The organism is Pseudomonas persica (assembly GCF_900291015.1).
Lineage (GTDB): Bacteria > Pseudomonadota > Gammaproteobacteria > Pseudomonadales > Pseudomonadaceae > Aquipseudomonas.
The window spans coordinates 55,836-113,506 of sequence record NZ_OLKL01000028.1 but is presented as its reverse complement, the minus strand read 5'-3'; the positions used below and the strand labels follow the sequence as shown (position 1 = coordinate 113,506).

General features: G+C 61.4%; 52 protein-coding genes (1 of these 52 only partly in view). 20 read left to right on the top strand and 32 right to left on the bottom strand.

Translation table 11 applies throughout. The features are described from left to right. Nucleotides 1-633: the 3' portion of a LysR family transcriptional regulator gene (locus tag FQ664_RS14150; RefSeq protein WP_144172663.1), read on the top strand. Its footprint begins 282 nt before the window's first position; only the last 633 of its 915 coding nucleotides appear in the window; its start codon lies beyond the left edge, outside the window; it ends in the stop codon at nt 631-633. 456 nt (nt 634-1,089) lie between these two features. Here FQ664_RS14150 and FQ664_RS14140 read toward each other — a convergent pair whose 3' ends face one another. The 8 genes from FQ664_RS14140 to FQ664_RS14105 all read right to left on the bottom strand — a co-directional run bounded on the left by FQ664_RS14140 (nt 1,090) and on the right by FQ664_RS14105 (nt 9,940). Further along, nucleotides 1,090-2,361, bottom strand: coding sequence for an OprD family porin (locus FQ664_RS14140; RefSeq protein ID WP_144172674.1), 1,272 nt, complete (start codon nt 2,359-2,361; stop codon nt 1,090-1,092). Nucleotides 2,362-2,443: 82 nt separating this feature from the next. Next, nucleotides 2,444-3,619 (bottom strand): 3-(3-hydroxy-phenyl)propionate transporter MhpT, encoded by a 1,176-nt coding sequence (gene mhpT / locus FQ664_RS14135; protein WP_144172662.1) that lies wholly within the window; start codon nt 3,617-3,619, stop codon nt 2,444-2,446. A gap of 63 nt (nt 3,620-3,682) precedes the next feature. After that, nucleotides 3,683-4,693: a 4-hydroxy-2-oxovalerate aldolase gene (gene mhpE, locus FQ664_RS14130; RefSeq protein WP_144172661.1), complete on the bottom strand. Its 1,011-nt coding sequence runs from the start codon at nt 4,691-4,693 to the stop codon at nt 3,683-3,685. After that, nucleotides 4,690-5,622, bottom strand: coding sequence for an acetaldehyde dehydrogenase (acetylating) (locus FQ664_RS14125; RefSeq protein WP_144172659.1), 933 nt, complete (start codon nt 5,620-5,622; stop codon nt 4,690-4,692). The genes mhpE and FQ664_RS14125 overlap by 4 nt, the downstream gene beginning before the upstream one ends. An 11-nt stretch (nt 5,623-5,633) precedes the next feature. Beyond that, on the bottom strand, nt 5,634-6,428 hold the full coding sequence (gene mhpD, locus FQ664_RS14120; RefSeq protein WP_144172658.1) for a 2-keto-4-pentenoate hydratase: 795 nt from the start codon (nt 6,426-6,428) through the stop codon (nt 5,634-5,636). Between the two features lie 15 nt (nt 6,429-6,443). Then, a complete protein-coding gene (locus tag FQ664_RS14115; RefSeq protein ID WP_144172657.1) occupies nt 6,444-7,307 on the bottom strand; it encodes an alpha/beta fold hydrolase in 864 nt (287 codons plus the stop codon). A gap of 19 nt (nt 7,308-7,326) precedes the next feature. After that, a complete protein-coding gene (mhpB, locus tag FQ664_RS14110) occupies nt 7,327-8,271 on the bottom strand; it encodes a 3-carboxyethylcatechol 2,3-dioxygenase (protein ID WP_144172656.1) in 945 nt (314 codons plus the stop codon). Nucleotide 8,272: 1 nt separating this feature from the next. Next, nucleotides 8,273-9,940 (bottom strand): bifunctional 3-(3-hydroxy-phenyl)propionate/3-hydroxycinnamic acid hydroxylase, encoded by a 1,668-nt coding sequence (locus FQ664_RS14105; protein WP_144172655.1) that lies wholly within the window; start codon nt 9,938-9,940, stop codon nt 8,273-8,275. 328 nt (nt 9,941-10,268) lie between these two features. On the opposite strand from FQ664_RS14105, the gene FQ664_RS14100 reads away from it, so the two are divergent. The 6 genes from FQ664_RS14100 (at nt 10,269) to FQ664_RS14070 (ending at nt 16,036) form a co-directional block, all read left to right on the top strand. Next, a complete protein-coding gene (locus tag FQ664_RS14100) occupies nt 10,269-11,087 on the top strand; it encodes a DNA-binding transcriptional regulator (RefSeq protein WP_144172654.1) in 819 nt (272 codons plus the stop codon). A gap of 254 nt (nt 11,088-11,341) precedes the next feature. Continuing rightward, on the top strand, nt 11,342-11,935 hold the full coding sequence (locus tag FQ664_RS14095) for a GNAT family N-acetyltransferase (protein WP_256675957.1): 594 nt from the start codon (nt 11,342-11,344) through the stop codon (nt 11,933-11,935). Continuing rightward, nucleotides 11,932-12,291: a cupin domain-containing protein gene (locus tag FQ664_RS14090; RefSeq protein ID WP_144172652.1), complete on the top strand. Its 360-nt coding sequence runs from the start codon at nt 11,932-11,934 to the stop codon at nt 12,289-12,291. The genes FQ664_RS14095 and FQ664_RS14090 overlap by 4 nt, the downstream gene beginning before the upstream one ends. A 326-nt stretch (nt 12,292-12,617) precedes the next feature. Next, nucleotides 12,618-13,568: a TAXI family TRAP transporter solute-binding subunit gene (locus tag FQ664_RS14080; RefSeq protein ID WP_144172649.1), complete on the top strand. Its 951-nt coding sequence runs from the start codon at nt 12,618-12,620 to the stop codon at nt 13,566-13,568. Between the two features lie 27 nt (nt 13,569-13,595). Continuing rightward, entirely contained in the window at nt 13,596-15,623 is a 2,028-nt protein-coding gene (locus FQ664_RS14075) for a TRAP transporter permease (protein WP_144172648.1), read from the top strand. Further along, nucleotides 15,620-16,036: a DUF1850 domain-containing protein gene (locus tag FQ664_RS14070; RefSeq protein WP_144172647.1), complete on the top strand. Its 417-nt coding sequence runs from the start codon at nt 15,620-15,622 to the stop codon at nt 16,034-16,036. The genes FQ664_RS14075 and FQ664_RS14070 overlap by 4 nt, the downstream gene beginning before the upstream one ends. 27 nt (nt 16,037-16,063) lie before the next feature. Here the strand turns inward: FQ664_RS14070 and FQ664_RS14065 are convergent, their stop codons facing one another. Beyond that, nucleotides 16,064-18,037, bottom strand: a complete 1,974-nt coding sequence (locus FQ664_RS14065) for a BCCT family transporter (protein WP_144172646.1) — start codon at nt 18,035-18,037, stop codon at nt 16,064-16,066. Between the two features lie 314 nt (nt 18,038-18,351). Between FQ664_RS14065 and nhaA the strand changes: the two genes are divergently transcribed. Continuing rightward, on the top strand, nt 18,352-19,713 hold the full coding sequence (nhaA, locus tag FQ664_RS14060) for a Na+/H+ antiporter NhaA (protein WP_144172645.1): 1,362 nt from the start codon (nt 18,352-18,354) through the stop codon (nt 19,711-19,713). A 94-nt stretch (nt 19,714-19,807) separates the two neighbouring features. On the opposite strand, the gene dctM is transcribed toward nhaA, so the two are convergent. From dctM to FQ664_RS14035, 5 genes are all read right to left on the bottom strand, one after another. After that, nucleotides 19,808-21,088 carry a C4-dicarboxylate TRAP transporter large permease protein DctM gene (gene dctM, locus FQ664_RS14055; RefSeq protein ID WP_144172644.1) on the bottom strand — a complete coding sequence of 427 codons (1,281 nt, stop codon included), beginning with the start codon at nt 21,086-21,088 and terminating at the stop codon, nt 19,808-19,810. Continuing rightward, nucleotides 21,085-21,717 (bottom strand): TRAP transporter small permease, encoded by a 633-nt coding sequence (locus tag FQ664_RS14050; RefSeq protein WP_144172643.1) that lies wholly within the window; start codon nt 21,715-21,717, stop codon nt 21,085-21,087. Before FQ664_RS14050 ends, dctM begins: the two co-directional genes overlap by 4 nt. A gap of 54 nt (nt 21,718-21,771) precedes the next feature. Further along, nucleotides 21,772-22,767, bottom strand: a complete 996-nt coding sequence (gene dctP, locus FQ664_RS14045; protein WP_144172642.1) for a C4-dicarboxylate TRAP substrate-binding protein DctP — start codon at nt 22,765-22,767, stop codon at nt 21,772-21,774. Nucleotides 22,768-22,908: 141 nt separating this feature from the next. Beyond that, entirely contained in the window at nt 22,909-23,550 is a 642-nt protein-coding gene (locus tag FQ664_RS14040; RefSeq protein ID WP_144172640.1) for a DUF1109 domain-containing protein, read from the bottom strand. Beyond that, nucleotides 23,537-24,124: a sigma-70 family RNA polymerase sigma factor gene (locus FQ664_RS14035; protein ID WP_144172638.1), complete on the bottom strand. Its 588-nt coding sequence runs from the start codon at nt 24,122-24,124 to the stop codon at nt 23,537-23,539. The genes FQ664_RS14040 and FQ664_RS14035 overlap by 14 nt, the downstream gene beginning before the upstream one ends. Before the next feature lie 183 nt (nt 24,125-24,307). On the opposite strand from FQ664_RS14035, the gene FQ664_RS14030 reads away from it, so the two are divergent. The 4 genes from FQ664_RS14030 to FQ664_RS14015 are packed head-to-tail and all read left to right on the top strand — an operon-like array spanning nt 24,308 to nt 26,672. Next, entirely contained in the window at nt 24,308-24,592 is a 285-nt protein-coding gene (locus FQ664_RS14030; RefSeq protein ID WP_144172635.1) for a BufA1 family periplasmic bufferin-type metallophore, read from the top strand. A 16-nt stretch (nt 24,593-24,608) separates the two neighbouring features. Continuing rightward, nucleotides 24,609-25,442: an MNIO family bufferin maturase gene (bufB, locus tag FQ664_RS14025; RefSeq protein WP_144172634.1), complete on the top strand. Its 834-nt coding sequence runs from the start codon at nt 24,609-24,611 to the stop codon at nt 25,440-25,442. Further along, on the top strand, nt 25,439-26,194 hold the full coding sequence (locus tag FQ664_RS14020; protein ID WP_144172632.1) for an HvfC/BufC N-terminal domain-containing protein: 756 nt from the start codon (nt 25,439-25,441) through the stop codon (nt 26,192-26,194). The genes bufB and FQ664_RS14020 overlap by 4 nt, the downstream gene beginning before the upstream one ends. A 10-nt stretch (nt 26,195-26,204) precedes the next feature. Beyond that, the gene (locus FQ664_RS14015; RefSeq protein WP_144172631.1) at nt 26,205-26,672 is read left to right on the top strand and encodes a DoxX family protein; all 468 of its coding nucleotides are present in this window, start codon (nt 26,205-26,207) and stop codon (nt 26,670-26,672) included. 68 nt (nt 26,673-26,740) lie between these two features. Here FQ664_RS14015 and FQ664_RS14010 read toward each other — a convergent pair whose 3' ends face one another. Then, nucleotides 26,741-27,166, bottom strand: a complete 426-nt coding sequence (locus FQ664_RS14010; protein WP_144172630.1) for a potassium channel family protein — start codon at nt 27,164-27,166, stop codon at nt 26,741-26,743. Nucleotides 27,167-27,637: 471 nt separating this feature from the next. Between FQ664_RS14010 and FQ664_RS14005 the strand changes: the two genes are divergently transcribed. The 4 genes from FQ664_RS14005 to FQ664_RS13990 are packed head-to-tail and all read left to right on the top strand — an operon-like array spanning nt 27,638 to nt 31,541. Then, entirely contained in the window at nt 27,638-29,047 is a 1,410-nt protein-coding gene (locus FQ664_RS14005; protein ID WP_144172629.1) for a circularly permuted type 2 ATP-grasp protein, read from the top strand. A 3-nt stretch (nt 29,048-29,050) separates the two neighbouring features. Then, nucleotides 29,051-30,001, top strand: a complete 951-nt coding sequence (locus FQ664_RS14000) for an alpha-E domain-containing protein (RefSeq protein WP_144172628.1) — start codon at nt 29,051-29,053, stop codon at nt 29,999-30,001. Further along, complete coding sequence (locus FQ664_RS13995) at nt 29,998-30,777, top strand: transglutaminase family protein (protein WP_144172627.1); 780 nt, start codon at nt 29,998-30,000, stop codon at nt 30,775-30,777. Before FQ664_RS14000 ends, FQ664_RS13995 begins: the two co-directional genes overlap by 4 nt. A 41-nt stretch (nt 30,778-30,818) precedes the next feature. Next, nucleotides 30,819-31,541, top strand: a complete 723-nt coding sequence (locus tag FQ664_RS13990) for a proteasome-type protease (protein ID WP_144172626.1) — start codon at nt 30,819-30,821, stop codon at nt 31,539-31,541. Nucleotides 31,542-31,726: 185 nt separating this feature from the next. Here FQ664_RS13990 and FQ664_RS13985 read toward each other — a convergent pair whose 3' ends face one another. From FQ664_RS13985 to FQ664_RS13975, 3 genes are all read right to left on the bottom strand, one after another. Next, entirely contained in the window at nt 31,727-34,813 is a 3,087-nt protein-coding gene (locus FQ664_RS13985; protein WP_144172624.1) for an efflux RND transporter permease subunit, read from the bottom strand. After that, the gene (locus tag FQ664_RS13980; RefSeq protein WP_144172623.1) at nt 34,810-35,925 is read right to left on the bottom strand and encodes an efflux RND transporter periplasmic adaptor subunit; all 1,116 of its coding nucleotides are present in this window, start codon (nt 35,923-35,925) and stop codon (nt 34,810-34,812) included. The genes FQ664_RS13985 and FQ664_RS13980 overlap by 4 nt, the downstream gene beginning before the upstream one ends. Before the next feature lie 73 nt (nt 35,926-35,998). Then, nucleotides 35,999-36,616 (bottom strand): TetR/AcrR family transcriptional regulator, encoded by a 618-nt coding sequence (locus FQ664_RS13975; protein ID WP_144172622.1) that lies wholly within the window; start codon nt 36,614-36,616, stop codon nt 35,999-36,001. A gap of 663 nt (nt 36,617-37,279) precedes the next feature. On the opposite strand from FQ664_RS13975, the gene FQ664_RS13970 reads away from it, so the two are divergent. Beyond that, the gene (locus FQ664_RS13970; protein WP_144172621.1) at nt 37,280-38,257 is read left to right on the top strand and encodes a hypothetical protein; all 978 of its coding nucleotides are present in this window, start codon (nt 37,280-37,282) and stop codon (nt 38,255-38,257) included. A 772-nt stretch (nt 38,258-39,029) separates the two neighbouring features. Here the strand turns inward: FQ664_RS13970 and FQ664_RS13965 are convergent. The 8 genes from FQ664_RS13965 to FQ664_RS13930 form a co-directional block, all read right to left on the bottom strand. Beyond that, nucleotides 39,030-39,404 (bottom strand): MerR family transcriptional regulator, encoded by a 375-nt coding sequence (locus FQ664_RS13965; protein ID WP_144172620.1) that lies wholly within the window; start codon nt 39,402-39,404, stop codon nt 39,030-39,032. A 72-nt stretch (nt 39,405-39,476) separates the two neighbouring features. Beyond that, entirely contained in the window at nt 39,477-40,052 is a 576-nt protein-coding gene (locus FQ664_RS13960) for an NAD(P)H-dependent oxidoreductase (protein WP_144172619.1), read from the bottom strand. Between the two features lie 260 nt (nt 40,053-40,312). Further along, entirely contained in the window at nt 40,313-40,714 is a 402-nt protein-coding gene (locus tag FQ664_RS13955; RefSeq protein ID WP_144172618.1) for a GFA family protein, read from the bottom strand. A gap of 105 nt (nt 40,715-40,819) precedes the next feature. Beyond that, nucleotides 40,820-41,326, bottom strand: a complete 507-nt coding sequence (locus tag FQ664_RS13950) for a GNAT family N-acetyltransferase (RefSeq protein ID WP_144172617.1) — start codon at nt 41,324-41,326, stop codon at nt 40,820-40,822. A gap of 79 nt (nt 41,327-41,405) precedes the next feature. Further along, nucleotides 41,406-43,844 carry a TonB-dependent receptor gene (locus tag FQ664_RS13945; protein WP_144172615.1) on the bottom strand — a complete coding sequence of 813 codons (2,439 nt, stop codon included), beginning with the start codon at nt 43,842-43,844 and terminating at the stop codon, nt 41,406-41,408. Between the two features lie 75 nt (nt 43,845-43,919). Then, entirely contained in the window at nt 43,920-44,756 is an 837-nt protein-coding gene (locus tag FQ664_RS13940; protein WP_144172613.1) for a FecR family protein, read from the bottom strand. Then, entirely contained in the window at nt 44,753-45,277 is a 525-nt protein-coding gene (locus tag FQ664_RS13935) for an RNA polymerase sigma factor (RefSeq protein WP_144172610.1), read from the bottom strand. Before FQ664_RS13935 ends, FQ664_RS13940 begins: the two co-directional genes overlap by 4 nt. Before the next feature lie 75 nt (nt 45,278-45,352). After that, entirely contained in the window at nt 45,353-45,757 is a 405-nt protein-coding gene (locus tag FQ664_RS13930; RefSeq protein ID WP_144172606.1) for a MerR family transcriptional regulator, read from the bottom strand. Between the two features lie 73 nt (nt 45,758-45,830). Between FQ664_RS13930 and FQ664_RS13925 the strand changes: the two genes are divergently transcribed. Together FQ664_RS13925 and FQ664_RS13920 are read left to right on the top strand one after the other, a co-directional pair. Beyond that, entirely contained in the window at nt 45,831-46,931 is a 1,101-nt protein-coding gene (locus FQ664_RS13925; protein ID WP_144172603.1) for an SDR family oxidoreductase, read from the top strand. Nucleotides 46,932-47,091: 160 nt separating this feature from the next. Then, nucleotides 47,092-48,603 (top strand): GGDEF domain-containing protein, encoded by a 1,512-nt coding sequence (locus FQ664_RS13920; RefSeq protein WP_178090992.1) that lies wholly within the window; start codon nt 47,092-47,094, stop codon nt 48,601-48,603. 103 nt (nt 48,604-48,706) lie between these two features. Here the strand turns inward: FQ664_RS13920 and FQ664_RS13915 are convergent, their stop codons facing one another. The 4 genes from FQ664_RS13915 to FQ664_RS13900 form a co-directional block, all read right to left on the bottom strand. Continuing rightward, nucleotides 48,707-49,960 (bottom strand): OprD family porin, encoded by a 1,254-nt coding sequence (locus tag FQ664_RS13915; RefSeq protein ID WP_144172600.1) that lies wholly within the window; start codon nt 49,958-49,960, stop codon nt 48,707-48,709. 58 nt (nt 49,961-50,018) lie between these two features. Then, entirely contained in the window at nt 50,019-51,323 is a 1,305-nt protein-coding gene (locus FQ664_RS13910) for a CitMHS family transporter (RefSeq protein ID WP_144172597.1), read from the bottom strand. A gap of 116 nt (nt 51,324-51,439) precedes the next feature. Continuing rightward, nucleotides 51,440-52,753, bottom strand: a complete 1,314-nt coding sequence (locus FQ664_RS13905) for a dicarboxylate/amino acid:cation symporter (protein ID WP_144172595.1) — start codon at nt 52,751-52,753, stop codon at nt 51,440-51,442. A 73-nt stretch (nt 52,754-52,826) separates the two neighbouring features. Next, complete coding sequence (locus tag FQ664_RS13900) at nt 52,827-53,906, bottom strand: 4-oxalomesaconate tautomerase (protein WP_144172593.1); 1,080 nt, start codon at nt 53,904-53,906, stop codon at nt 52,827-52,829. Between the two features lie 147 nt (nt 53,907-54,053). Here FQ664_RS13900 and FQ664_RS13895 point away from each other — a divergent pair, with 147 nt between their 5' ends. Continuing rightward, on the top strand, nt 54,054-54,947 hold the full coding sequence (locus FQ664_RS13895; protein WP_144172591.1) for a LysR family transcriptional regulator: 894 nt from the start codon (nt 54,054-54,056) through the stop codon (nt 54,945-54,947). Nucleotides 54,948-55,007: 60 nt separating this feature from the next. Here FQ664_RS13895 and tcuB read toward each other — a convergent pair whose 3' ends face one another. Both tcuB and tcuA read right to left on the bottom strand, forming a co-directional pair. Beyond that, nucleotides 55,008-56,189 (bottom strand): tricarballylate utilization 4Fe-4S protein TcuB, encoded by a 1,182-nt coding sequence (gene tcuB, locus FQ664_RS13890; RefSeq protein ID WP_144172589.1) that lies wholly within the window; start codon nt 56,187-56,189, stop codon nt 55,008-55,010. Then, entirely contained in the window at nt 56,170-57,624 is a 1,455-nt protein-coding gene (tcuA, locus tag FQ664_RS13885) for an FAD-dependent tricarballylate dehydrogenase TcuA (RefSeq protein WP_144172587.1), read from the bottom strand. The genes tcuB and tcuA overlap by 20 nt, the downstream gene beginning before the upstream one ends. Between the last annotated feature and the right edge of the window lie 47 nt (nt 57,625-57,671).

Genomic DNA, 57,671 nt, shown 5'->3' with positions numbered 1-57,671 from the left:
CCGGCCACCAGCAATGCGGTGTTCCGTATCGGTCTGTCGGACGATGCCGAATTCGCCCTGCTGCCGCAGTTGCTCAAGCGCATCCGCGCCGAAGCGCCTGGTATCGTGCTGGTGGTGCGCCGGGTCAATTACCTGCTGATGCCGACGCTGCTGACCTCGGGCGAGATCTCGGTGGGGGTCAGCTACACCAGCGAACTACCAGCCAACGCCAAGCGCAAGGTGCTGCGCCGCAGCATGCCGAAACTGCTGCGAGCCGACAGCGTGCCCGGCACCATCACCCTGGACGACTTCTGCGCGCGCCCGCATGCGCTGGTATCGTTTGCCGGCGACCTGTCAGGGTTCATCGACGAGGCCCTGGAGGAGATTGGCCGCAAACGCCATGTGGTGCTGGCGGTACCGCAGTTCAACGGGCTGGGGAGCTTGCTGGCGGGCACCGACATTGTCGCCACGGTGCCGGACTACACGGCAGACGCGCTGACCGCGGCGGGTGGGTTGCGGGCCGAGGATCTACCGTTGGAGGTGCGCAGTTTCGAGTTGCACATGGCCTGGCGCGGGGCGCAGGACAATGACCCGGCAGAGCGCTGGTTGCGGTCGCGGATACAGATGTTCTTTGGCGATCCGGATAGCCTGTGAGCGACTTCCACTAAATTCCAATAAACCCATTAAATTCAGCTATATAGGAGAACTTTCGGTCCGTTACCATCCACCGTATTCCACTCATTTCCAACGTACCTGGGGGGGTATCGTTTGGGGTACTTTTCATTTTTCTGCAAAACGATACCCCCAGATTATGCCAACCCATCCCGCACCGGCTTTCCGGCGAAAACTCAGCGATGCCTTCCTGCGCAGCGTGACCGAACCCGGCAAGTACGCCGACGGCGAAGTCCCCGGCCTGTACTTGCAGATCCAGACCTCGCTCAAGTCGCACAAACCGGCCTCCACCTACTGGTGGATGAAGTACCGCTTACACGGCAAAGAAAACGTGTACGCGCCAGGCATATGCGGACGGATAAGGCTTTGTTGCGCACCCCAGTCTTCGACCGGCGCCAGCTGGCGAAGGCGTCCTTACCCAGGACGCCCGACGGGCACCTACCAAAGCTTGACCGTGTAATCCACGTTGATCCGCAACTCGTTGTCGTCCCGGTGCGAAGCGCCGGGTAGGAAGTCGTTGCGATACCAAGCGTGGCGCAGACGCAGTGCCACGCCCTTGAACATCCCCTGCTGCACGGCATACGACAGCTCGACATCCTTCTCGCTCTCGCTTAGACCACCGGGACCGAAGCGAGCAAGCTCGATGTTGTCGCCGCGCACGTAACGCAGCATGCCCTTGAGCCCAGGCAGGCCGAACGGGGCAAAGTCCTGATCGAACTTGACCTGCCAGCTGCGCTCCTTGGGGTTGATGAACTCGGAGCTGAGCGTGCCCTCTGTGATCACCAGCGGTTCGGTGCCGTACAGATAGGGCATCGCGGTGTCGCCATCAAGCTGCATGTAACCGACGCCCAGGCTGTGGCTGGCCCAGGCGTAGGTGAGCATCAGCGCGATGTTGCGGTTGTCGACCGGGCCGGCCTTGGCGGCGCCGTTCTCGCCGGCGACGAACAGGCGGAAATCACTCTTCAGGCGGCCCCCGCCGAGCAGGCGGTCGTCGACCAAACCGAAGTAGTCCTTGCGATACAATTGGTCCAGCTCTGCGTGGTAGTAGCGCAGGGTCGAGGTGTCGGACCAGGCGTAGTCGCCGCCGAGGAAGGTGAAGCGATCGGAGGTGGCCGCGCCGTTGAAGCGGCCATTCGGGGCGGCGACACTCATCTTCTGGTAGTCAGTGGAATCGCGCAGGTTGATACGGTCGAGCCAGCCGGCATGCAGACTCAGGCGGTCGATGTCGCTGGAACGCAGGTAGGCGCCGCGGAAGGTCTGCGGCAGCAGCCGGGTCGGGCTTGCGAAGGCGATAGGCAGGAGGGTGCTGATGGTGCCGCCTTGCAGCTCGGTGTGCGAGATGCGCATCTTGCCGGTCAGGCCCAGTTCGGAATAGTTATCGGCAGGTTCGCGGGTGACCGGATCGTAGGGCAACAGGCCGGTGCCGGCGCGGTCAGGCGAGGAATCGAGCTTGACCCCGAGCATGCCCTTGGCGTCCAGGCCGAAACCCACTGGCCCCTCGGTGAAACCGGAGCTTACGTTGAGAATGAAACCCTGGGCCCATTCGCGGGCAGCCGCTTGCGGGGTCGGGCCCACATAGTTGCGGTCGAAGTAGTAGTTGCGCAGCACCAACTCGGCATGGCTGTCGTCGATGAAGCCAGCGGCGTGGGAGGAGTTGGCGCAGAGCAGGCCGATGGCCAGGGCCAGGCAGGTTGTTGGGGCCTTGTGCATGGTCACGTCACGTTCTTGTAGTTGTAGGGTGCCCTGCCACGTGAGCAGCAGGGGAGCAAGCAAGGTTGAACGGCAGGCGGGGTCAGTCCGGGCGACGACCGATCAGGCGGAACAGCGCCAGGGCGGCGATTACCACCCCCGGTGCCGAAGCCATCAGCACCCCGGCCGAACCAGCCCCGAGGGCGAGCATCTGCCCGGCCACCAGCGGGCCGCTCATGGCCCCCAGGCGCCCGACCGCCACCGCTGCGCCTACGCCGGTGGCGCGCACGCGGACCGGGTAGAAGTGCGGCGCCAGGGCATACAGCACGCCCTGCCCGCCGGTGGCGAAGAAGCCGGCGAAGAAACCGGCGACGAGCATCGTCGCCAGCGCGCTGGCCAGCCCCAGGCCCGCCAGGGCGGCGAGCAAGCCGACGTACACCAGGGCGGCGGTTACCCAGGCCGGCAGGCGCTCGAGCACCTGGCCGAGGATAAGCGTGCCGATGGCCGCGCCGATCTGCAGGGCGAACATCACCCAGCTGGCGTCATGGCTGCTGAAGCCCTGCCCGACCAGCAGGCTCGGCAGCCAGTTGATCAGGATGTACACCACCATCAGGGTGAAGAAGTAGCTCAGCCACAGTAGCCAGGTGGCACTTTGGCCAAACAGCTCGCGGCGCAGGCTCGGCGCGTCCTCGGCGGTGCTACGGAACTGGCCCGACTCAGGCAGGAACAGCGCCAGCAACGGCAGGATCAGCAACGGCCCGGCGCCGCCGACATGGAACACCCGCTGCCATTCGCCGCTGTAGCCGGCGATGCCGATACCGGCAGCCAGTGCCGCACCGAGTGGCACGCCGCAGTACATCAAGCTGACGGCGCTGCCGCGCAGGCGAACGCCGGCAGCTTCGCTGGTCAGGGCGATCAGGTTGGGCAATGCGGCGCCCAGCCCGACGCCGGTGAGCAGCCGCGCCAGCAGCAGACTCGGCAGGCTCCAGGCGTGTGCCGTGGCCAGGGAGAACAGACCGAACAATGCGACCGAGCCGATGAGGATGCGCTTGCGGCCGAAACGGTCAGCCAGCCAGCCGCCGACCAGTGCGCCGGGCAACAAACCGAGAATACCGGCACTGAAGACCCAGCCCATTTGCAGTTTGTCCAAGCCGAAGGCATTGGCCATGCCAGGCGCGGCGATGCCCGCGGCCTGCAGATCGAGCCCTTCGAGCAGAGCGACGAGGAAACACAGGCCGATGGTGACGGCCACGCGAGGCGGGTTGTTGGCAGAAGTCATGAATTCACCCATGTTGTTTTTGTGTTGGGTTGGGTTGGGGGCACCAGGCCCCCGGTAGGGTCATCAGCGTTTGAGCAGGTCCAGCGCCACGTCCACGATCATGTCTTCCTGACCACCCACCATACGCCGCTTGCCCAGCTCGACGAGAATGTCCACCGCCTTGATGCCGTAGCGGGCAGCCGCGACCTCGGCATGACGCAGGAAGCTCGAATAGACACCGGCATAACCCAGCGCCAGGGTTTCCCGGTCTACCCGCACCGGTCGATCCTGCAGCGGACGCACCAGGTCGTCGGCGGCGTCCATCAGCGCGTACAGGTCGGTGCCGTGGTTCCAGCCGAGCTTGTCGGCAGCGGCAATGAACACCTCCAACGGCGCGTTGCCGGCACCGGCGCCCATGCCGGCGAGGCTGGCGTCGATGCGGTCGCAGCCCTCCTCCACCGCGGCGATGGAGTTGGCCACGCCCAGGCTGAGGTTGTGGTGGGCATGGATACCGGTCGCGGTCGCCGGGTCGAGCACGGCCTTCACCGCACGGAAGCGCGCACGGATGTCATCCATGTTCATCGCCCCGCCCGAGTCCACCACGTAGATGCAGGTGGCGCCGTAGCCCTCCATCAGCTTGGCCTGCTGCGCCAGTCCTTCAGGCGTTTGCATGTGGCTCATCATCAGGAAGCCCACGGTGTCCATGCCCAGCTCGCGGGCATACTCGATGTGCTGGCGCGAAACATCCGCTTCGGTGCAATGGGTGGCCACGCGCACGATGCGAGCACCGGCGTCGTAGGCGTTCTTGAGGTCGTGGATGGTGCCGATCCCTGGCAGCAGCAGCGTGGCGATCTTGGCGTGGCTGACCGAGTCGGCGGCTGCTTCTATCCATTCGAGGTCGGTGTGGGCACCGAAGCCGTAGTTGAAGCTCGAACCCTGCAGGCCATCGCCGTGGGCGACTTCGATGGAGTCGACCTTGGCCCGGTCCAGGGCGGTGGCAATGGCACGCACGTCATCGAGCGAATACTGGTGGCGGATGGCGTGCATGCCATCGCGCAGGGTCACATCGGAGATGTAGAGTTTCTTGCCGTTCATGCCAAGGCCCCCATTGCTTGCGCCATGCGCTCGGCGGTGGCCAGCGCGGCGGAGGTCATGATGTCGAGATTGCCGGCGTAGGCCGGCAGGTAATGGGCCGCGCCTTCGACTTCGAGGAACACGGAGGTCTTGAGGCCGGTGAAGGTCCCCTGCCCCGGCAGCTTGAGGTCGCGCACTTCTTCAAACTGCACTTGCTGCTTGAGCCGGTAGCCCGGCACGTAGGCCTGAACCGCAGCGGCCATTTCCTCAATGCTCGCCGCGATCCGCTGCTGATCGGCGGCCTCGCTCAGCACGTACACCGTGTCGCGCATCATCAGCGGCGGCTCTGCGGGGTTCATGATAATAATCGCCTTGCCCTTGGTCGCGCCGCCGATCACCTCGATGGCCTTGCTGGTGGTCTCGGTGAACTCGTCGATGTTGGCGCGGGTGCCGGGGCCGGCGGACTTGCTGGCGATCGAGGCGACAATCTCGGCGTAGTGCACCTTGGCCACGCGCGACACCGCCGCGACCATCGGGATGGTGGCCTGGCCACCGCAGGTGACCATGTTGACGTTGGTCGCCTGCTGGTGTTGCTCGAGGTTGACCACGGGCACACAGTAGGGGCCGATGGCCGCCGGGGTCAGGTCGATCATGCGCAGATCGGCCTTGTGCTGGCGCAGGAAGGCGTCGTTCTTCACATGGGCGCCCGCACTGGTGGCGTCGAAGACGAAATCGATGTCCTTGAACACCGGCAGGCGGGTCAGCCCCTCCACGCCTTCGTGGGTGGTAGCCACGCCCATGCGGGCCGCGCGGGCCAGGCCGTCGGAAGCCGGGTCGATGCCGACCATCGCAGCCATTTCCAGGTGCTTGGCGTTGCGCAGGATCTTGATCATCAGGTCGGTGCCGATGTTGCCGGAACCAATGATGGCGACTTTGCGTTTGTGGCTCATGGGGTTCTCCGTCATTCGCCGCTGAAGGTCACGCCGACGCGGCCCAGGCCGTCGATCTCGGCTTCGAAATGGTCGCCCGGCGCCACCGTCACCATCGGCCCGAGGGCACCGGTGAGGATGATGTCGCCCGCCCGCAGCGGTTCGCCCAGGCGGGCCATGGTGCGGGCCAGCCACACCGCAGCGTTGAGCGGGTGGCCGAGGCATTCGGCGCCGCTGCCACTGGACACCAGCTCGCCATTGCGGGTCATGCGCATGGCCGCGCCGCGCAGGTCGAGGTCGTGCAGTTGGCGGGCCGGGCCGCCGAGCACGAAGCTGCCGCTGGAGGCGTTGTCGGCCACGGTGTCGGCAAAGCGGATGTTCCAGCCCTGGATGCGGCTGCCGACGATTTCCAGTGCCGGCAAGGCATAGGCCGTGGCGCCGATCACATCGGCGAAGGTGGTCTGGGCACTGGGCAGGTCATGGGCCAGTACCAGGGCGATCTCGGCCTCGATCTTTGGCTGCATCACGCTCGCAAAAGGCACGGTTTCGTTGTCCCCGTAGCACATGTCGGCGAACAGGCTGCCGAAGTCGGGCTGGTCGACACCCAGCTGTGCCTGCACCTTGGGGTTGGTCAGGCCGATCTTGCGGCCGACCAGGCGACGCCCGTCAGCCAGGGCATGGGCAACGTTCAAGCGCTGGATGGCGTAGGCCGCCTCGGCATTTACCGCGCCGATGACGTCCCGCAGCGGGACAATGGCCTCACCCTGCTGCTGGGCACGGCGCAAGTCGGTAGCCAAGCGCTCGAGGGTTTGCGAATCGATGGTCATGGGGTGTACCTCAAATCAGTGCTGGAGGAAGTCCAGTACAAGGCGGTTGAAGGTCTCGGCGTGCTCCCACTGGGCCCAGTGGCCGCAGTTGTTGAACACGTGCAATTCGCAATTGGCGATGCCGGCGATCAGGCGCAGGCCGACGTCCATCGGCACGAAGCGGTCGTTGCGGCCCCAGACCACCAGGGTCTTGGCCTTGATTTCGCCCAGACGGGCAGTGAAGTCGGGGAATTGCTTGGGATTGGCGGCCAGGCTGGCGACGAAATTGTCGAGGTGATCGCGACGGCTGAGCATGTTGTCCAGGCGGGTCTGGAACAGCGCCTCGGTGAGGTCGCTGGGGTCGTAGACGAAGACGTTCATCATCTTCTTCAGGTTGTCGATGGTGGGCTCGCGATACAGGCCGTTGATCAGCTTGATGCCCTCGGTAGGCATCGGCACGAACGGGCTGGCGCCACCGGTGCCACCGCCCATCAACACCAGTTTGCCGACCCGTTCGGGATAGCTCAGGGTAAAGGCCACGGCGCTGTGGCCGCCCATGGAGTTGCCGAGGATATGCACCCGCTCCAGGCCCAGCACGTCGAGCAGGCCCTTTAGTGCGGTGGCGTTGAGGTCCGAGCGCGAGCCACGGCAGACGATCGGGTCGCTCTTGCTCCAGCCTGGGCAGTCCATCAGCACCACGCGGTAGCCGGCGGCCAACAGCGGCTCGATGTTGCGATTGAAGTTGGCCCAGCCACTGGCACCCGGACCGGAGCCATGCAGCATGACCACGGTCTCGGCACCTTCACCAAGGTCGTTGTAGTGCACTTGCAGGTCAAGTTCGCCTTCCCGGATATAAGCAAATCGGCTGCTATCAGCTTCGTTGATGGAGCTGCGGGTCATGAGGGGGTTCCTCCGTTCATCAAGTAATGGAATGGGCGCTGAGCGAGCCGAAACCGGCAATCCATTCGGGAATGGGTCGGTAATAGCGTGCGCTGGCCCGGTAGTTGCCGAACGCAGTGATCGCGGCAAAGGCCGCCACCCAGGTTTTGATCTCGTGGGTGGACTTGCCTGCCAGGGCCGACAGCTCGGGATTGGCCAGCGCGTCGAGTTCGGCGAAGCGCCGCTGCTCCAGCAGATCGAGAAAATGGTTGTCCCAGATGGGGTTGAGCGGGTGCAGAGTGTTCTGGTCGCGCACAAAACCCTCGGCTGCGCTGATCACGCGTTGCTGGCGGGCATGGCGCTCATTGGTCGGCAGATCACGACCACTGCCCATCAGACGGTCAGCCATGCGGGCATCGGCATGTGCCAGCTCCGGCACCGGAGGCTGGTGCGACAGCCCGCCGGAGCCCAGAAACAGCACGCGTTTGCCCGTGCTGCGGGCGAAGCGGCCGATGGCCTCGCCGAGCAGGCGGGCGCGGGCAAAACTGGGCAACGGCACTGCCACACTATTGATGAACACCGGAATCACAGGCTTCTCGGTCAGACCGCCGAGCAGCAGTTCAAGGGGTTGGGCGAAGCCGTGATCGATCTGCATGCGGTAGGAAACGGCAGCGTCCACTCCCGCGTCCAACACTGCGTTGGCACAAGCCTCCGCGAGGTCGCGGGGCACATCAAGCGGGCCCGCGGCGCTCTGGAAGTCGCCGATGGCGGTGGCGCTCATACCGATACAGAACGCCGGCATCACGTCATAGAAGAACCCGTTGTAGTGGTCCGGCGCGAACAGAAAAACCAGCTCAGGATCAAACGCGGCGATGCGTGAACGCGCGTCACCGATCACCTGGTCGACCTCCGCCAAAACAGCTTGCGCCGGGTCGACATAGCCCACCAACGGGGTATGGGACAGGCAGTGCAGGTAGGCGCTCATCTTACGCCACCTTCGATGCCAGGGGCGCCTGCGCGCCTGACTGCGGCTGGGCAGCCAAGGCGCGCAGCAGGGTATCGCTGGCCTGACCGATGGTTTGCGGGATGGCCACCACGCCGACGAACCGGTCCGGGCGCAACAGCGCGATGGATACCGGGTAGCGACCGAACCATTGCTTAAGGCGGCCCGTGCAGTCGCCCACGCGAATCACCCCGTCTGGCACTTCGCGACCGGCCTTGAGTTGCACGTCCGGCACCACCTGGATGAAGCAGGCCCCCAACGCACGCCAGGCTTGCTCCTGGGCGGCACTCAAGCCCCAGAGCGGATCGTTGCCCCAGGCGATGAAGGCGAATTTGCTGCCGATGACGTCGTCGAGCAGGCGGGTTTCGCCCGATTCGGTGAGCACCTTGGGCTGGATGAACATGCGTCCGACCGGTGAGGCCTTGCTGTTTTCCTGCGCCACCAGCGCACCCTTGGTGTACTGCGGCATGGGCTTGAAGCGCATTTCCAGGAAGTAGCGCTTGACTGCCGGCAGGTAGTTCAGCGCCCACGAAATACCGTCGCGCAGTGCGCCCTGCCAGCGCTTGGGCGGCGCCAGTACATGGCCGGCGAGCACCGACAGGTCGATCATCGCCTTGGCGTGGTCACGGCGCTCCTGCTCGTAGGTGTCGAGCAGCGCTTCGCCGGCCAGGCCCTTGACCACCAGGGCCAGCTTCCAGCCCAGGTTGCTGGCGTCACGCATGCCGCTGTTGTAGCCCTGGCCTTGCCACACCGGCATGATGTGCGCGGCGTCGCCGGCCAGTAGCACTCGCTTAACCCGGAAGCGGCCGGCCAGGCGGGCGTTGTGGGTGTAGACGCGCTTGCGGATCAGCTCGACGCGATCCGGATCTGGCAGCACCTTGGCCAGCAGCTTGCGCATGTTCTCGGGCTTGCCCAGTTCTTCTTCAGTCTCCCCTGGCATCACCATGAACTCGAAACGCCGCACACCGTGGGGCAGTGCCGCCGAGACGTACGGCCGCACCGGATCACAGCACAGGTATACGTTGGGCGTGCCGAGCGGGTCGTTGGCGATGTCGATGACGATCCACTGGTTGGGCGCGGTCTTACCTTCGAAGGAGATGTCCAGGGCACGGCGGATCAGGCTGTTGCCACCGTCACACGCCACTAGGTAGCGGCCGCGCACGGTTTCCTGGCGGCCTTCGGGGCCATTCATGCGCAGGCTGACGCCCTGCTCGTCCTGCTGGAACTCCACCACATCGCGTGAAAACAGGGTGCGCACATTGGCGAAGCGTTCCAAGCCCCGATGCAGTACGGCATCGACCTGCGGCTGGATGAAGGCGTTGCGCCGCGACCAGCCAAACTCATCGGTGGTCGGCTGGATATCAGCGAAGCAGCGGCCCTTAGGGGTTAAGAAGCGCATGGCGTGCCAGGGCGTGGTGTGCGGCAGGACCTGCTCGACCAGGCCGATAGCCTGCACGGTACGCAGCGACTCGTCATCGATACCGATGGCGCGGGGGTAGTCGATCAGCTGGTCGAGTTTCTCGATCTGCAGCACCTGCAACTCGGCCTGCCCGAGATAGTTGGCGATGGCTAGCCCGACGGGACCTGCGCCGATGATCACGACGTCTGCGGTGTAGTCGGCCTGGATGTTATCTGAATGCGGCTTGTTCATTGTTGTAATCCTCGACACTGCCCACGGCGCCCCGGAAAGTTTCCAGGCAAGCCGCGACCGTCCTCGCGCATGCAGGCGCAAGGGGGATGAACGGGCGTTTTGACTGGTACGGGGTCTAGCGGAATGTCGCTACGCTTCGAAAGGCGAAGGCGCAGGCATTGGATACAGGTATGGGTAGCGAGAGCAGGCAGGCATGGCGCATGGTGTGTTCCCCTGTCAGGGCGTTTGTAGTTGTTGCAGCGAGTATAGGAACGCGGTGGTTTGCACTACAATGAAAAACCGCCTTGCTGTGCACTAAGTGCACTTCATTGTTTTATAAGGATTTTCTGTGAACAAAAACCGAGATTCCGATTACAAGACGGTGCGCGGGCTGAGCCGTGGCCTGGCCCTGCTCAACGCCCTGAACCGCTTGGACGGGGGCGCCAGCCCGACACGCCTTGCCGAAATCACCGGATTACACCGCACAACCGTTCGGCGCCTGCTTGAGACCTTGCAGGACGAAGGCTACGTGCGCCGTAGCGAATCTGACGACAGTTTTCGCTTGGTCCTCAAGGTGCGTGAGCTTAGCGAGGGTTTCCGCGACGAACAGTGGATTTCCGCCATCGCCGCGCCGTTGCTCGGGGGCCTGCTTCAGCGCGTGGTCTGGCCGACGGATATAAGCACGCTGGAAGTGGACGAAATGGTGGTGCGCGAGACTACGCACCGCTTCAGCCGCCTGTCGTTCCACCGCTCAATGGTCGGTCGCCGCCTGCCAGTGCTGCAGACCGCCACGGGGCTCACCTACCTGGCATTCTGCGGCGAGGCGGAACGCGAGCAGATCCTGGCGCTGCTAGCCACCCGCGACGACCCCGAATGCCGCCTGGCTCGCGACCGCGTCGCACTCGATAACATACTGCGCAAAGTTGCACATCGGGGTTATGGCGAAAACTATATGGGCTGGAATCGCGAAGCCAATATCGCGTCCATTGCAGTACCACTATATGACGAAACACAGCGATTACTCGGCTGCGTAAGCCTTATTTATATTGCCAAGGCAATGAGTATTGAACAGGCTGTTGGTCGTTACCTACCAGCATTGCAGGAATTTGCGCTAAATGTACAGCGAGATCTCGGCATGCAAAGTCGCGTCTCAACAGCTCAACCGTAACGCTCGCCGAGCGAAGAATGTCTGAGAAATATGAGGTAGCCGCTGCCAGGGTGGCCGACGTTCTTGACCGACCGGTTGAAGGTACACCCTCTGGCTCTGGTTGGCACCGATTTGGGCATGGGCGCAGCGTCGCACGCCGTGCTGACGGTGTTCGCCCAGAGCATGATGGGAACCGTTCAAACCGCCTACCCTGCCACGCTGTCACAGGCGTAATCCTTGAAAACTAACCACCCGATCCCATGGAAGCACTATACATGCCTATCGACTTCAGACCCGCTCAAGCCTCGGACGCGCGCGATATTGCGCGCTTCTTTCAACTGACATCGGAGGGCATGGCCGATTACATATGGAGCAAGCTCGCCGCACCTGGAGAAGCATTGCTGAGTGTCGGTGCGTCTCGCTATGCCAGGGAACAGGGCGACTTTTCCTACAAGAACTGCCTGATGGCCACTTTCGAAGGGCGCGTCATCGGCATGATGCATAGCTATGCCTTGCGCGCGACCCCTGACAGGCCTGTCGAGACCGACCCGATCCTCGCGCCTTATTCCGACATGGAAATACCCGATACCTTGTACATATCCAGCCTGGCCCTGGATGAGGCCTGGCGCAGCCAGGGGCTGGGCGTCCAGTTTCTTCGCCACGCCCAGCAGCGCGCGGAGGACTCTGGCCTGGATGGGCTATGCCTGATCGATTATGCAGAAAACCACGGTGCCCGCCGCTTCTACGAACGCCACGGTTTTCAAATTGTTAAAACCTGCCAGATCGTTCCGCACCCGATGCTGGGCGTAACCGGTGAAGCCTATTTGATGTATCGCCCTATCCACAACGTGCTCGAGAAACAACCATGAACAAGAAACTGACCGTGTTCCGCGAACTGGATATCCAACCGGTGCGCGACCTTCCCTTTTTTGAAGAAGTCGTGGAAGGCACCCCTCACACGCTGACGTCCAAGTACTATCACGATGAACAGCAAGGTCGCATTTCCGGAGAATGGGAAGCCAGCACCGGAGCGTGGCGCATCGACTACAAAGTTTGGGAGTTCTGCCATGTCCTGAGTGGGTCCTGCGTCATCGAGCTTGAGGGTTGCGCCCCGGTCACACTGGCCGCTGGCGACACGTTCATTATCGAACCGGGCGCCAAGGGTAAATGGACCGTGCTGGAAGACATGAAAAAGAACTTCGTGATCCTCTTGCCCGCGAACTAGGCACGGGGTTGCGTTTCATCGAGCGTAGCGCAATGACGGAGGGGCTGAACGAGAATGGCCAGCCCCACGGGTGCTGCCGATCTGATGACTTGTCCTTCATTCGTATCGGGGACGCTAGTGACCCTGCGGGCTATCCCTGAAAAGCAGAAAGCCGGCATTTTTTTAAAATGCCGGCTTTTTCGTTCAGTTTCAGCGGTCAACCTGCTTTGGCGCACAGGCATGGCCACTCCCGACACAACAAAATCAGCCACAAAATTGGGCAGGGCTACATATTCGTTCTAGGTTTACTGTCGCAGGAAGAACAACAACAAGCGGAGAACGACGCCATGAACCGAGCCCTTCGCCTGGCATTGGCCAGCACCTTGTTTGCTGTCTGTGCTGCTGCTCAGGCCGCACCGACCTTCATCAACATCCTCACCGGCGGTACCAGCGGTGTCTATTACCCTGTAGGGGTAGGCATTTCACAGGTCTACAGCCATGGTATCGAGGGTAGCAAGACCTCGGTGCAAGCCACAAAAGCCTCGGTAGAGAACCTCAATCTGCTGCAAGCCGGTCGAGGGGAGCTGGCATTCGCGCTTGGGGACTCAGTGGCCGATGCCTGGAAGGGAGATGCAGAGGCAGGTTTCAAAACCCCCTTGAAGAAACTCCGCGCCATCGCCGGTACCTATCCCAACTACATCCAGATCGTCGCCAGCAAGGAGTCGGGGATCAAATCCCTGGCGGACCTCAAAGGTAAGCGCGTCTCGGTCGGAGCGCCCAAGTCCGGCACGGAACTGAATGCCCGAGCAATCTTCAAGGCCGCGGGGCTTGGCTACCAGGACATGGGCAAAGTCGAATACCTGCCCTATGCGGAGTCGGTCGAGCTGATCAAGAACCGTCAACTCGACGCCACGCTCCAATCCTCGGGGCTCGGTCAAGCGGCTATCCGTGACCTGGCCGCGACGTTGCCAGTCGTGTTCGTCCCTATCCCGGCCGATGTCGTCAGCAAAATCGGCAACAACGCCTACCAGCCAGCCACCATTCCTGCCAATACCTATGACGGCCAGGATACGGACGTATCAACTGCAGCCATCACCAATATCCTGGTCACTCGTGCCGATATCAGTGATGCCCTGGCCTATCAGATGACCAAGCTGATCTTCGAAAACCTTCCACGCCTGGTCACTGCCCACGCAGCTGCGAAAGATATCCAGGCGGATAATGCCGCCAGGAACCTGCCCATTCCGCTGCATCCAGGGGCAGAAAGGTACTTCAAGGAGAAACACCTGCTCCCCTGATGACATTCTCAAGCAATGGAGCAGCGCATGATTGATACCCCACAAGGTCTTCACGCTAACACCGATCGCTGGCCTACGACCCTTTTTGCCGTGGCGCTGGCCTTTTCGGTTTTCCAGATCGCCACGGCAGCCTTCCCGCTGATTTCCACCCAAGTACTGCGTGCGGTACACGTGGGGTTCCTGTTGCTGGTGGTGTACCTGAGCTATGCGGCCGTTGGCCACCAGCGGCCGTGGCAACCGCTTGCCTGGCTGCTGGGCCTTGCGGGAATGGCGACAGCCGCCTACCAGTGGTACTTCGAAGGGGATCTGATTCAACGCTCCGGTGAGCTGACCACCAGTGACCTGGCCGTGGGCCTGCTGCTGATTGGCCTGGTCTTCGAAGCAGCGCGACGGGTAATGGGCATAGCATTACCCTTCATTTGCGCGCTGTTTCTGGCCTACGGCTTGCTTGGCCAATACTTGCCCGGCGAACTTGCGCATCGAGGCTACGGTCTTGACCAGATCGTCAATCAGTTGGCATTCGGCACCGAGGGGCTGTATGGCACGCCGACCTATGTCTCAGCCACCTATATTTACCTGTTCATCCTGTTCGGTGCCTTTCTTGAACAAGCAGGCATGATTCGTCTGTTCACCGATTTCGCCATGGGGCTGTTCGGCCATCGCAGCGGCGGGCCAGCCAAGGTCGCTGTGTTCTCCTCGGCACTGATGGGTACCATTACCGGCTCCGGGGTGGCCAACGTAGTCACCACCGGGCAGTTCACCATTCCGCTGATGAAGCGCTTCGGCTACAAACCCGCATTTGCCGGTGGCGTCGAGGCGACCTCCAGCATGGGCAGCCAGTTGATGCCGCCAGTGATGGGCGCGGTGGCTTTCATCATGGCCGAGACGATCAACGTGCCCTACGCCGAGGTAGCGAAGGCCGCGCTCATCCCGGCGTTGCTGTACTTCGGCTCGGTCTACTGGATGGTTCACCTGGAGGCTCAACGCAGCCGTCTGCATGGTTTGCCTCGCGAGCAATGCCCCAGTGCCTGGGACGCGTTGCGACAACGTTGGTTTCTGCTCGTACCGCTGATGGTCCTGGTCGCGCTGTTGTTCTCTGGGCGAACGCCTTTGTACTCGGGAATGGTCGGCCTGGCCCTGACCGCCATCGTCATCCTTGGCTCGGCCATCATCCTGCGCGCGCCCCAAACCTGGCTGCGCGCAGCCTTCTGGGTTGCGCTGGGGATACTTTGTTCGGGTTTCTTCCGCATGGGGATCGGTGTGATCCTGCTGGTCATAGCCGGTTTGGCCACTGTGTGCTGCTTCGTCCAGGGCGGCCGCGCCACCCTGCGCGCATGCGTCATGGCCCTCGCGGAGGGTGCCCGCCATGCGGTGCCGGTGGGTATTGCTTGTGCACTGGTCGGCGTCATTATCGGCATCATCTCGCTGACCGGCCTGGCCACCACGTTTGCCGGATACATCCTTGACCTCGGGCGGGACAACCTGTTCCTCTCGCTGGTATTGACCATGCTCACCTGCCTGGTGCTGGGGATGGGCATTCCGACCATCCCCAACTACATCATCACCAGCTCCATTGCCGCCCCGGCCCTGCTGGAGCTCGGGGTCCCGCTGATCGTCTCGCACATGTTCGTGTTCTATTTCGGCATCCTTGCCGACTTGACGCCGCCAGTGGCCTTGGCGTGCTTTGCCGCTGCCCCGATTGCCAAGGAAAAGGGTCTGTTGATCAGCTTCTGGGCAGTGCGCATTGCCTTGGCCGGCTTCGTGGTACCGTTCATGGCGGTGTATGACCCGGCATTGATGATGCAAGGCGAAAGCATAGGCGCCACGCTGTACATGCTGATCAAGGCCGTGTTCGCAGTAGCCCTGTGGGGATGTGCGTCGATTGGGCATTTGCGTGCCCCCATGCCCTGGTGGGAGCGCTTGTTGGCGTTCGCCGCTGGCGTGTCGCTGATACTTGCCGTGCCCATCAGCGATGAGGCCGGTTTTGCTTTGGGTACGGCAGTGCTGTGCTGGCACTATTGGCGAAGTCGGCCAGCCTCTGGACAGCCCGCATGACCAGCCTTTGCCTTGGGCTGGCGGGAGTCGTCTGGGCCAGCCTGCCATTGCACGACTTTACCCTGGCCTGGCACCACAGTATCGAAAAGGTCCGCTGGGAAGAGGACTATCGAGTGACCCCGGTCGGCCTGGTACTGGTAGAGGCCCGGGTCAAAGGCAGCGGGGCCGGGATGGAGATTCCGGACGGCGCTCGACTGCGCGATGGGGCCTGGCACTACCATCGCCATCTCCCTCCGCTACAGCCCTTGCATGCCGGGCGCACACCCGAGGCCGGTGATTACTTGATATGCTCGACAGGCCGGTGCCAGCCGCTGTCCTATTGGCTGGGACCGCCGAGCGAACGTCTTGCTGCTGTAGACTTCTGGTCCTGTGAAAATCCGCCCCTGGACAGTAGACAGACCGCCCTGCCCTGACGCCGCCAGGGCATGACCGAGTCGATTTCAACTCACCACGTGCAGGTAATGCAGGTGGCGCTCGTACTGGTCCAGGATGTCGCCAATCACATCGTCGCGGCTCCATCCCATGATGTCGTAGTCCTGGCCACCCTCTCGCAGATGCACTTCCGCTCGGAAATACTTGCGGGCATCGGCACCGTCTTCGGTATCACGCATGACGAAGCTTGGAGTATTGAAGGCCCGGGGCCGCACCTGGTAGAGAAAACGTCCTTCGCCGGCATGCGAGAGCTCGAGTGCTACCCGTCCATCATCGCGCTCGTTCACGGCCACATCGTAGCCTTGCTTGCGTAGCTCCAGAGCTACCTCTTCGCAGGCTGGCTTGACCACCTCGGCAATGAAGCGCGTCACATGGACCCGACGCGGCATCAAAGCGATATTGCGCAGTCGACGCTGCCAGCCGCCGTGAGGGTGACGGGTATGCCGGGGGCCAGGCAACGCTTGATTACGTAACCCGCGGCGAGTCGCATCCAGGCTGAGGGCCTTGAACAAGCCCCAAATCGCAATCAGCAAGATGACGGCGAACGGCAAAGCGCTGGCAATGGTTGCGGTCTGCAGCGCCTTGAGACCGTTGGCCAGCAACAACGCGATCGCGACCGCACCTATGCTGATTGACCAGAAGATACGTTGCCACAACGGGGAATGGCCTTGCCCGGAGGATGCCAGCATATCCACGACCAACGCCCCAGAGTCCGCCGAGGTCACAAAGAACACCACCACCATGAGCACCGCAACCAGCGAAATGACACTGGAGAACGGAAAATGCTCCAGGAAGGCAAACAAGGCGAGGGAACTGTCTTCACTGACCAACGCTGCCAGATCCTTTACACCATCGTTGAGGATCATATGGATCGCCGAGTCGCCAAATACCGTCATCCATAGCAGCGTGAAACCCGTAGGGACGAACAGTACGCCGCAGACAAATTCACGGATGGTCCGTCCCCGGGAAATACGCGCGATGAAGAGCCCCACGAAAGGCGACCAAGACAACCACCAGCCCCAGTACAGCAACGTCCAGCCACCGATCCAGTCAGTGGGCTCGTAAGCGTAGAGATTGAAGGTTTTGTTGACGATGTCCGAAAGGTAGGCGCCGGTATTCTGGACGTAGGTCTGCAGCAAGAATACCGTGGGCCCAAGCAACAGCACGAACAGCATCAGGATCACCGCCAGGCTCAAGTTAAGCTCGGACAGGATGCGAATACCTTTATCCAGACCGCTGGCCACCGAAAGTGTCGCCAAGGCGCAGGTGGCGGCGATGAGGATGACCTGCACGGTGGTATTCATCGGCAAACCGAATACATGGTGAAAACCGCTGTTGATCTGCAACACCCCATAACCCAGCGAGGTCGCCACACCAAACACCGTGCCGAGAATGGCGAAAACATCCACGGCATGCCCGACAGGACCATGGATTCGCTCACCAATCAGCGGATATAGCGCCGAACGCAGGGTTAACGGCAGGCCGTGGCGGTAGCTGAAGTAGGCCAGGATAAGCGCGACGATGGCATAGATTGCCCAGGCATGCAGGCCCCAGTGGAAAAAGGTGATTTTCATGGCTTCGCGCGCCGCGGCGACGGTGCCGGGATCGCCCACGGGCGGCGTGGTGAAGTGCATTACCGGTTCGGCCACGCCGAAGAACATGAGGCCGATCCCCATCCCAGCCGAGAACAGCATCGCGAACCAACTGCTCTTTCGGTAATCCGGCTCACTATGGTCAGGGCCTAGCTTGATGTCGCCGTAGCGGCTGACGGCCAGAAACACCACACAGATCAACACCAGCGCTACAGTAAGAATGTAGAACCAGCTGGCATTGGTGATAATCCATTGCTGGACTTGCTCGAACAGCGCCTGGGCGTGCTCTTGAAATGCCGTGGCATACAAGACCAGAAGAAAGATAAGTATTGCGCTGCTGAAAAAAACGGGCGGGTTGAGGGTGCTCCTGGGTTTTGGGGCTGCAGTCATTGCGGCAGGTCTCCTTGTAAGGCGATGAGCACAGCGTGCTTGGGCAAGACGACATTTCCCAAGGCTAGCAGCTGCAGAAATACCCGATTACCAAGCTCCATATGCTCGTGAAGAGCGACAAACCGTAACGTTCCCGGGAAAAAATCTCAAACCAACGTCCTGCTGCACGAGGTGAGAACCACCAGGCTTGGTACTTTTGGTTCATCTGAGGGTGGTTGTTCGGTAGACTAGCGGATGGGTGCCAGCTGCACGGTGCGGTGAGGCAGGTTAAACAACAGCGCAGGTCGGGCCGCCATGCGGGAGTACTTGCGCCTATGCAAAACAAGGAATTGCCTCGCGCCCAGCAACTGGCCGAGCGTGCCTTCGCCAACCTTGAACGCTTTGTGCACATTGAAGCGGTCAGCGGCATTGTTCTACTGGTTGCCGCTGTGGCTGCACTGATCTGGGCGAATTCACCAGCCGCCGACAGCTACGATGCCCTTTGGCATACCCCATTGACGATCGGCGTGGGCTCGCTGGTCTATTCGCAGTCCCTGCATTTCTGGATCAATGATGGCTTGATGACCATCTTCTTCCTGGTCGTGGGCATGGAGATCCGTCGCGAAATCCATGAGGGCGCACTGTCCAGCTTGCGCCAAGCCATGCTACCCATGGCAGCTGCCGTCGGCGGTGTAGCCGTACCCGCACTCCTCTACCTGAGTTTTGCTCACGCGTCGGCGGAACAACAAGGTTGGGCCGTACCGACGGCTACGGATATCGCTTTTGCGGTAGGGGTACTGGCGCTACTCGGCAAGTCGATCCCGTCCAACGTCCGCGTGTTTCTGCTGGCCCTGGCGATCATCGACGACATCATCGCAGTGCTGATCATCGCGTTCTTCTATTCAGGCGGCCTTGATTACTCCGGTTTCGGCGTTGCGGTGATCGGCCTGCTGATGGTGATCGGGCTTCAGAAGATCGGTGTCGGTTCTGCCTACGCCTATATCATTCCTGGCGCAATCACTTGGCTGGGCATCTTGTTGACCGGAGCCCACCCGACCCTCGCCGGGGTTGTGTTGGGCCTGATGACGCCTGTAACTGCAATGCCGATGCGCGAGCGCCCGCTGGATGCGATTGCCCGCTTTACCGGAGAACTGCTGGGACGAGCCAGGGCGCCAGAGCGGGATGCCAGCGACCTCATGGATCCTTTGAAACGGCTGCGCCTGGCCCAGCGCGAACTGGTGCCGCCGGTGGTGCGCATGCAAGGTAACCTGCACCCCTGGGTAGCCTTCGGCATCATGCCGGTGTTTGCCTTGGCCAATGCTGGTGTAAATCTTTCGGGTGTCGATCTGTCGGCTGAGGCCCCCCAGTGGGTCATGATCGCCGTCGCTGTCGCTCTGGTAGCTGGCAAACCCTTGGGCATCGTCAGCGTCAGCTGGCTGATGGTACGCTTGGGCTGGTGCACGCTTCCCGCCGAGGTGAACTGGCGCAGCATTTTCTTGATCGGACTGCTGGCCGGCATCGGTTTCACCATGTCGATCTTCATTGCCAATCTCGCCTTCGTCGATCCGGGGGCACTTGCGGCGGCCAAACTTGGCGTGCTTTGCGCGTCGGTGCTTGCGGCAGTGCTAGGCCTGGCCTGGGGTGCGTACTGCATACGCAGAGCATCTGCAGTGACCAAAGCGAGTTCGACCTCCTAGCCGTCTTCACTGGCGATCCACTGCAATCGGGCAAGCGGATCGCCATACCCGACACAGTGTCGGGTATGGCTGTCGACTCTATCCTGATCTGAGTTCACATGCCCAACAACTCAGGCAACACCAGCGAGATCCAGGGCACATAAGTCACCACGATCAGGAACATCAGCAGGATCAGCAACCAGGGCAACGCCGCACGCACGGTCTCCACCAGCGGCATGCCAGTCACTGCCGAGGTGACGAACAGGTTCAGTCCAACCGGGGGGGTGATCAGGCCGATTTCCAGGTTGACCACCATGATGATGCCAAGGTGAACCGGATCGATGCCCAGTTGGGTGGCGATCGGGAACAGGATCGGCGCCAGGATCAGGATGATCGCCGACGGTTCCATGAAGGCACCGGCCACCAGCAGCACCACGTTCACCATTAGCAGGAAGGTCACCGGTGTAAGTCCGGCCTCGATGACCCAGGCGGTAATTTGCTGCGGTAGTTGCTCGGTGGTCAACACATGGGCGAAAAGCATGGCGTTGGCGATGATGAACATCAGCATGATGCTCAGCCGGGCGGACTCGAGCAGCACCTTCGGTGCTTCGCGCAAGGACATGTCGCGGTACACGAACAGCGCGATGAAGGCCGAATACACTGCCGCGACCGCAGCCGCCTCGGTCGGCGTGAACATACCGGTGTAGATACCACCGAGAATGATCAGGATCAGCAGCAGCCCCCAGATTGCCTTGCGCGCCGCACTCAGCCACTCGCTGAACGTGGCACGGGGCAACGCCGGCAGGTTGCGTTTCACCGCCACTATGTAGATGACGATCATCAGGATCAGCCCAAGCATCAATCCAGGCACCACCCCTGCCATGAACAACTTGCCGACCGAGGTCTCGGTGGCAGCGGCATACACCACCATGACGATCGACGGTGGAATCAGGATGCCCAGAGTGCCTGCGTTGCAGATGATGCCTGCGCCAAAGCCGGTTGGATAACCCGAGCGCACCATACCGGCGATGGCGATCGAACCGACGGCGGCCACCGTCGCCGGGCTGGAGCCGGAAAGCGCGGCGAACAGCACGCAGGCCAGCACTGCGGCGATGGCCAGGCCACCGCGCACATGGCCGATGCAGGCGTTGGCGAAGTCGATCAGACGCCGGGCTACACCGCCGGTGGTCATGAACGCTCCGGCCAAAAGGAAGAACGGAATGGCCAGCAACGTGTAGTGCTCGGAGGTTTCGAACAGCTTGATCGCCAGCGAGCGCACGGAGTCCTGGCTGAACAGCATGATCGCCAGTGAGCCCGCCAACCCCAGGGAAATGGCGATTGGCACGCCGATGAACATCAGCCCGAACAAGGCCGCGAACAAGAACAGGACGGTCATGGTTTGTCTTCCTCGTGCTCGGTCAGCTTCATGGCCTCGGCGGCCTCATCCGCAAGGCCCAGGCCCACCTGACGGCCCCTGAGGATGCGCACCATGATTTCGGCGAAGCGGATGAATACCAGGGTGAAGCCCAGCGGCACGATCAGGCCGATGTGCCACTGCATGATGCCGATATGGCCCAGGTCTTCGGCGCCGATGCTGGCGGTCAGCAAGGTCTGGATCCACTCGAAGCTGGCGACGCTCAGCAGCCCGGCATAAACCATGCAACTCGCGCAGGCTACTACACCGATCAGGCGTTGCATCGGCTTGCTGGCCAGCTTCACCAGCGCATCGACACCAATATGGCCAGCAGTGCGCACGCCATAGGCCAGGCCGAAAAATATCAACCAGGCGAACAACGCCTTGGTCAGCGCATTGCTCCAGGTCATCGCCTGGGCGGCGTCCATCACATGATCGCCAGCGGCGTTGAACAGGTCGGCCACCCCCGGCCAACGCTCAGCCACGGTGTAGAACAGGGTGTAGAGGTTGTTGAGGATCACGTAGACGAAGGTCACCAGGGTCATGGCGGCCAGGAGAAAGACAATGAAACCTTCCTCGAAATGTTCCCAGATACGTCTGAGGGCGTGCATGGCGCGGTCTCCGGTGCGAAAGCCGGCGCCGCTTGCGCAGGGCCGGCTGCTTGCTTACTGAGGCGTGTTGGCGGCTTCGGCGGCCTTGATCAGGTCAGCACCGATCTCACCTTCGAACTTCTTCCACACAGGCTTCATCGCATCACGCCACGCTTCGCGCTGTTGCGGGGTGAGGGTGATGATCTCGGTGGTCTTGGCGTCGATGATGCGCTGCTTGTCGCCCTGGTTGAGCGCCTCGGCTTGTTTGTTCACCTCGGTGGTGACCTCGCCGATGATCTTCTCCAGTTCAGGTTTCACGTCCGCTGGCAGGCCGTTCCAGAACTTGGTATTGGTGATCAGCATGTAGTCCAGCACGCCGTGGTTGGACTCGGTGATGTACTTCTGCACCTCATGCATCTTCTGGCTGTAGATGTTCGAGTACGGGTTCTCCGCGCCATTCACTACACCGGTCTGCAGGCCTTGGTAGACCTCGGCGAAGCTCATCTTTCGCGGGTTGGCGCGCAGGACCTTGAATTGCTCCTCGAGCACGGCCGAGGCCTGCACGCGGAACTTCAGGCCACGGGCATCCTTCGGCTCGCGAAGTGGCTTGTTGGCCGACAATTGCTTCATGCCGTTGTGCCAATAGGCCAGGCCGGTGATGCCCTTGCTTTCCATGGACTTGAGCAGACCTTGGCCGGCCGGGCTCATCTGGAAGCGGTCGACGGCATGGATGTCGTCGAACAGGAACGGCAGGTCGAACAACTGGACCTGTTTGGTGTATTGCTCGAACTTGGCCAGCGACGGCGCGATTATCTGTACGTCGCCAAGCAGCAAGGCCTCCATTTCCTTGCCGTCACCGAACAACGACGAGTTGGGGTAGACCTCGACCTTGACTTTGCCGGGCAAGCGCTCTTCCACCAGCTTCTTGAACAACAGTGCGCCCTGGCCCTTGGGCGTGTGTTCGGCGACAACATGGGAAAACTTGATGGTAATCGGCTCTGCCGCCTGGGCCAGGCCTGTGGCGCTCAAGGCAAGCGCGCAGAATAAAGCTTTGAACGTAGGAGTGAACATCCGCTGAATCCTCTTTATTGTTGTTGTGGCCACGTGACCTTCAGAGTCTAGGCGGCATTTGCCATAGTGTTATTGCAATGGACCACAAGCCCCAGGTGGCGCCCCCACCTGGCCACCGGCATCAAGTGCGCCGCCCCGCCCTCACCAGCGCAACAAGCGTGGCCCCAGCGCGGCCCCCAGCGCAGTTGGCACCGCCATACCCAGCACGTACCAAAGCCCCCAGAACGGCACCGCCATCTCCGGGCAGTGCAGGCAGTAAGCCAAGGTTGCCGTTGCCCCCGCGAGCATGCCGCCAGCAGCGCCGGCTTGACGCAGTCGGGTCGGCGCCAGGCCGCGTATGGCCCAGCACACGGCGATAAAGGTGGGAATCGAGAGCAGGCTGATGTTCAGCGGACAGGTGCGCCAGGTGCGCCCCAGGATCAGCTCGGGGCGGGCCTCCGGCGCGACACTCAGCAAGCTTGCTGCCGCCCCCAGCCAGACCAGCAGCAATGGCCCGCCCGGCAGCCCCCACCACACGCCGCCCTTGACCCCCGGCCTGGCCAGGCGCTGAGTCAAGCCCAATGCCAGCACGGCCAAGCTGGCGGGCAGCGCGAGCTTGGCCCAGAACAGCGGTGTGTGCGCCACCAGCACGAGATCTGCACGCATGCCGAACAGGGTCGCGGTCATCAACACCGCGCCCACCGCACCAGCCAAGGTGGCCCATAACAGGCGACGCAGCGATGCATGGCGGTGCACCGGCGCTTCTCCGGCGGCCAGCAGAGCAATCCAGTCATCGGTCTTCATGGTCACCCATACCTCCAATCAGCTTGGCCAATGCCTTCAGGCCCCGGTGAATGCCAACCTTCACCGCAGAGCTGGACAGCCCGGTCAAGCGCGCGGTCTCTTCCACCGACAACCTCTCCAGCTTGACATGAATGATGGGCAAGCGCTGGCGCGCCGGCAGTTGCTGCAACAGTTTGCCCAGGTCCCGCGTGGCTTGTACTGCGTCCTCCTCGCCCGCCACGAACAGATCGCTGTCATCGCCCAACACCTCGTGCAGCGCGTCGTGGCGAGCATAGCGGCGGTGATAGTCCGCCAGTTTGTAGCGGGCGATCGCCTGCACCCAGGCCGTCAGCGGCTGCTGCTCCTGATAGGTGTGGCGGGCGTTGTGTACCGCCAGCAGCACCTCTTGCAGCAGGTCCTCGATTTCGGCTGGGCGCCGCGCCAGGCGCCGGCCCAGGAAACCACGCACGTGCACCGCCAGCGCCGTCAGAAATGCCCGGTAGGCGCCGCTATCGCCCGCAAGGCCTTGCAGGAACAAGGCCTGCAACTGGGCTTCGCGCATCCTGAGCGCCTGCTGAGAAGTAGTTCGCCGCATTGGCCACCTGGGTTACAGCTGACGTGAAAGTTTTCAAACAACACGTACTGCTTTCAATACGGTAGGCGACCGGCACGCTGCCGGAAAAATTTTCCAGTGGTTGTAACCCGATTTCGCCCCCTTGCGAACTACTCCAGGAGCCGCCGGTACATCACCGTGGCCATACTTCCTGGAGACACCATCATGAGAACCATCGCCCTCACCACTGCCGCCCTCGCCCTGGCTTCGCTGGCGGGTGCCGCACTGGCCGATGACATGACCAACGCCGCCGCAAGCACCGCCATGGAAAAATGTTACGGCGTCGCCATGGCCGGCAAGAACGACTGCAAGGCCGGTGCCGGCACGACCTGCGCTGGCAGCGCCAAGAAGGACTATGACGGCATGCACTGGAAGAATGTGCCAGCAGGTACCTGCACATCCATCAAGACCCCCCATGGCATGGGCTCGCTAACGCCCATCAAGTCCTGAGCGGAGGCCATCGATCATGCACGGGATCACCACACTGGGCGCCGGGCTGGGCCTGAAGGCCGATCACTACGCCGAGGCCTGGCCCTGTCAGGCCACCGGGCTGTGGTTTGAAGTGCACCCGGAAAACTACATGCTCGGTGGCCCACGCTTGGCATGGCTGGAGCGTATCGCCGAACGCCACCCGCTATCACTGCACGGCGTTGCGCTGTCACTGGCCGCGGACGCCGCCCCCGACCCCACACACCTGCAACGCCTGCGGGCACTGGTCGACCGGCTGCAACCAGCGCTGGTGTCCGAGCACCTGGCCTGGTCGAGCTGGCGCGGGCTGTACTACCCTGACCTGCTGCCCTTCCCCCGCAGCAACGAGGCGCTTGTCCGCATCAGCGACAATATTCAGCGCACCCAGGATGCACTGGGGCGTTGCATCGCACTGGAGAACCCCAGCCATTACCTGCACCTTCAAGGGCATGACTGGGATGAAATCGGCTTCCTGGGCGAACTGGCACGCCGCACCGATTGCCGCCTGCTGCTGGACGTCAACAACGTCTACGTCAGTGCCCGAAACCTGGGCTACAGCGCGGCCGTGTACCTCGAGCAGTTCCCCCACCAGGCGATCAGCGAGATCCACCTCGCCGGCTACAGCGTCGACGTCCAGGGCGAGCTGCTGATCGACTCCCATGACACCCCGATCGCGGCCCCGGTATGGGCCCTCTACCAGCAGTTGATCACCCGTATCGGCCCGCGCCCGACCTTGGTCGAACGTGACGGCAACGTCCCGACGTTCAGTGCGCTACTGGCCGAACGGGATAACGCCCAGGTACTACTCGAACAGGCAGGCGTCAGGCCATGAAGCAATCCCTGGGGCAATTTCAGGCAGCCTTCATCGAGGCGCTGTATCAACGCCCTGCCCCGCAACTGACCGAGCTGACCGGGCAAGAGGCATTCGCGGTGTACCGCAACACCGTAATGGCGGGCTGTGTCGACGCCCTGCGCGCCAACTTTCCCAGTGTCGAGGCCCTGGTCGGGCCAGCCTGGATGCAGGAGGTCGCTGCGGCCTACGCACAGTGCACGGCGCCTGACGACCCACGGCTCATTCTCTATGGCGCAGGCTTCGCTGACTTTCTCGCGTCACTGCAGCCTCACCACGGCCTGGCTTACCTGGCCGATGTCGCACGCCTGGATTTTGCCTGGTGCGCAGCGTTCAGTGCGCCCAGCGAGCCGTGCCTGGCGCTTGCCGAACTCGCGGGCATGACGGCCACGGAGCTGGCCAAGCATCACCTGCCCCCTCGCAGTAGCGTGCGTTGGTGCTGGTTCAGCCAACATCCGGCCTACAGCATCTGGCGCCATAGCCGCGAGGGGGTGGCCTGGCCCCAGGACCAGCCCTGGGTCGCCGAGGGCGTGCTGTTGCGCGGCGATGCCGAAGGCGTTGCCCAGCAACGCCTGGAGCTCGGTGGCTGCGTCTTTCTCGACGCCTGCGCCCAGGGTTTGCCCCTGAACGAGGCCTCACGGGTCGCCTTGCAGGCCCAGCCCGAGCTCAACTTCACCGACCTGCTGGGCCGGCTGCTGGCAGCCAAGGTCTTTCGTCCACTTTCATCCGTCTGAGGGAAATGCCATGGACATCAGCCACTCCCGCCCCGCCGCTGGTGGCTTGCGCCAGCGCTGGAACCACCTGGCCAACTGCAGCCAACACTGCTTGAGCGACACGCTGCTGTGCCTGGTGGCCCGTTTTGGCATCGCGTCGATCTTCTTTCTGTCTGGGCGCACCAAGGTCGAAGGGCTCCTGACGATCACACCCAGTACCTACGACCTGTTCCAGAGCGAATACGCGCTGCCGTTGGTCTCGCCTTGGCTCGCAGCTCATCTGGCCACCTATGCGGAACACCTGTTCCCGCTGCTGCTGGTGTTCGGGCTGTTCACCAGGCTGTCGGCACTGGCCCTGCTGGGCATGACCTGCGTGATTGAAGTGTTCGTCTACCCCGATGCCTGGCCAACCCACCTGTCCTGGGCCGGGCTGCTACTGTTGTTGATCGGGCGAGGGGCTGGTGCGTGGTCGCTCGACCGGGCACTGGGGCTACGCTGAACCCCGCTGCTGCTGGCGCGCTGCATCGTTCAAGGCCCCGGCCAGTGATCGCCTGGTGCGGGGCCACGCTATTTGGCTTTCCAGTACTTCTGCATTTCCAGAAACAGGAATGATGCGGTCCAGGTGATCAGTACCAAACCCGTCAGTGCCTGCAAGCCGGTGAGGTACTTGAGGTTGCCGCCAGGAGAGATATCGCCGAACCCGATCGTGGTGTAGGTGGTGAACGAGAAATACACACAATCCATGAACGAGCCATCGAAATTGCCACTGAACGAGCCCCAGCCGTCTGCTTGGGCCATCAGGTAGTACGCCAAGGCAAACACCCACACTTCCAGCGTGTGGGCCAGCAACGCGCCGAACACCCCCACCACGATCCGGGATCGGCTCGACACCTTCAGCCTGGGCAGCCAATCATTCAGACGCAGCAGGCATTCGTAGTGAATGATGACCACCAGAATCACGATCAGCGAGTTGATCAAGGTGACGACGAGCATAGGGTTACCGTACCAATTCAAAGGGACACTCAGCAGTATCGCCGCTGTTCGCCAGCGCGCTTTCCTTTTTGCGCTGCGCACTGGCAACTGCCTGACCACCCGGGAGGTGCTGCCTCGGCTCGCTCCAATTCGGGGCAAAAGCTGCAGCTGGGTGCAGGACGCGCTTTTTTGATGCACGCCTGCCGGCAAGCCTCTGTGCCGCTCCCGTACGGCTGCGCGCTGCGCAGTCGTTGAATACAGCAATAAACCCTTTAATTTTCAATACCTTACCACTAAGTCCTGGCCATTTCGCAACTGCACCGGGCTTTCGGCACCTTCATTGCAACGGCCTCTTGCGTGCACAACGCATCAGCAGTTGATTGGATTCGAGGTTCACCGCAGACACAGCACCCACCGACCCCCGCAAGACCGCACCCTGAAACACGTAGAAGAACCGCAATGAAGCTGCCGCAACGGTGGCAAGGAGTGGGTATGTCCCGGGCATTTTTCAATGAAATGTACGAAACGAACGGAAGTTGCCGCCCGCATTACCAGGAGTTCGCCCGCTGGCTGGCAAACACCCCGCTGGAGTTGCTGGAGCAACGCCGACGCGAAGCAGACCTGCTGTTTCACCGCGCCGGTATCACCTTCACCTTGTACGGTGACAAACAGGACACCGAGCGTCTGATCCCCTTCGACATCATCCCGCGCAGCATTCGCGCCAGCGAATGGCGCATGGTCGAGCGCGGCTGTATCCAGCGGGTACACGCACTGAACCTGTTCCTGCAGGACATCTACCACGACCAGCGCATCCTCAAGGCCGGTATCATCCCGCCGGAGCAAGTGCTGGCCAATGAAGGCTACCAGATCGCCATGCAGGGCCTGGGGCTGCACCGTGGGCTCTATGCCCATATCGCCGGCGTCGACCTGGTCCGCGATGGCGATGGCAGCTACTTCGTGCTGGAGGACAACCTGCGCACCCCCAGCGGGGTGAGCTACATGCTTGAAGACCGCAAGATGATGATGCGGCTGTTCCCCGAGCTGTTCGCCGCACAGCGTATCGCCCCTATCGACCACTACCCCAACCTGCTGCTGGACACGCTCAAGAGCGCCAGCCCACTGGACAATCCCACCGCCGTGCTGCTCACCCCAGGCCGCTTCAACAGTGCCTATTTCGAGCATGCCTTCCTGGCTCGGGAAATGGGCATCGAACTGGTCGAGGGCGCGGACCTGTTCATCCGCGACGAGCATGTCTACATGCGGACCACCGCCGGCCCGCAGCAGGTGGACGTGATCTATCGGCGCCTGGACGACGATTACCTCGACCCGCTGTCGTTCAACCCGGACTCGATGCTGGGCGTGCCGGGGCTGATCTCGGTGTACCGCGCCGGCAACGTGGTGCTGGCCAACGCGGTAGGCACCGGCGTGGCCGACGACAAGTCGATCTACCCCTATGTCGACGACATGATCCGCTTCTATCTGAGCGAAGAACCAGTGCTGAACAACGTTCCTACCTGGCAGTGCCGCAGGCCTGCAGAGCTGTCCCATGTCCTGGCCAACCTGCCCGAACTGGTGGTCAAGGAGACCCAAGGTTCCGGTGGCTACGGTATGCTGGTCGGGCCAGCGGCAACCAGCGCACAGATCGAGGACTTCCGCGCCCGCATCAAAGCCCGCCCGCATGCCTACATCGCCCAACCCACCCTGTGCCTGTCCACCTGCCCGACCTTCGTCGACAGCGGTATCGCGCCGCGCCACATCGACCTGCGCCCGTTCGTGCTGTCCGGCAGTGAAACCCGGCTGGTGCCAGGCGGCCTTACCCGCGTGGCACTTCAGGAAGGCTCGCTGGTGGTCAACTCGTCGCAGGGCGGCGGTACCAAGGACACCTGGGTGGTGGAGGACTGAACCATGCTTTCGAGAACTGCTTCCGACCTTTACTGGATGTCACGCTACCTGGAGCGTGCGGAGAACCTTGCGCGCATGCTCGAGGTCAGTTATTCGCTATCACTGATGCCCCAGGCCGGCCGCAGTGACGGCCATGCAGAACTGGCCATGTCACTGCTGGCATCCGGAACGCTGGACGACTACCGCCGCCGGCACACCGAGCTCGACACCGAGCGCATGCTGCACTTCTTCGCCCTCGACGCGAGCAATCCCGGCAGCATCTATTGCTGCCTGCAGGCGGCCAGGACCAATGCCCACGCAGTGCGTGGCCGCATCACCGCCGACATGTGGGAGAACATCAACGCTACCTGGATCGAGATGCGCAACATTGCCAGCAATGGCCTCGGCCGTTATGGCATCAGCCAATTCTGCGACTGGGTCAAGGAGCGCTCGCACCTGTTCCGCGGTGCGACCTCAGGCACCATCATGCGCAACGACGCCTACAGTTTCATCCGTCTGGGGACCTTCCTGGAGCGGGCTGACAACACCCTGCGCCTGCTCGATGCACGCTATGAAATGTTCGGCGAGGCCTCCGAAGAGGTCAGCGATGACTCTGCCCGTGGTTATTACCAATGGAGCGCCTTGCTGCGCGCGCTAACCTCCTACGAAGCCTTCAACGAGCTCTATCGCGCCGCGCCCAGTGCACGGCCGGTGTCCGAGCTGCTATTGCTGCGGGTCGATGTACCCCGCTCGCTGCATGCCTGTATCGAGGAACTGGACCAGATCCTTGCCAGCCTGCCGGGCAGCTCCGGGCGCGCCGCCCAGCGCATGGCCGCCGAACTCAACGCCCGTCTGCGCTACACCGCGATCGACGAAATCCTCGAAGCGGGGTTGCACCCGTGGTTGAGCGACTTCATCGGACGCATCAATCAACTGGGCCAGGCGGTCCATGACTCCTATCTGGAGGTCGTATGAAACTATCCATTCGCCACGACACTACCTACAGCTACGCAAGCGATGTCTGCAACAGCATCCAGTTCCTGCGCCTGACACCCCGCAGCAGCGAGCGCCAGCGCATCAATGAATGGCAACTCGACCTGCCCTGCGAGGTCAAGGGCCAGATCGACCCGTATGGCAACATCCTGCATGTACTGACCCTGGACAAACCCCACGGTCACCTGGCACTGACCGCCAGCGGCCAGGTGGAGATCGACCCGGAGCGCGAGCAGGAGGCCGGCGCACATTCACCCCTGCCATTCCTGCGCGGCAGCCACCTGACCCAGGCCGATGACGCACTCAAGGCCTTCGCCAACCGACACTGTGGCGAACACCGCGACCGGGCGGCGCTGATCGGGCTGATGCAAGGCCTGGCCGAGCATATGCCATACAGCCCAGGTGCCACGTCGGTGGGCACCACCGCCATCGAAGCGTTCAGCGGCGCTGCCGGGGTCTGCCAGGACCACACCCATGCATTCCTCGCCTGCGCACGTAGCCTGGGTATCCCGGCACGCTACGTCTCCGGTTACCTGTGCACCGAAGACGAGCAGCACCTGGCCAGCCATGCCTGGGCCGAAGCCTGGGTCGACGACGCCTGGTACAGCTTCGACATCACCAACCGCCTAACCCGGCCAGAGCGTCATCTGAAGCTGGCAGTGGGCCTGGACTACCTCGATGCCTGCCCGGTCAGGGGCGTGCGCCGCGGAGGCGGCGCCGAATCGATGCAGGCCAGCGTGCACGTGCACCGCCAGTGACCGGCGCTGCACCCGTTCATAGAGAAAACAAGGGAAACAGCATGACCTATTGTGTCGCCATGCACCTGGCGGACGGGCTTGTCTTCATCAGTGACTCACGCACCAATGCGGGCATCGATCAGATCGCCAGCTTTGCCAAGCTGTTCGTGTTCGGCGTGCCGGGGGAACGCCTGATCGTCCTGCAGACCGCCGGCAATCTGGCGACCTCGCAATCGGTGGTGAACCTGCTCCAGCAACGCACGCGGGGCCCCGGCCCCCACCTGTTGAACGTTGCCACGCTCTACGATGCAACGGTACTGGTCGCCGACACCCTGCGCGAGGTGGTCGGGCGTGATCGCAGCAAACTGTCGGCGGGAATCGACCTGAGCAGTTCGTTCATCGTCGGCGGCCAGATTGCCGGTGGCGCCATGGGTATATACAACGTCTATGCGCAGGGCAATTTCTTCCAGGCCACGCCAGACACTCCGTTCCTGCAACTGGGCGAAAGCAAGTATGGGCGGCCGATTCTCGACCGTAACCTCGGCTACCACATGCCTCTCGATGAAGCGTTGCGCTGTGGCCTGATCTCGTTCGACTCGACCATTCGCAGCAACCTGTCGGTGGGCATGCCGTTGGACCTGCTGGTATATCACAAGGGCAGCCTGGAGACACCGAAACGCCAGCGCATCACTAGCGACGATGCCTATTACGAGCAGATACGCAGGCAGTGGAGCGACGGGCTTAAAAGACTGTTGGCCGAACTGCCACCGCCGCCCTATGGCTGAATCAACAGGGCCTCTGTGGGAGCAACTGTCTTGTGCAAAATCTGAAAGCTTGCGCAGTTCTAGTGGGCGCGGGCGAGTCGAGGCGTCGAACCGCCGCGAACACTGGCGCAGCCGGTGCCATGCACCGCGTTGAACTGTTCGCGGGCATGCCCCACATGCAGCGTGCTCCTACGTCAGGGGAGTGGTCAGGCGGATGCGTGCATGAACGAGTCCTGCCCGGCAGGCCGGATCCTGAACCAGATGGCGTACATCGCCGGCAAGAACACCAGGGTCAGCACGGTACCGGCAAAAGTACCGCCGATCAGGGTGTAGGCGAGCGTGCCCCAGAACACTGAATGGGTCAGCGGGATGAACGCCAGAATTGCCGCCAGCGCGGTGAGAATCACTGGCCTGGCGCGCTGCACGGTGGCCTCGACCACGGCGCGGAACGGATCAAGACCGGCCAGTTCGTTCTGGCGGATCTGCCCGATCAGGATCAGCGTGTTGCGCATCAGGATGCCGGATAGCGCGATCAGCCCGACCAGTGCGTTTATGCCGAACGGCTGCTGGAACAGGATCAGTGTCGGAACCACACCGATCAGCCCCAGCGGGCTGGTCAGCAAGACCATGATCATCGCGGAGATTGAACGTACCTGCAGGATGATGATGATCAGCGTGACGGCCAGCATGATCGGGAACAGCGGCAGCATGGCCTTGCTCGCCTTGCCCGACTCCTCGATGGCGCCCGCCTGCTCGATACGATAGCCACTCGGCAGCTTCTCGATGATGGGTTGCAGCTGCTGGCTGATGACGGTCGATACGTCTGGCGGTTGCAGGCCTTCGGCGATATCCCCGCGCACGGTGATGGTTGGCATGCGGTCGCGCCAGCGCATGATCGGCTCTTCCATGCGCACCTGCACCTCGCCCACCTGCGATAGCGGAATGCGTTGGCCGTTGGCGCCCGCCAGGGTGAAATCCATGATCCTCGCCGGATCGAAGCGGATGTCGCCGGCGGCCCGGGCCATCACTTGTACCGTGCGAATGTCTTCGCGCACAGCGGTGATGGGTACGCCGCTGAGCAAGAATTGCAGCTGCTGCGCGACAGTACTGGAGGTGAGCCCCACCGCCTGCAGGCGGTCCTGTTGCAAGTTGAAGTGCAGCATGGCTACACGGGTGCCCCAATCGGAGTTGACCGTGCGCATTGACCGGCTGGCATCCATTACCTGCTGCACCTGGGCGGCGATGCGGCGCAGCCGGTCCGGGTTCGGGCCGGTGACCCGATAGGCCACCGGGTACGGCGAATACGGGCCGAATACCAGCTGAGTGACGCGCACTTGCGCTTCGCTGGCCAGCCCCTCGGCAATCGCTTTGCGCAGCCTGAATTTCAGCGCCTCGCGTTCGTTCTGGTTATCGGTGCGCACGACGATCTTGGCAAAGGAAGGATCAGGCAGCTCCGGCCCCATGGCCATGAAGAAACGCGGCGCACCCTGACCGATATAGGCAGTGACGATCCTGGCTTCCGCTTGTCTGGCCAGCCAGGCCTCGACCTTCCTGGTAGCAGCGCTGGTCTGGGCGATGGCCGTACCATAGGGCATCTGCACCTCGACCAGGACTTCGGGGCGGTCGGAGATGGGGAAGAATTGCTTCTTGACCAGCGTCATGCCGAGCACGGCCGTGACGAACAACCCGACCACCGAACCGGCCACCCACCACTTGTGCGCGATAACACGGCTTAGCAGCTGGCGAAAGCGGTTGTAGCGCGGGGTGTCGTAGATGGCGTCATGACCACCCTCGACTTTCCTGATGGCGGGTAACAGCTTGACGCCGAAATAAGGCGTGAAGATAACCGCAACCAGCCAGGAGGCGATCAGCGCAATGCCGACGATCCAGAACATGTTGCTGGTGTATTCGCCAGCGGTAGAACGGGCGAAGCCATTGGGCATGAAGCCAACGGCAGTGACCAGGGTGCCTGAGAGCATCGGCGCAGCCGTGTGGCTCCAGGCATAGGCGCAAGCCTGCACGCGGCTGTAGCCCTCCTCCATCTTCACCACCATCATTTCTATGGCGATGATGGCGTCATCCACCAGCAAGCCAAGCGCAAGGATCAGCGAGCCCAAAGTGATACGATCGAAATTCTTGCCAGTGGTGGCCATCACCACGAAGACGATCGCCAACGTAAGTGGCACCGCCACGGCCACCACGACACCTACGCGCCAACCCATGCTGATGAAGCTCACCAGCATGACTACCAGCAGCGCGACGAAGAACTTGATCATGAATTCATCGACAGAGGCGCTGATGTTGACAGCCTGGTCGGTGACCTTGGTCAGGCTCATTCCCAGTGGCAGTTGCGCATTGATGACACTCACCTCATCGTTCAGCGCCTTACCCAGGTCGAGCCCATTCCAGCCTTCACGCATGACGATGCCGAGCAGCAGGGCCGGGTCGCCGCCGTTGCGAATCAGAAAGGTGGCCGGATCTTCGTAGCCACGTCTGACCGTGGCGATATCCGACAACTTCAAGGTGCGGCCTTGGGCGATCACCGGCGTGTCGCTAATCTTCTGCAGTTCATCGAAGGCACCGTCCAGACGAAGGAACACTTCCGGCCCCCGGGTTTCCACGGCGCCAGCCGGCGTCAAAGCGTTCTGCCCATTGAGCGCAGCAAATACTTCCTGCGGGCCGATGCCCAGGGTGGCCAGACGCTCGTGAGAGAACTCGACAAAGATTCGTTCGGCCTGCTCGCCAATGATGTTGACCTTTTTAACGCCTGGCACGTGCAGGAGCCGCTGACGTAGCGCCTCGGCGTCGCGTACCAGACGACGCTGCGGCTCGCCTCTGGCCTTGAGCGCGAACAGGGCGAAGGTGACATCGGAATACTCATCGTTGACCAGTGGCCCTATCACGCCTGCGGGAAGCGTCTTGGCCTCATCGCTGATCTTCTTGCGGGCCTGATAGAACTCCTCCGGCACCTGCGAGGGCGGTGTGCTGTCGAGCAGCGACAGGGTGGTAAAGGCCAGGCCCGGTCTGGTGTAGGTTTCGCTGCGGTCATACCAGCGCAGCTCCTGCAGGCGCTTCTCGATCTTCTCGGCGACCTGGTCCTGCATTTCCTGGGCAGTGGCGCCCGGCCATGCGGTGACGACGGTCATGACCTTGACGGTAAAGGCCGGGTCTTCGGCACGTCCCAGTTTGAAGAATGCGACCAGCCCCGCCAGCGAAATCAAGCAGACCAGGAACAGGGTTACAGAGCGCTCGCGTACGGCAAGCGCGGAAAGATTGAAACGACCTTCGCTCATGGTCGGCCTGCCTCGGCTGCCGCGACGGAGGCCTGGTCAGCCAGGCTTACCTGCTGGCCATCACGCAACAAGTGGGCGCCCAATGCGACGATACGCTCGCCCGGCTTCAGCGCACCGAGCACGCGCGCGTCTTCGGCGCCCAGCGACTGCACGGTCACCGGCGTCCAGACGACTGTTGCCGGCTCGCCCTGGATGGCCCACACGCCGGGGCCATTCCCCGCATCATGCAGCGCGGCGATCGGCACCTGCACCCCCAGGCCAGGGTAGGCTTGCCCGTCAGCTATCCGCACGGTAATGGTGGTGCCCAGCGGCGCATCGGCCAGCTCGCCCTCGAGTACGTAGCGCGCCTCGAAGGTGCGAGTCAGATTATCCGCAACGTCCGACAGCTGGCGCAGGTGGGTCGCCACGCTGATGTCATGCTTGCCGAAGAGTGCCGCCTGGGCAATGGAGCCGACCGCCGGACGTAGGGTTTCCGGCAGTTGCACGAGTGCTTCCCGTGGGCCTGCATGCGCCACCCGCACCACTGCCTGGCCGGCACTGACCACCTGGCCGGGTTCGGCCAAGGTCTCCATGACGATGCCGTCGGCATCGGCGAGAAGCTCGGCATAGCGAGTCGCATTGCTGGCGACTTTGGCCTGGGCCTCGGCTGCACTGAGCTGGGCCCGGGCCGCATCCGCCGCTGCTTTGTACTGGTCATAAGCCGAGGCAGATACCGCGCCGGTGCCGCGCAGTGCACGATAGCGCGCCTCGTCATCCGCCGTCTGCCGTGCCCGAGCCCGAGCAGCGCTTACCGCCTCGCGCTGAGCATGGGCGCCAAGCTGCAGGTCAACGGGGTCAAGGCGCAGCAGGACCTGGCCACGCTTGACCGTCTGACCGGTGTCGACCAGGCGCTGCAAGACCTTGCCGGAAACGCGGAAGCCCAAATCGCTCTGAACCCTGGCGGCGACAATGCCGGTAAAAGAGCGCGGTGCGGGCGACGCCGAGACAATGGTAGCGACCCGCACGAGCGGCGCGTCAGTCCGAGGATCGGAAAGCACCTGATCGCCACAAGCGACCAGCGCGAACGGCATCACGCCGATGAGAGCGGACAAAAGGAGGTAGCGCCGACGCATGAGGAACCCATCGCGAAGTCATTAGGGGGACTTCACTTTGATTCTAGTGACCAAATTAGTCAATAGTCACAAATCAAGGCGACAGGCTTCGCAGTACCAGACTGGACAGCAGAACAGGCGCTTCCTCGATGGTATCAAGCCCGTACTGCAGCAGCAGCGGGTTGAAACAGGGCCGCATGACCAAATGAATCGCGCGTGTGGTTTCATCCAGCGGCGTCTTGCGCTCGAAGTCACCGCTCTTGCGGCCTAGCTGCAGGATTTCGCGGATGGTCTGCTCGATGAAACGCTCATAGTCGAGGGTCGCCGGCCAGTTCCCGGAGGCGGCGGAGGCGGCGATCTCGTAGAGCTTGCGATCCTGGAAGAACAGCCGCAGGCAGGCCTCCACCAGCGCCTTGAGCATCCGTCGCAGCTTCTCCGGCGGGCTGTCGACCTCGTCGACCGCCGCCCTTACATCGGCCTGTATCTGACGCAGGCAGTTCGCGCAGATCATCTCGCCGATGGCCTGTTTGGACTCAAAGAATTTGTAGATGTAAGCCTTGGAAAAGCCGATGGCCTTGGCCAGATCAGAAACCGTGGTTTTCTCGTAGCCATAAAGGCGGAAGTGCTCGGTCGCCGCCGCCACGATCTGATCACGTACTTCGTGATCCACCGGACCGCGCGCTGCAACTTTGGGAGGGAGAGTATTGTTCATGGGCCATAGCCTATAGAACGCTCGGAGGATGGACAACCAGTGACCATAGTGCATTTTAGTCACAAATGGATTCCTCCTCGCCGTGCTATTCAGCACCAATCTGATGGCAGGCTGCGTACGTTTCGGAGCGGGATCTATGTGGGAGCGAACACATCGGTCCGCCACAAAGCCTTGGCGACAGGCAGTTTTAGGTCGGAAGCGGGCTGTCGTGAACGGCTGCAATCGACCCATAGCTGCCCGTCCGCGGAAGGTGCCTAACGGCCACAAACAGCCTCTCGCGAAGGTCTTCTATTGGCCGTTTACTGTTTATCTGGAGTCACCATCACCTCAGAACGCTTTGGGCGCTTCTTGATGATCAGCCGGGTAACCCTCGCCGCCTACCCCACCTATACGCCACCAACGCCAGCGTACAGCGGACACTGGATCGGGAGTGGAGGCGATTGCAGGAAGCCCGTTAGCAAAATGCCCCGCACGGCGGCGCTTATTTTTTTGTCACCCAGGCACCAACCGCGTCGCCTTCGCCTTGATCGCGCGCCGGATAAGCGCCTTTTAGGCACCTTCCAGCTCGCTGGTAGAACCTCAAAGCCAGCCGCCCGTTCTACTTTTCATACAGCACCTATACTGGCCTTTAGCCACGAAAGGCCAAATCAAAAGGAGCTCACAATGAAAATGCGGAACTTCCTAACCATACTGCTGATGGCAACTCTCATCATTTCGTGCTCAAGCATTGAATCTATTAGCCATCCAAAGCAGGAAAGCTTAGATGGATTAGTATATTATATGCCAAAAAAGGACTTCCTTGTTACTCTGACTTTAGATGACAACAGTAAAGTTACAAACATTGAAATCAGTGAAACAGCAGCATACGCAGACATATCCAAAAGATACGTACTCCGCCACAAAAACAACCTACTTGGGAAAAACGAACTAAAAGTCGGGATAAGTCCAAGCGGGCTAATCCAATCAGCAACATCAACAACCACAAGCCAAGTTAATGAGGCTTTAATAAATTTAGCCGATAGCGCCGGGCAGATCAGAGGAATGAGTGCAGCAGCGACTTGCTCCCCTGGAATGCACACCAAAATCATCCACACAACTGACACCACGAACAAAAATATATCGCTTTGTGGAATGGTGATTACCCTCTCACGCCCAACCGCCCCAAACAAGACAGGAAGCCTAAAAGACAAAGAAGAGATAAATTCAGAATCAACGTCAGGAATATTTTATAGACAAAATATTCCATATGAAATAACCGTAAGCAGCGCTGAGCGCACCCAAAAAGCAATCGTTTTCTCCCCCTCAGAGTCGCCAACTTATTTCATGCCCATATCGAGAACTTTTTTCTCAGACAACAAGGCTGATTTTACATTCTCCGATGGTGTGCCTAGCAAATATGATCAAAGCACTGACGGCGAGCTAGTAGCTCTATTCAAACTTCCTGCCGACATTATTGGCGCTTATTTTGGCGCTATTGGGAAAATTTTCGACGCCTTCAAAACATCGGATGAAAAGGAAGCAGCTGCAATAAAGCAGGAAATAGCACTAGCCATACAAGATCAAAGATTCAAAAGCTGCATGACTGCGATTAAAGCAAAAAAAACGGATGATGAGCTGGAAAAACTAGGGTGTGAGAAGTAATCACTATTTCTCATGCAGCAATACTGTATTTGCACGCGCTGACTGAAACAAAAAGCCCCGCGCTGCGGGGTTTTTCTCTTCTAGAAAATTAACTTCATTTGGAGCGGAGAGTGAAGCAGCTTAACTATCGTGGCAATCGTCAATAGCAGGTTGATCGACACAATAACCGCAACAGGCGTAAATACCAGCTTCGTAAAAACGAGAGATAGAGACACCACCGCCTGCCATTCCTCGCTACGGCGCATAGGCCCTTCACCAGTCATGCCTCGCTCCGATGTAACATATGCACAAACCGTATAAAAGCCGGAGTCACGGTTACGCCAGTTACCTAGCGTGGATCCTTGAATAAGCCCAACTTCCTTAGAGAGTTCAGAGCTTTATCGTAAGGCCTGCGGCACCAGAGCATATCAGTCTGCTTTTGGCCGTGAACTGCCCTTCGCCAACGGCAGCTTTGGGTTCAGGCTGTGTGAAAACGCTAAGGCCAAGTCGGACAACGCGCCTCTATGCGAATTCTGGATAAGCTCGGCTACTCAATTGACCCAGAATTCACGCAGGAGCGCGATTTTTAGGTTGTTTCTTAATCAGCCGGAGTCCGCTTGGAGTTTTCACACAGCCTGGGTTGAGAGCGGTCACTTGCGAACCGCACCTTTCACTCTGATGTCGCCAGTCCAGGAAATAAAGTTGCCTGGCACGGGCTACGCCCGTATTCGTGGATCAAGCCCGCTCCAGCGGCGATCGCATTTAGATCGAAGCCAGCAGCTCGCTTCGTTGCTTATGGCAGACGCTCAAGCCCGCACTGATACTTGGCGCCCTCAAGGCTTGCTTCAAACGCCTCGAGCCCTGCGTATATCTGTTGCAGCCCAGTGATTTGCCCCAGCACTTCGCGTTTCTTGTCGGCAATGGCCTTGCCCGCCAACTCCCACGGCAAATCAGCACCCTGATGCCTCAGCAGAATCGCCTGCAGTTCCTTCAATTTGAAACCCAACTGCTGCGCGCATTTGATGAACGTCAGCAGCTCGACACTCTGCTGGTTGTAAACGCGGTACTGCCCTTCGCGCTCGGGCGGCGGCAGCAGGCCAATCGCTTCGTAGTGGCGGATGGTCTTGACCGTGGTGCCCGACAGTTGGGCGGCTTTGCCGATGTACATGAACGTCCTTTTCATAAGGGGGCGGCGCATCATTGCATGGCGCCAGCGGTTCGGGAACCACATAGGCGCAGGTCAGCCGGCGATGCCTCGTGCCTGTTCGAGCCAGGCTCCACGCCGCTTCGCGCTGGAGCCGAGCAGCGGCCCGAACATCAGGGTACGCAGCGGTCTGATACCGCAGAACTGCAACGTGGTCTTGCGCACCTGGTGAAGGCCAGGCATGCGATACACCCAGCGGTAGTACCACGGCGGTGTATCCATCGTCACCAGCAGATGCGCCGTTCGGCCCTTGAGCAGTTGCTCGGGGAAAGCCTTGCCTGCCCTATACCGGAACGCGAAACCGGGCAGGAACACGCGGTCGAAAAAGCCTTTCATCAATGCAGGGATACCGCCCCACCAAATGGGGTAGATAAAGGCTAGGTGCTCGGCCCAGGTGATGTCGGCCTGGGCCCTGAGCAGGTCGGGTTCCAGTGGCTGCGCTTGCTGGTAGCCGCTGCGCAGCACCGGGTCGAAGCTCAAGGCATCAAGCCGTAACACCCTTACATCATGGCCGGCACTTCTGGCCGCCTCGACATAACTCTCGGTCAGCGCTGCGCAGAAACTCTCGCCTGACGGGTGCCCCAGCACCACTAGTACTCGCTTGCTCATCATCACTTCATCCTGAACATGAAGCGTGCAGGGTAAAGCCTGCCCCTAACGGGAGAGTCAACTGCTCAGGCTGCTCTGGGGCCGTTGCAGTGCGCGACACCCAGCGGCGAAAGCTAGAAATCCGTACCCGTTGATCATGAAAAAACGTTTGGCCCAGTTGCGAGAACATTTTGACTTTCCAGCAATAACGTCTCCTTGTAGAAGAGTGACAGCTCTTGGCCGTTTGCTGCCCTCCAGCAAGGGCTGCTTTGGGTCGAAAGCGGTCAGTCGATCCGAGACCGAATGCTGGATGGCGAGTACCAGAGCGCTGCGGAATCGACGTGAACATGTTTCTGCTTGTTCGGCATGAACGGTGTATCCAGCGTGCCTAACGCTATTGAAATCCAGTCGGCAAACTCACCTTGGGAGCGTGACCAGAACAAGGTCGAGCCGCACTCCACGCAGAACTCGCGCACGACCGTCGGTGAGGACGCATAGCTCTTGATACTGTTGGCGCCGCGAAGTACTCGCAGCTTGCTGCGCGCAACGCTGCCGTACGAAGCGAATGCGGCTCCGTGGCCTTTGCGGCACTGGCTGCAATGGCAATGACTCACTGCCGTTGGCGGGGCAACTAGCTCGAAACTGACTGCTGCGCACAAGCAGCTTCCTTGGTATGTCTCTGGCATTGGCGCTTCCGTGCAGGTAGAAAACGCCAGCGTAACCGCCCCGCCTGAATCGGTCGACTGGTCGTTAGCTGCTTTCCATCAAACGTGGCAGCTTCAGCCCGGCGCTCACTGGCCTGGCGCCGTCTCTTCCTGCTGGAAAATACGGAATCCGCGCGCCTGGTAATTTCGAAGCGCGGCAGGATGGTCAAATGTGCAGGTATGTACCCACACCCGCTCTGTACCTTGCCATGCCCATGCAGATCGAACAGCGTGACTCAAGAGCGCGCCGCCGAAGCCACACCCTAGAAATTGAGGTGCCAGCCCAAAGTAGCGGATTTCGCTGTTACAGCCATCGGGGCGATACAGCTCGTAATAGCCCGCTATCGCCCCGCGGTGATAGGCAACCCAGGTGCGATGACAATCCTGTTCAACAAGTGCCTGCCAGTCAGAAATAGCCCAGGCATCAAGATCGCCCCACTCCCAAGGCGTGCCTACCAGCTGGTAGAGGAACCGATTGAATTCCGCCTGGGGCACTTCACATTCGATGATCTGGAGGTCGTGAGGCTGTGGTTTTTCCTTTAGCTCGGAAACCGAGGCCATTTCCAGGTAATAAGTGGTGCAAGACCGTTCCATCGTAGACTCCCTACGTCTTCCCGCTAGCGATCGCCAGTGACCACCGGGCTCGACATCGGCCCGGTGAATTTTCACTACCTTACCAATTATGCGTATAGCTGGCAGTCAACACCGTGCCCGGTGCCGGCAAGTGGCTGGTGTTGTTGTTATTACGCAGCAGCTGGCTGTAGAGCGGGTAGTAGTCACGGTTGAACAGGTTCTGGATGCCGACGCTCACCTTGTCGTCAGGGGATATCTGGTACTGACTGACCAGGTCCACTGTCGTATAGGTACTCACCTGATGTCGACCAAAGCTGTCCATGCCATCGAGCCTGTAGTCCTTGGCGTCAAAGAACGTGGCTTGCAAGCGGTTGCTCCAATCCAGGGTCGGCTTGTACTGGAGGTAGGCAGTCAGTTTCAGGGGCGGGACGCGATAGCCGGTCATGTCTTGCCAGCCTTTGCCGTCCGGCTTTTCTCGTCCGCGCATCCAGGTCGCACTCCCCCCTGCGCCCCACACCGCATCGTCCGATAGCCAGTCGGCACTGGCTTCAGCACCGTAGATGCGCTCCTTGGTGCGGGTCAGAATGAGGCCATTGTTGAAACTTTGCACGTCCCCCAGTTTGGAGGTGGTGTAGAACAGCGCCAAAGTGCCGAGGGTGTTGCTGCCCAGCTCACCTCGCCAGCCAAGTTCATAGTTGTTGGTTTTGACCGGTTCCAGGTTCGAGGCGCCGAGGTCGAAGCCGCGGCGCGCATTCCGCAACTGAATGCCCACATCGGGCAACTGGAAGCCCTGGCTGAACGAGGCGTAGATTTCCTGGCCGAGTACCGGCGAATAGACGATGCCAAGGTTCGACAGCACCGCATCGTAATGAATGTCCCCACCCTTGACCGCCACCGGGGAGGCAGCCCTGGATTCGGACAACGGAACAAAGTCATCAAATTCGGCGGTGGAGTATTCGTAGCGCAGGCCGCCATCGACCGACCAATGCTCATCGAAGCGATGCTGTAGCTGGGCGAACGCACCGGCGCTGCGGGTCTTGAGCGGCGGCATGTAGGTGAGCTTGCCGGTCTTGTCGAAGACCAGGCCGCCACTGGCGTCATAAGCCGCAGGGTCAAAGACGTCGAGCGGCATGTCGCTGCGCTCCTGGTTATAGTCACCACCCCACACCAACTCGGTACTGCCGCTGTCGCCAAGTGGCGTGCGCAGGGTCAGGCGGCTTCCGAAAACTTCGCTGTTCTGCATGATCTGGTCGACGTTGCCGCCGCGGGTGGCAACGGCCCGGGCGTCGAACGGGGTGAAACGGGTGAAGTAGTCCCGGTAATACATCTGCGCAGAAAGCCGGCTTCCGAGAATGTCGAGATGCTCGTACTCCAGGTTCAGCAGTGTGTTGCGAATGCGGTTCTGCTCGTCGAGATCCAGGCCCTTGATCGCGTTGGCCGGCACCGAGCCTGCGGGGAGTTTCGCGACGCTTGGGTCTGTAGCGTAGTCGGTGTTCTGGCGTGCATCGTAGTGGCTGACTGCGAGCTGGATTCGCTGGTTCTCGTCAATGTGCAGCCCCAGCTTGCCGCCAATGTTGTAGATGTTCGAGTCGAACAGGTCGCCCTGACTGGGCTCTGGAGCGATCCGCTCGCCGTGTGCATCGTACGAAGCACCGATGTGGCGGGTACCGAAGTCGAACGAGTAGTCCACCGCGCCCTGAGAGCCTGCGAAGTACTGCTGGAACTGCCCCCCCAGGCCATCGCTGCCCAGGCGGGTAAGTGGCGAGGTGGCGCTCAGGCTGGTTTCGGCACGGTTTTCGCCGCCAGCCGGTCGTGTCGTGATGGCGATGATGCCTCCCGTGGCGCCGCTGCCGTAAATAGCGCTGCTGCCACGGATGACTTCGACCCGTTCGATCAGCGCCGGGTCGATATTGGCCAGGTTGCGCGAAGAGTCGCGGTTGGTATTGAGCGGCACCCCGTCGACCATGACCAACATGCTGCGCCCGCGCAAGGTCTGGCCATACTCGGTGACGGTGCGGCTGGAGTCGGACATGCCCGGAATCGCCTTGGCCAGTACCGTGGCCAGGCTCTCTGAACCCTGGCGCAGCTCCTGCAGTTGTTCATGCTCAAGAACGGTGGATTGCCGCGTTGCGGAAACCAGGCTGCTGCTGGTGCGCGAGGCCGTGATTTCCATTTGCGCCATTTCCACCGGAGCGCTTTGGGTTTCGGGACTGGATGCCGGTGCATCCTGCGCAACGATGACGAACGTGCGCTCATCCTTGGCCTGTACTTGCAAGCCACTGTTCTTGAGCAGCGTATGAAGTGCCTCCTCAGGTGTGAACCGCCCCTTCAGCGCAGGCGCGTTTCGGCCTGCACCGAGATCGCTGGCAAAGATGATCTGTAGCGAAGACTGCTGTGCAAGGGCATTGATGGCCTCACCCAGCGGTGCGGCAGGGAGATCCACGTTCACCCTTTCCCGGCCCTGGGCCGACATTGCGATGAGCAAGCTACTGGCAAGCAATGACAGGCGTAGTTGGCGACTGCGGAGGGGAAAATGCACTTCTCGAGTTCCTTTTAGTTGGGCTTTTTTCAATAGCCGCCATGGGAATCGGGAAACCCTACCTGCGCCTGAGAATTATTTTCTTATCGTTTTGCGTTGAATCCGGACGCTGCCATCCTCTTGTTGCAGCACGGCGACGGGCAGGATGCTCGGTAGCAGGTCCAGCAGCAGGTCGACATTGTGCGCCTCGAAGACCCCTGTCACCGTGAGTGCAGCCAAGCTTGGGTCGTTCAGTTCAATGGCCGCCTTGCGATAGTGGCGCAGCAACGACACCGCCTCATCCAGCGGCGTCTGCTCGAACACGATGCGATCATCTTTCCAGGCCATCGCCTTGGCGGCGTCGACCTTCGCTACTGGCATCAGTTGCCCACCAATCGAGTCGACCTGTTGCCCTGGCCTGAGGGAGACAGCCGCTTGTGCTGCAGTTGCCACGGCGACGTCCACGCGCCCACGGGCCAGGGTCACACGAACGGCGTCGTTATCCAGCCGGCGAACATTGAACAGCGTACCGAGCACCTCGACTTTCGCCAGGCCTGCGGACACGATGAAGGGGCGGTACACGGCCGAGGACACATCGAAGAGGGCTTGCCCAGAGCGCAGGCCGACCTCACGACTGAGTAGACGCCAACTGATCTCGACATGCGTGCCACTGTCGAGCAGCAGTTTACTTCCATCGCTCAGCTGTACAGCGCGCCGCTCACCAATGGCGGTAGCGAAATGCTCGCTCTTGTAGGTGGGGTTCAGCCAGGCCAGGGCTGCCAAGGTGATCGCAACCGTTAGCGTGATACCCGCTGACTTTAGCGCTTTCGAGCGCGCAGGCCTGGACGGCGGTATGGGAAACAGGTGCTTGAGCTCTTCACGATGTCGCCCCAGAGCCTCGTCCAATGGCGCCTGTTCGGGCTTCTTCGTCATGCATGCACCTCATCACGTCCAAGCCGTTGCCTGCAGGCTGCCAACCCAAGGCGCAGGTGCTTTTCCACTGTCTTGATGGAAATACCCAGGCGATCGGCTACTTCTGCCTGGGGCATTTCGTGAATTTTATGCATGACAAAAACGGCCTGGCAGCGCGGTGGGAGGTCTGCGATAGCACGGACGAGCAATTGAAACTCGCGCTCGGTGTCATACCGGCTCATCGGGGTGGCTGCCGGGCAGGCCACTTCAGGAAGCTCGGAGACCGCCTCCACCCAGGCGCTTCGGCGACGGTCGCTACGATAGCGACTCACGGCAGTGTCGTTGGAGATTTTTCGTAGCAACGCCAGCGGGGTCCGAACGTTTTCTTGCTCACCGCGCTCAAGCAACTGCACACACACGTCATGCACTACATCGCGCGCCATGCTTCTGTCGCCGAAGCGTCGGCGAATGTGGTCCACCAGCTCGTCATAGTGACGTACCAATGTAGACAGCAGCGTCGGTTTGGCGGGATCGAACGACACGATGCATCCTGGAAAAGAGGTAGGCCCCGAAAACAAGACACAAGTGTAAATGAGAAATAATTGCGAATAAACAAGCTACAGCGTCGAGCCATGCAAATTCGCAGCAAGGCGAGGAATGGTCAGTCCGTTGGCAATTGCGCTGGCCTCAAGCTTTGCACGCTCCGCGTCCAGCAACACATAGGCGGCTTGCAGCGTGGTGATCTTCGCTTGAACTTCGGCCATCTTGCTGGCGACGAGGGCCGCGCCTTGGGCACAATCGATCGTATTACCCCGCTTGGCGGCAAGGATGTCGCCGATCTCGGCGAGTGAAAAGCCGCCGCGCTGGGCACTCTGAATGAAGGCCAGATCAACAACGGTCTGGTCGCTATATCTGCGGTAGTTGTTGGCTTGCCGATGGGCCACGATTAGCCCGAGTTGCTCGTAATAGCGCACTGTATGGCGGCCGATCCCACTGCGGCGCTCCAGTTCTCCAATCTTCAAAATAAAAATCCCTTGACTGTAGAGTACGCTCTACACCTTAGCCTGCGCCGATCATCCAGACAAGGGTTCGGACATGAGCGTGGAATGCTTCGTCACAGGCGGTAGTGGGTTTGTGGGTCAACACTTATTGGCACATCTCACTGCAACAGGGCACACGACCCGGGTGCTTATGCGCAACCCTGAAAACATCGAGCGTCTCAGAGAGCAGGTAGGCCGACTGGGCGGTAACCCTGCGTATATCCATGCCGTCGAAGGAGATATCAGCAGGGAACAGCTCGGACTCAGCGAAACAGACAAGCAATGCGTGTCGTCGGCCGCGGTTATCTTCCACCTCGCGGCGCAGTTCACCTGGGGCCTGACAATGGAGCAGGCCCGCGCCGTCAATGTACAAGGGGCGCTGAGAGTCGCCAGGCTCGCGGCGAGCCAGCGCATCCGCTTGCTGATGGTGGGCGGCTATATGCTGCAAAACCTCAGCCACCTTGCGAGTATCGGGGTTGATAACGAGCGCCCTGAAAACACCCATTGGCCCGCAGTCTACAGCCGTGCAGGCGGCTACGAAGGCAGCAAGCTGGAGTCCCATTTTGCCGTCATCCGTTACATGCAGGAAGCGGGCGCAGATTACTCGATCGTTCATCCTGCCACGGTGTGTGGCCACAGCGAGAGTGGGCACATCCCTGAAGGACAACCTCTGGCCGAACTCATTCGAAATCTGGCCCAGGGCCGGTTCAAGGCTGTCCCCGGTTCGGCCAGGCACTGGTTGCCATTGGTCAGCGTCGATTACCTGGTGAAGATGATGACCTGCGTGGCATTCGACCCCACGATGGCCAACCGGCAGGTCCTGGCGCTCTTCGAGCACACTCCGAACTTGCAGGGTATGCTCGAGCAACTGGCAAAAACGCTGAAGATCAAGGCCCCCCGCCGCCATGTACCGATAGGGTTGCTCAAGTGGCTATTGACGATTCCCGGACTGGCGGCCAGATTCGCGATCAGCCCCGAGTCATTGAACTTCATTCAGACACAGCGCTTCGACATGCGTAACAGCCAGCAACTGGAACGAAAGTATCAGTTGGCACATCCCGACATGGCGCAGACTTTGGAGAAGACCGTGCGCTACGTCCAGGGTTACTGGTCCAATCATCATGCTCACACTTCTGAAAACCCTGTTGGAAGATAACAAGTGGAATCTGCCAGCGCGCGTGATTCTGTCGGACGCTCCAGCAAATTAGGTGCTATATTTTCGGGCATGAACCAGGCAGTTACTTCCTGACCGTCTGGTTAGTTAAAGCGTGTCGACGCTCAGCTTGGTCTTTAGGGAAAAAGGCGCGTGAATTGACGTGAAGCGTGACATCCATCTCGTTGTGCTACTGCTATCGGTCATCGGTTGTTCTCTTGCCTCGTTGACGCTGTGGAAGGTAATGGCCTCTCGCGAGCGCGCGCTGGAAGATATCAACGTCCATGGCCTGAACCTGACCCAGGCACTGTCCACCTATTCAGAAGGTATCGTCCGACAGAGCTCAATGCTGTTGCTGGGCCTGGCCGAACGCCTGGAAACCGAGGGGGCCGGTCCGGCGCAGATCGAACGTCTGGGTCAGCTGGTCGAGCGTCAGCAACCATTGATGCCGCCAATGAGCGGCATCACCATCTACGCCAAGGATGGGCGCTGGCTCATGTCATCCAACCGTCCGATCCCGGTCGGTGCCAACAGCAGCGACCGCGCTTTTTTCATACACCACCGTGACGACCCGTCCCGCGCCCCCTTCATCGGCCTGCCCATCCGTAGCCGCGTCACCCAGGAATGGGTAATTACCATCAGCCGGCGATTCAACGATGACCGCGGCGAATTCGCCGGCGTTGTTGCCGTGACACTTGGCGTGGAGAACTTCCTGCAGCTTTTCGGCAAGCTGGACGTCGGCCATGACGGTGCCATCGGGCTGTCCTACACCGACGGTTCCATGCTGGTGCGCTATCCGTTTCGGGAACAGGACATGGGACGCAACTTTTCCAAGTCGCCAATCTTCACCAAGTACCTCATCGACCAGTCCGCGGGCACCGCATCATTCACCTCCAGCCTGGACGGCGTGGAGCGCCTCTATGCGTTTCGCAAGAGTGACAAGCTGCCCCTGGTGACAACGGTCGCACTGGGCAAGCAGGAAGCCCTCTCAGCCTGGCGGCTCGAGGCGCTGCTGTCGGCGCTGGTGGTCGCTGCGCTACTCGCACTGACCGGAGCCATTGGCTGGCTGCTGATTCGAGCCATGAGCCGGCGAAACGCGGTCGAAAGCGAACTTCGACTGACCCAACAGCAGTTGCTTGACAGCAACCAGCAGCTCGAAAGCCTGGCGATGCATGATGCGCTGACGGGGCTTGCCAACAGGCGCTGCTTTGACGAGGCGCTGACCCAGGAGATCCGCACTGCCCATCGAAATGGGACCACGCTGGCATTGCTGATGATCGACATCGACCATTTCAAACGCTACAACGACACCTATGGGCATCCGGCTGGCGACGCCTGCTTGCAGCAGATAGCTTCCCTGCTCGCTTCCTGCATCCGCCGCCCACGCGACCTGCTGGCACGCTACGGGGGTGAGGAAATGGCTGTGATCCTGCCCGATACCGACAACGACGGAGCGGCCGTCGTTGCCAGGCTGATGCTTGAGCGCCTGGCCTTGCAACCTATCCCGCACCAGGGCAGCCCTTTCGGACATGTGACCGCCAGTATCGGCATCGCCTGCTCCGATGGAACGGCGCTCGACAGCCCCTCATCGCTGCTCGAACGCGCCGACCAGGCGCTGTACATCGCCAAGCAGGCAGGCCGCAATCGCCTGCATGTCGACCTGGTGAAGGTATAGCAGGAGATCACCCAGCCCTTTGGGCTGCGCTGTCGCGCAATGAGTTTTGTGGTGTTCCATAAGAGGTGGGGTCAGCTCTGAGCGCATCGCTCGCACCGACGCATTACCAGACGGCAATGTCGTAGGTCAGGTAGATCCGGTTGCTGTCGCGACCTCGGGAAAAATCAGAACGGTACACGTAGTTGCGCAGTTTCACCCCCAACCCTTTCACCGGCCCCGATTGCACCACGTAGGCAAGCTCCACATCACGCTCCCATTCGCTAAGCCCGGCGTCCGCGGAACGACCGTTGTCGCCGCTCAGATAGCGCGCCATGAAGGTGAGCCCGGGGACGCCGGCCGCTGCAAAGTTGTAGGCATAGCTCGCCATCCAGGTTTTCTCTTCTTCCTCGATGAACTTGCCGATACCAACGTTACTGAACGAGTAGACCGTCGCGCCGCTGATGTAGGGTAGCCCGGCCTCGCCGTCGAGCACTTGGTAACCAGCACCGACCGTGTGCCCGGAGTGGGTGTAGGCCAGTTGCCCGCTGAACATGTCATTGTCGATCTCGCCGGCATGGGCGGCTCCGCTGTCGCGGCTCTTGAAATAGCGCAAGTCGGTGGTGAACACCCCGCCGGCCAACGGCAGGTCGTGTACCAGGCCGACATAGTCCTGGCGGTAGAAATGTTCGAGCTGGCCGTGGAAGTAGCTCAAGCGCAGCTGCTTGCTGACGGCATAGTCGGCACCGGCAAAGCTGAAATCGCCAGACTCGCCGCCGCTGTAACCATCCAGGAACAGGCCAGTGCTGTCGGAGGAGTCCCGCTGCTTGAAGCGGTCGAGGTGGCCGGCAGTCAAGGTCAGGCCATCGACATCGGTACTGGTCAGCTGCGTGCCCTGGTAGGTCTGCGGTACCAACCGCGCATCGTTGTAGACCAGCACTGGCGTCTTGGGCAGCAAGGTGCCATGCTTGACCACGGTCTGCCCCAGTCGCGCCTTGGCCGTCACCCCGGCACTGGCGAACTCGTCCGCGGCACGGCCATCGTCATGCACTGGCAGCAAGCCGGTACCGCTGCGGCCGCGGCCCGAATCGAGCCGTACGCCTACCAGCCCCAGGGCATCGAGCCCCAGCCCCAGCGGGCCTTGAGTGAACCCAGATTGGTAGTCCAGCAGAAAACCCTGTGCCCATTCCACCCGCTCACTCTTGGCAGTTGCTGCCGCGCGGGCGCTCATGCCTTGTTCGTCGCGGAAGTTTTCGTTGAAGTAAACGTTGCGCAGCTGCAGTTTGAGCTTGCCGTCGTCGATGAATCCGGCAGCGCCGGCCACAGGCAGCCAGCCGCACAGCAGGCCACAAGTGGCCCCACGGAAAACAGTTCGGGACATGTTCGATACTCTGTTGTTGTTCTTGGATGAGGTGGGCGCCAGCGGCGCCCGATGCAGATCAGACGAAGAAGGACAAGGCACCTGTGAGCAAGGCCAGTGCGGTAATGACCAGCGATGTCAGCACCGCCCATTTCACGGTGGCCTTCTGGAAGTCGCCGATGTCGCGATCGACCATGCCCACCAGCAGCAAGGTCGAGGCCACCAGCGGGCTCATCAGGTGCACCGGCTGCCCCAGCACCGAGGCGCGGGCGATTTCAACCGGGTCGATGCCATAGGCGGCTGCGGCGTTGGCAAGGATCGGCACCACGCCAAAGTAGTAGGCATCATTGGACAGGACGAAGGTCAGCGGCATGCTGGTCAGCGCCACCACCAGCGGGAACCAGTGGCTCCACGCCTCGGGAATCCAGTCGACCAGGGTCTGCGCCAGCGCATCGACCATCTTGGTGCCCGAGAAAATCCCCGCGAAGATGCCCGCGGCAAACACCAGCAGCACCACGGTCATGGCGTTGCCCGAGTGGGCGAGGATGCGCTCCTTCTGCAGGTCCAGCTGCGGGTAGTTGATCATCAGCGCCGCGACGAAACCGATCATGAACAACAGTGCGGAGTGCATGACGCCCATCACCAGAGCCGTCATGACAGCAATCACCAGCACCAGGTTCACATAGGCCAGGCGTGGGCGCTTATGCGGGTTGTCGCCGAGGATTTCCTTGATGTAGCAATTGCCGCCACCAGACTCCAGGGCGATGTTGCCAATACGTCGGCGCTCGGCGCGGCCCAGCAGGTAGGCGGTGAACACCACCCAGGCCGCACCGCCGATAACGGTCGGCAGCATCGGGATGAAATACTCGGTCGCATCCAGCCCGAGCGCGGCAATGGCCCGGGTGGCCGGCCCACCCCAGGGGCTCATGCCACTCATGATGCTCAGCGACAGCATCGATACCGTGGCGAGGATCATCGGGTTCATGCCAATGCGCTTGTACAGTGGCAGCATGGCCGCGCAGGTAATCATGTAGGTGGTGGTACCGTCACCGTCGAGCGCCACCAGCAGCGACAGCAGCGCGGTACCGATGGCGATCTTGATCGGGTCGCCATTGACGCGCTTGAGGATCTTGCGGATCAACGGGTCGAACAGGCCGGCATCGATCATCAGGCCGAAGAACAGGATGGCAAACAGCAACAGGGCCGCCGAGGGCGCCACCATTTTCAAGCCATCGAGCATCATCTTGCCCAGTTCCGGGGCAAAGCCGCCGATCACGGCAAAGACAATGGGTACCACGGTGAGCGCAACGATCGGCGACAGACGTTTGCTCATGATCAGGTAGGTGAAGGTCACCACCATGATCAGGCCCAGGAGTGCGAGCATGGTTTTTTCTCTTGTTTTTATTCTGTTGCGGCCATCGGCAAGGCAGACGGCCCCCTACCCCACTCGGCATCGCCGGGATGTCGAGTGAAGTCAACAACGGGAGGTAAAAGAGGTTCTCAGCCGTGGTGCCGAGGCTCGGCAGACCAGTCTGGCTGCGCAGCGTCCACCTCTGCCGGTACAGCCGGGGTGCGGTTCAGGCGGCGCTGCAAGGTTTCCCGGTCGCAAGCGCCCTCCGACAGTGAAATGACCACGGTGGCCACGGCGTTGCTGGCCAGGCTGGTCAGGGCGCGCGCTTCGGACATGAAGCGATCGATGCCGATCAGCAAGGCAAGCCCTGCCAACGGGATGTCGTGGATGACGGTGAGGGTCGAGGCCAACGCCACGAAACCGCTGCCGGTCACGCCGGCGGCGCCTTTGGACGACAACAGCATGATCGCCAGCATGGTCACCGTCTGACCGAGGCTCAGGTCGATGTTGCAGGCTTGAGCGATGAACACCGCTGCCAGCGACAGATAGATGGCGGTACCGTCGAGGTTGAACGAATAGCCGGTTGGCAGCACCAGCCCGACCACCCCTTTCTTGCAGCCCAGCTTCTCCAGTTTTTCCAGCATGCGCGGCAGCACGGGCTCGGTGGACGATGTGCCGAGCACCACCAGAAACTCTTCGCGGAAATAGCGCAGCAGCTTCCACAGGCTGAAGCCATGGGCGCGGCAAATGCCACCGAGCACCACCAGCACGAAGAACGCACAGGCGATGTAGAGCGTACCGACCAGCTTGGCCAATGCCCCCAGGGAGGTCACGCCGTACTGCCCTACGGTGAAGGCCAGCGCACCGAAGGCGCCGACCGGGGCAAAACGCATCAGGTAGCCAAAGATGCGGAACACCATGGTCGAGGCAGACTCCAGCACATCGAGTACCGGCTTGCCCTTCTCGCCCATGGACGACAGGGCAAAACCGCTGAGCACCGCGATGAACAGCACCGGCAACACTTCACCCTTGTTGAACGCCCCGATGAACGTGTCGGGAATGATGTGCATGAAGAAGTCGACCACGCTGAGCTTCGCCGCAGACGCGGCGTACTGGCCGAGCCCCTCGGTGCTGAGCGTGGCCGGGTCGATATTCATGCCGACACCAGGGCGGAACAGGTATACCGCTGCCAGGCCGATCATCAGGCTGACGACAGTCAGGATCAGGAACAGCAGCAAAGTCTTGCTCATCAAACGCCCGAGGGAGCGCTTGTCGGTCATCCCGGCAATACCGGTGACAATGGTGCAGAACACCACAGGCGCGATCATCATCTTGATCAGCTTGATGAACGCATCACCCAGCGGCTTGAGCGCAACGGCCTGTTGCGCCCAGAAGTGACCGACCACCACGCCCAGCAGGACGGCGCAGAGGATCTGGAAGTACAGCGATTTGGCGAGTCTCATGAGGCATCACCCATTGTTGAAATTGTGCGGATGCGCTTGTTGCGAATGTACAGGCCTGGACTAGCGCCTGGGTCTACCCCGCCAACCTGCGGAATGTAGGGGCGTAAACGAAGCCTGAGAACAGCCGCCGGGCGGTTCGCACTACCGAGGCCTGAATCGTCTTGCCATCGGCACCACTGCGCGACAGCGCGACATCGATACCGCCGCCTGGGTGTTCCAGGCGTACCTCGGCCAGTTGCTCGACGCCCTCGCCCAGCAGTTCGCCGATTACCGTACCTGGGCTGACGCAGGCAGTCGCCAGCCCTATCGCTCCGGTGATGGCCAGGGCGCGGTGGCAGTTGTGCGGCATGAAGTAGCGAACCTGCAACGTGCCGTCATAGCGGGGCTTGGACACCAGTACCGGCTTCGGGATGACCATACTGCTGACATCGCCCAGGCCCATGGCCTTGCCGGCCTTCAGGCGCAACGCCTCAAGACGCTCGAGCAGACTGCCGTTGGCGTCGAGTTCGGCCGGGGTTTCCGAGCCGGTGACACCCAGCTGGCTGGCTTCTACCACCATCATCGGCATGGCCATGTCGATGCAGGTGACCGGTATGCCGTCGATCACATCCTTGGCTTTGCCGGTCGGGAACAGCTTGCCGGTCTTGCTGCCGACCGCATCGAGGAAGGTCAGGTGCACCGGGGCGGCAGTGCCCGGTACGCCATCGATCGCCGTGCGGCCTTCGTAGCGCACGATGCCGCCGGGGGTTTCCACCAGCGAATTGACGAAAGTACCGGTGTTGAGGTTGCGAATACGCACCAGTGTCTTGCCTTCCTGGCCTTTGACCAGGCCCTGCTCGATGGCGAACGGGCCAACCGCGCAAAGCATGTTGCCGCAGTTGGGCGCGGTATCGACCCGGCGCTGGGCGACCATGACCTGGACGAACAGGTAGTCGACGTCGGCGTCGGCATGCAGCGAGGGACTGACAATCGCTACCTTGCTGGTTTGCGGGCTGCCGCCACCGATGCCGTCGATTTCCAGTTCATGCCCGGAGCCCATCAGGTTGATCAGCAATTCGTCGCGTTCGACCACATTGGCAGGAAGGTCCCATGCATGAAAAAAGGGGCCCTTGGAGGTGCCACCGCGCATGAGTACGCAAGGAATTCGTTGCATGATTTCGCACTCTTGTTGATCAATGGACATCATTGATGTTGTGGACACAAGATTGACAGGGATGGATAAATCAATCCAATGCAAATATCGTAGCTATTGTTCCGATCCAAGCATCAATACCGAACCAGGGCCAAAGAGCGATTCGAGATGGAATACGAGCTGCAAGACATACGATCTTTCGTGAAAATCGCCGAACTCGGCAGCTTCCATGAAGCTGCCGAAGCGTTGCACCTGTCGCAGCCCGCCCTGAGCCGGCGGATCAAAAAACTCGAGGAGGGGTTGGGCACTTCGCTGCTGGAACGCACTACCCGTCGCGTCAGCCTTACCAGCGTCGGGCGTGACTTCCTGCCCAAGGCCAGGCGCCTGCTGGATGACTTCGAGGACTCGATCCTGAGCATTCGCGAGCTCGCCGAACGGCAGACCGGCCAGGTCACCCTCGCCTGTATCCCGACCGCGGCGTTCTATTTCCTGCCGTCGGTGATCCGCGACTACAACGAGCAGTACCCGAAGATCCGCATTCGCCTGCTGGACCTCAGCGCCAACGACGGGCTCGAAGCCGTACTGCGCGGTGAAGCCGATTTCGGCATCAACATGATGAGTGGCCAGCACCCGGACATCGAGTTCGTCTCCCTGGTACAGGAGCATTTCGTCCTGGCCTGTCGCAGGGACCACAAGCTGGCGAACCGTGACGCCGTCACTTGGGCAGAACTGGCCGACTACCGCCTGATCGGCGTAGGCCGGCTGAGCGGCAACCGGATGCTGCTGGACCATGCCCTGTCCGGGCTCAACCTGCGGCCCAAGTGGTTCTATGAGGTTCAGCACCTGTCCACCTCGCTGGGCATGGTCGAGGCCGGGCTGGGCGTGTCGGCCATGCCCAGCCTGGCCATGCCCAACGCCGACCACCCGACGTTGGTCAGCGTGCCGCTGATCGAACCCCAGGTCACCCGCACCCTGGGGTTGGTCTATCGCAGAGGGGCGTCGCTGTCGCCAGCAGCGGAGAAGTTCGTGTCGATTCTGCTGGACAAGTGGCCAAACCGGTAAACGAAACGCCTTGCATTTCGCGCGGTGCAGCACAGAGGACAAACCGGCTGCGTCCATGGTTCACTCCCCTCCCAGACCCAGCTCGTTGGGCCGGCGCTTCTCGATGGCGAACTTCAGCAGTGCCGCGCTGCGGAACAGGCCATGGGCAAACTTTCCATAGGGCAGCGTGATGAACAGCGCCATCACGGTGCCCAAATGGATCGCCAGCAAAATCGCCATCGCTGCGGTATCACGCAGGCCCAGCAAGGCAAGGCCCGTGGCGCTGACCAGCAGCAGAAGGAGGATGAACGCCCGGTCCATGGGCCGCTGGGCAACATCGCCCTGCTCCGGCGCCCTGCGCAGGTTCAGCGCCAGCAGCCCCGCCGGCCCGACAATCAAGCCAATACCGCCCAGGGTTCCGAGCAACACCGGTGCGCTCAGCAGCGGGTACGGCGCCTGCTGGCCCAGCAGGTAGTGATACCCGGTGGCGAGCAGCGTGGCGGCAAAGCACAACATGAAGCCGTAGAAGGTGAAGTGATGGAAACGCCGGCGCCAGAGCGTGTAGCGATCATCGGCATTGTTGCAACCTTGGCCGTGTCCGCCGTCCAGGTATTCAAGGGTCAAGGCCGCGCTCGATGCCTCGAACACTGCCCCTTTGGCCGGCTGTGCCAGCGCCTCGGCAGGCAAGACCGCGCGCCAGAAGCGACGCACCGCCACCGCCAGGGCCACAGCTGCTGCGGCAAAGACACTGCCGAACATCAGCGCCAGCGTGTTGTGCGGGAAAACCGCATAGAAGTCCCCCGCCAAGCGACCGGGCAGCAGCGTGCCGTTGACGAACAAGGCCAGCAGCAAGAACAGCGACAAGGCGACGGCCAATGCCGTGGCGACATAGGTGCCGTTGTGCCGATACAGCCGTCCGAAGAGCGCCGGCCAGGCGTACTCGGCATAGGTCTGCCCGCGCACCTTGGCCATTGCCTGCGGCACGTTGACGGCAAATTCGTGGGGTTGGGCATACTGGCAGGCGTGCAGGCAAGCACCGCAGTTGTGGCACAGGTTGGCCAGGTAATGGATGTCGGCCTTGCCGAACTCCAGCCTGCGGGTCATGGCCGGGAATACTGCGCAGAAACCCTCGCAGTAGCGACAGGCGTTGCAGATCCGCATTTGCCGGTCCACTTCCTGCTCCTCCAGGTTCAATACCGGGATCAGTTCGAGGGCCGACAGGGCGGCATCAGGCTGGCGTGGTTCAGGCAGTTGCGCGGTCATGGCGATTCTCTTTTTCTGGATGTTCGTGACCTGCCGCCGCAGCGGCGCTGGCCCCGGCGATACGGCCGAAGGCGGTGCCGATGGACATGCCGACACCTGCGGTGTAGCCCTTGCCCAGCACATTGCCCGCCATCATCTCCCCGGCAACGAACAGGTTCGGGCTGGGCCGCCTGTTGAAATGGACGGCGGCGGTTTCATCGGTGCGCAGCCCCAGATAGGTGAAAGTCACGCCCGGACGCAGCGGATAACCGTAGTAAGGAGGTGTATCGATTGGGCGTGCCCAGTGGCTTTTCACCGGTTCCAGGCCCACGGTGTGACAGTCGTCCAGCCGGGTGTGGTCAAAAGTGCCCGCCTGGCAGGCCCGGTTGTAGGCATGTACGGTTTCGAGGAAGGCCTGCACAGGCAAACCGAGCAGACCGGCCAACGCCTCCAGGCTATCGGCGGTGGCGCCTGGGAAAACCGGCGGCATGAAGCGACCGAGGGCTTTCCCGTCGATGACCGAGAACCCCACCTGCCCAGGCTGATGCGCCACCAGACGTCCCCAGATGGCATAGCGCTTGGGCCAGAAATCCTCGCCTTCATCGTAGAAGCGCTGACCATCGCGATTGACCACCACGCCCAGCGACACACAATCGATGCGCGTGCAGATGCCGCCATCGTATAGCGGCGCGCGGGCATCGATCGCCACCATGTGTGCCTGGGTCGGGTCGCCAACCGTGTCGGCGCCCTGTTCGATCATGCGGCGCAACAGCACCCCGTCATTGAAACGCGTGCCACGGATCAGGAAATTGTCCGCAGGCCACTCCCCTCGCTCGTTCTGCCCCCAGGCCTCGCGCAACCACTGACGGTTGGACTCGAAACCACCGGCGGCAAGCACGCAGGTACGCGCCTCGATGCGCTCGGCAGGCAGGTGTCGCCCCTGAACCTCACGCGGCGGCACATGAGCCGCAACGAAGCGTCCGTCCTGCAGTTCGATGTCGGCTACAGGCGTGTCGTAGCGTATCTGTACCCCGAGGTTTTCGGCGCTGCGAAAGTAGGCATTGACCAACGCCTTGCCGCCGCCCATGAAGAAGGCATTGGTCCGTGCGGTGTGCAGCGCACCAGATAATGAGGGCTGGAAATGCACACCATGGCGGCGCATCCAGCCACGGCAACTGGAGGACGCGCGAATTACCAGACGCGCGAGCTTTTCGTCAGTCTGGCCACCGGTGACCTTCAGCAGGTCCTGCCAGAACTCTTCTTCCGGGTACGCCTCGACCAGTACATCCTGGGGGGCGTCATGCATGCACCGCAGGTTACGCGTGTGTTGAGAATTGCCACCACGCCAGGCGCGGGGTGCGGCTTCGAGCAGCAGCACGCTGGCTCCGGCCTCTCGCGCCATCAGCGCGGCACAGAGGGCGGCATTGCCCCCTCCGATGACTAGCACATCGATCATTTCGCCTCCAGATCACGAAGAGCCGAATGTTCGAGTGCTCCTCGTGA

Coding starts and splice junctions, on each gene's coding strand:
- FQ664_RS13975 (WP_144172622.1), bottom strand. CDS start 36,616: ATGAACAATACTCTCCCTCCCAAAGTTGCAGCGCGCGGTCCGGTGGAT.
- FQ664_RS13950 (WP_144172617.1), bottom strand. CDS start 41,326: ATGGAACGGTCTTGCACCACTTATTACCTGGAAATGGCCTCGGTTTCC.
- FQ664_RS13910 (WP_144172597.1), bottom strand. CDS start 51,323: ATGCTCGCACTCCTGGGCCTGATCATGGTGGTGACCTTCACCTACCTG.
- FQ664_RS14080 (WP_144172649.1), top strand. CDS start 12,618: ATGAACCGAGCCCTTCGCCTGGCATTGGCCAGCACCTTGTTTGCTGTC.
- FQ664_RS14010 (WP_144172630.1), bottom strand. CDS start 27,166: ATGCTCGTCGTCACCTTGATCAACTCGCTGATCGTGATTCTGGTGGTC.
- FQ664_RS14115 (WP_144172657.1), bottom strand. CDS start 7,307: ATGACCCGCAGCTCCATCAACGAAGCTGATAGCAGCCGATTTGCTTAT.
- FQ664_RS13940 (WP_144172613.1), bottom strand. CDS start 44,756: ATGACGAAGAAGCCCGAACAGGCGCCATTGGACGAGGCTCTGGGGCGA.
- FQ664_RS14075 (WP_144172648.1), top strand. CDS start 13,596: ATGATTGATACCCCACAAGGTCTTCACGCTAACACCGATCGCTGGCCT.
- FQ664_RS13895 (WP_144172591.1), top strand. CDS start 54,054: ATGGAATACGAGCTGCAAGACATACGATCTTTCGTGAAAATCGCCGAA.
- FQ664_RS14065 (WP_144172646.1), bottom strand. CDS start 18,037: ATGACTGCAGCCCCAAAACCCAGGAGCACCCTCAACCCGCCCGTTTTT.
- FQ664_RS14090 (WP_144172652.1), top strand. CDS start 11,932: ATGAACAAGAAACTGACCGTGTTCCGCGAACTGGATATCCAACCGGTG.
- FQ664_RS14140 (WP_144172674.1), bottom strand. CDS start 2,361: ATGCACAAGGCCCCAACAACCTGCCTGGCCCTGGCCATCGGCCTGCTC.
- FQ664_RS13990 (WP_144172626.1), top strand. CDS start 30,819: ATGACCTATTGTGTCGCCATGCACCTGGCGGACGGGCTTGTCTTCATC.
- FQ664_RS13915 (WP_144172600.1), bottom strand. CDS start 49,960: ATGTCCCGAACTGTTTTCCGTGGGGCCACTTGTGGCCTGCTGTGCGGC.
- mhpT (WP_144172662.1), bottom strand. CDS start 3,619: ATGACTTCTGCCAACAACCCGCCTCGCGTGGCCGTCACCATCGGCCTG.
- dctM (WP_144172644.1), bottom strand. CDS start 21,088: ATGACCGTCCTGTTCTTGTTCGCGGCCTTGTTCGGGCTGATGTTCATC.
- FQ664_RS13980 (WP_144172623.1), bottom strand. CDS start 35,925: ATGCGTCGGCGCTACCTCCTTTTGTCCGCTCTCATCGGCGTGATGCCG.
- FQ664_RS14020 (WP_144172632.1), top strand. CDS start 25,439: ATGAAGCAATCCCTGGGGCAATTTCAGGCAGCCTTCATCGAGGCGCTG.
- FQ664_RS14050 (WP_144172643.1), bottom strand. CDS start 21,717: ATGCACGCCCTCAGACGTATCTGGGAACATTTCGAGGAAGGTTTCATT.
- FQ664_RS13925 (WP_144172603.1), top strand. CDS start 45,831: ATGAGCGTGGAATGCTTCGTCACAGGCGGTAGTGGGTTTGTGGGTCAA.
- mhpD (WP_144172658.1), bottom strand. CDS start 6,428: ATGACCATCGATTCGCAAACCCTCGAGCGCTTGGCTACCGACTTGCGC.
- FQ664_RS14030 (WP_144172635.1), top strand. CDS start 24,308: ATGAGAACCATCGCCCTCACCACTGCCGCCCTCGCCCTGGCTTCGCTG.
- FQ664_RS13985 (WP_144172624.1), bottom strand. CDS start 34,813: ATGAGCGAAGGTCGTTTCAATCTTTCCGCGCTTGCCGTACGCGAGCGC.
- FQ664_RS13960 (WP_144172619.1), bottom strand. CDS start 40,052: ATGATGAGCAAGCGAGTACTAGTGGTGCTGGGGCACCCGTCAGGCGAG.
- FQ664_RS13955 (WP_144172618.1), bottom strand. CDS start 40,714: ATGCCAGAGACATACCAAGGAAGCTGCTTGTGCGCAGCAGTCAGTTTC.
- FQ664_RS14095 (WP_256675957.1), top strand. CDS start 11,342: ATGCCTATCGACTTCAGACCCGCTCAAGCCTCGGACGCGCGCGATATT.
- FQ664_RS14070 (WP_144172647.1), top strand. CDS start 15,620: ATGACCAGCCTTTGCCTTGGGCTGGCGGGAGTCGTCTGGGCCAGCCTG.
- FQ664_RS14005 (WP_144172629.1), top strand. CDS start 27,638: ATGTCCCGGGCATTTTTCAATGAAATGTACGAAACGAACGGAAGTTGC.
- FQ664_RS13905 (WP_144172595.1), bottom strand. CDS start 52,753: ATGAGACTCGCCAAATCGCTGTACTTCCAGATCCTCTGCGCCGTCCTG.
- FQ664_RS14035 (WP_144172638.1), bottom strand. CDS start 24,124: ATGCGGCGAACTACTTCTCAGCAGGCGCTCAGGATGCGCGAAGCCCAG.
- FQ664_RS14105 (WP_144172655.1), bottom strand. CDS start 9,940: ATGAACAAGCCGCATTCAGATAACATCCAGGCCGACTACACCGCAGAC.
- FQ664_RS14125 (WP_144172659.1), bottom strand. CDS start 5,622: ATGAGCCACAAACGCAAAGTCGCCATCATTGGTTCCGGCAACATCGGC.
- tcuA (WP_144172587.1), bottom strand. CDS start 57,624: ATGATCGATGTGCTAGTCATCGGAGGGGGCAATGCCGCCCTCTGTGCC.
- bufB (WP_144172634.1), top strand. CDS start 24,609: ATGCACGGGATCACCACACTGGGCGCCGGGCTGGGCCTGAAGGCCGAT.
- FQ664_RS13995 (WP_144172627.1), top strand. CDS start 29,998: ATGAAACTATCCATTCGCCACGACACTACCTACAGCTACGCAAGCGAT.
- FQ664_RS13970 (WP_144172621.1), top strand. CDS start 37,280: ATGAAAATGCGGAACTTCCTAACCATACTGCTGATGGCAACTCTCATC.
- tcuB (WP_144172589.1), bottom strand. CDS start 56,189: ATGACCGCGCAACTGCCTGAACCACGCCAGCCTGATGCCGCCCTGTCG.
- nhaA (WP_144172645.1), top strand. CDS start 18,352: ATGCAAAACAAGGAATTGCCTCGCGCCCAGCAACTGGCCGAGCGTGCC.
- FQ664_RS13965 (WP_144172620.1), bottom strand. CDS start 39,404: ATGTACATCGGCAAAGCCGCCCAACTGTCGGGCACCACGGTCAAGACC.
- FQ664_RS14015 (WP_144172631.1), top strand. CDS start 26,205: ATGGACATCAGCCACTCCCGCCCCGCCGCTGGTGGCTTGCGCCAGCGC.
- FQ664_RS13900 (WP_144172593.1), bottom strand. CDS start 53,906: ATGCAACGAATTCCTTGCGTACTCATGCGCGGTGGCACCTCCAAGGGC.
- FQ664_RS14040 (WP_144172640.1), bottom strand. CDS start 23,550: ATGAAGACCGATGACTGGATTGCTCTGCTGGCCGCCGGAGAAGCGCCG.
- FQ664_RS14000 (WP_144172628.1), top strand. CDS start 29,051: ATGCTTTCGAGAACTGCTTCCGACCTTTACTGGATGTCACGCTACCTG.
- mhpE (WP_144172661.1), bottom strand. CDS start 4,693: ATGAACGGCAAGAAACTCTACATCTCCGATGTGACCCTGCGCGATGGC.
- dctP (WP_144172642.1), bottom strand. CDS start 22,767: ATGTTCACTCCTACGTTCAAAGCTTTATTCTGCGCGCTTGCCTTGAGC.
- mhpB (WP_144172656.1), bottom strand. CDS start 8,271: ATGAGCGCCTACCTGCACTGCCTGTCCCATACCCCGTTGGTGGGCTAT.